Raw genomic sequence first — 57,671 nt, 5'->3', positions numbered from 1 at the left:
ATTTCAACATCTAATTTATTAATACTTTTACATAAGCGACCGCTGGTAATGGCATTAAATCGAATACCCTGATTAGGGATCACCCAGCGCACTTGCTGGCCAATAGTCATTTTAGGTGCGTTTTCGATCGCTATTTGATGCTCGCCAAAAGCTAGCCAGGTCATATTACGCCCCGGCTCTTGGGCGATGACTTTTGCATCAAAAATATTACGTAATCCCATTTGCCTGGCAACGGCTTCATTACGCGGATGAGATAGCACCTCAAAAGGCTTGCCCTGCTGTAACATTTGCCCCTGGCTAATCAAAATCATTCGGTCAGCCAGTAACTGCGCTTCATGGATATCATGGGTCACCATGATCACTGGAATCGCTAATTGGGATTTTAATCTGGCCAGTTCGATATACAACCTTTCGCGGGTTTCCCTATCGACTGCAGAAAAAGGCTCGTCTAATAATAATACCGCAGGCTCACGGGCTAAGGCTCTTGCTAAGGCGACACGCTGACGCTGGCCACCAGACAAATTTGCGGGTAATCGGTCGGGCAATCCCTCAAGATTAACTCGCTCCAACCAATCTAATGCCCGCTGCTTGCGCTTTGCTTTAGGAACATGATCTAATCCCGCCATTACATTTTGAATGGCACTAAGGTGCGGAAATAAGCCAAAGTGCTGGGGAACATAACCAATATGCCGCTGTTGTGGGGTTTTATAAACCTTTTGTTGACTGTCAAACCACACTTGCTCGCCATAAGTTATCTTGCCCGACTCTGGCTTACTCAAGCCAGCAATCATGCGTAATAACGTTGTTTTTCCGCCGCCAGAAGGGCCAACAACCGCTAAGACCTCTCCCGCTTTACAGCAAAAATGGGCTTCTAAGGGAATGGGTAGCAGTTGCGATAAATCACAATGTAAATCAGCGACCGGAACTGCCAAGATGACCTCCTAATCGCCTTGATAAACTGGTGGTTAATGCTAAGGCGCTAATTGCAAATAATAACAGCACTAAAGACATGGTACCTGCACCATCAAAGTCAAAAGCTTGCACGCTGTCATATATGGCAATAGAAATAGTTTTTGTTTCACCGGCTATGTTGCCACCCAGCATCAACACCACACCAAACTCACCTAATACGTGGGAAAAACACAGTACTAAAGCGGTTAATACCCCAGGCCATACCATAGGCAGCTCCACTTTAAAAAATAAGGTCAGTCGACTCATTCCACAACAGTCCGCCGCATCTCGAACATCTGTGGGAATAGTTTCAAACGCACGTTGAATCGGTTGTACAGCGAAGGGAATATTGACCAATATAGAAGCAATCACCAAACCTGAAAAATGGAACACCAATTGCTGACCAAATAACTGCTCAACCCATTGGCCTATAAAACTTTGGTTACCCATGCCCACTAACAAATAATACCCCACCACGGTTGGCGGTAACACTAAGGGCACCATGATCAAGGCTTCAACCCATGACTTGCCACGAAACTGGCGATAAGCCAAAGCCCGTCCAACAAACAATGCTAATGGAATAAGAAATAACACAGTTACACTGCTGAGTTTGACCGACAGCCACAGCGCTTGCCAATCCATATTAATCTGGCTCCATCGTATTTGATGATGAGATTATACTGCTTTGTGATGATACCTCAGGGACTGTAAAACCATATTGTAATAAAATTTGCTGTGCAGAACTTGATAACATATAGGTATAAAATTGCTGCGCTGTGCTAGAGGCAGTTTTCATCAATACCATACGTTGATTAATTGGCTGATAAAGCTCATCAGCAATGGCAACATATTGACCTATACGTTCAAAATTAGGGGTTAATACTAATGACAATGGCACTATACCGCCTTGAGTTGAACCACTAACGGCAAATTGCGCCGCTTGAGAAGCGTTTTCACCTAGAATGATATGCGGTTCAATGGCCTGCCATAAGCCTTTTTTAATTAGCACTTGTTTAGCGCTTTCGCCATAAGGGGCATGCACCGGGTTAGCAATCGCAAAGCGTTGTAATTGACCAGACTCAATTAACGCGGCTAATCCAAGCAGTTGTCCATCAAGCTTTAGCGGGGAGTTTTTAGGGGCAGCTAAAGCTAAGCGGCCCATAGCATAAATGTGGCCAGCATCTTGGGTTATGCCTGCTTCAACTAACTTGTTTGGATACAGCTCATCGGCACTGAGCAACAACTCAAATGGAGCACCATGCAAAATTTGCGATACAAAATTACCTGACGAGCCATAACTTAATCTCACCGAAAGACCCGTATCTTGACTAAACTGCTTGGCAATATCATCCATCGCAAATTTAACGTTGGCCGCCACAGCAATAGCGGGGGCGTCGGCGGCATTAACCGTCAATATTGTCATACTGTTGAACGACATCAGCAGGCAGCAATAAAATAGCCATTTTTTGCTCAGCCAAGACGGTGACAAAGTCAAAATACACCGACTGAATATATTGTTTTGCTTGGTGTCGTCCATAGTGATCACTTTATCCGCTAGTCTTTTTGCCACATTTTAGCGGCTTGCTCATCACTGTCACGGGCATCAACCCAATTGCTGCCATTACTGCCAGCCTCAAGCTTCCAAAAAGGCGCTTTAGTCTTTAAAAAATCAATTAAAAACTCGCACGCGGCAAAAGCGGCTTTGCGATGGGCACTGGTCACACCGATAAACACGATCTGCTCACCTAAAGACATAGTGCCTACCCGATGAATGATGGTGACATAATTAAGCGGCCAACGCTCTTTTGCTTGCTGAGCAATTTGCATTAGCACGGCTTCTGTCATACCAGGGTAATGCTCTAACGTGAGATCGGTCACTGGATTACCGTCATTAAAATCTCGCACTTTACCCACAAAAGTCACTACGGCGCCGTCGCTATGATCACTGGCCAGTAGGTTATATTCTTCTGCTACATTAAAGTCTGCTGTTTGCACTTGCACTTTAGCTGGCTGGGTCATATTAGCCCCCTGTAACAGGCGGAAAGAAGGCCACTTCATCACCGTCAGCAACTAAGGTATCCCACTGACTAATGGTTTGATTAACCGCAACCAGTAATTTATCTGACGCCATCACTTTAGCCCACTTGTCATCTTGTGCGGCTAAAGCAAGTCTCAAAGATTCTGCGGTGGTGATACCGTTAGCAGGAAAAACTAATTTGGCGGTACCTAATAATTCACGTACCTGAGCAAAAAATAATACTTGGATCATAATCTTATGTTCACTTATCAATATCGATTAACGTAGGATAATACTGGTTTTAATAACAAGAGCGAATTTAGCAACAATATGGGGGGTTACAACAATCCTGGGGTTAACTCATCATGTGATACCAACAAGATTTAGGCTTTAAAGTGGCCTGATTTTCCACCACGCTTTTCCAGTAATCTAACCTGTGAAATCACCATATCTTTTTGCACAGCTTTACACATATCGTAAATGGTTAATGCCGCCACTGATGCCGCAGTTAATGCTTCCATTTCAACGCCGGTTTTACCGGATAACTTACATAAACTATTAATGCGTACTCGATTAAATTCAGGTTCGGCGACTAAGTCAACTTCCACTTTTGTTAGCATTAATGGGTGACACAAAGGAATTAAGTCAGCGGTTTTTTTAGCCGCTTGAATACCGGCAATACGTGCTGTAGCAAACACGTCACCTTTATGGTGGCTGCCGCTCATGATCATTTCAAGGGTTGCCGGGGCCATTTCAATAAATGCTTCAGCGCGGGCTTCACGTTCAGTCACTGCTTTCTCGGTCACATCGACCATGTGGGCATTGCCGTCAGCATTAATATGGGTAAATCCGTTGCTCATGTATACAGCCTTTAAATTAGATAATAGAAAAATTCAGCTAGCACTAATATTCACTAGCCACCAATAGATGCTAAGTGCTGGGTAACGCCGGTGATCCCTTGGTGCAAATAATGGGTTTGTTCTTTTTGGGCAAGTTGGCCATGAAGACGTTCGATAAGCTCAGATCGTTGATCGGCATGTTGTAGTAGATCACGTAAATCAAGGCCGCTTTCGGTGAATAAGCATAAATGTAGTTTACCTTTCGCCGATACCCGAAGACGATTACAGCTTGCACAAAAATCCTTTGCATAAGGCATGATCAAACCAATTCGGCCTTGGTAATCTGGACGGCTGAAGTTTTGCGCAGGGCCATCGTCAACGGCGGAGCGATCATGTAGCCAGCCTTCAGCCATCAAGCGCGCCTTAATATCACTACCCGCTAAATGATGCGCTTTAAAATAGTCATGGCCTAAACCGGTTTCCATTAACTCAATAAAACGTAAATCAATCGGAGTGCTTTTAATCCAGTGTAAAAAGCGCGGTAAATCTTTGCTGTTTAAATCTTTCAGTAATACAGCGTTGACTTTAACTCGCTCAAATCCGGCTTCCAGCGCAGCATCAATACCGCGCATCACTTCATCAAACTTGTTTTCACCGGTGATTTGATAAAACATTCGCGGGTCTAAACTATCCACCGACACATTAATGCGCCTTAAACCTGCGTCATACCATTGCTTAGCATTTTTTTCTAAGCGATAGCCATTGGTGGTGGTGGCAACAGTGTGAATGTTTGGATTATCAGCAACAATGCGCACAATGTCGGTAAAGTCTTTACGTAGGGTAGGCTCGCCGCCAGTGATACGAATTTTTTGCGTACCGACTTCGCCAAAGGCCGCCACCAGATTCTCTATCTCTGATAACGTCAAAAAGCTTGGTTTACCATCGGGGCGATAGCCATCTGGTAAACAATAGGTGCATTTAAAATTGCACACATCAGTGACTGACATGCGCAAATAGTGAAATTTTCGACCAAAACTGTCTTGTAGTTGGGACATGTTAACCTTTCCAAGTGTGGGAGGTGAGTGCATTTCTTTGCCCACCCCGGTGGCATTATTACCACGGCTAAATATCCATATCGATAGACGTAGGATAAAAAGCTCGGAGAACCGTCGTTATTGATTATAGGCCTAAAATACTGGCCACAAATACCCCTTTTGCTGTATTTGTCGATAATAGTGATAATTGCATTAGCGATTTGTGACTCTGCTCACTATGATCAAATAGATTGAAATACTGGGCTGCAAGATAAAATTGCGGTAAGGTAAGCAATAGAATAAACGATCGTTTAGTTGTCGTAATCATACACAATAATAACTATAAACCCGTTATACAGCGGGCAATTTTAAAGGTGAGAAGATGGAACGCGAATCAATGGAATTCGACGTAGTAATCGTCGGAGCGGGTCCTGCAGGTTTAGCAACCGCATGTCGTCTAATGCAAATATCTAAAGATGCCGAAAAAGAGATCACCGTTTGTGTGGTCGAAAAGGGCTCAGAAGTCGGTGCCCACATTTTATCTGGCGCGGTTTTTCAACCCGAAGTGTTAGACGAGTTGTTTAATGACTGGCGTGATACAGACTCACCGATGAAGACCAAAGTCACTGATGACGATATTTACCTACTTAGTTCCGAGACCCAGTCTCGTCTTATCCCAAATAGTTTAGTGCCAAAAACCATGCATAATTCCGGTAACTATATTATTAGTGTCGGTAATTTAGCTCGCTGGTTAGCTGAGCGCGCTGAAGCTATGGGCGTCGAAATTTTCCCCGGCTTCGCCGCAAGCGAATTACTGTTTAACGAAGATAACAGCGTAAAAGGTATTTTAATTGGCGACATGGGCGTTGGCGAAAATGGCCAACCCAAAGATAGCTTTATGCCAGGTATGGAATTACACGCCAAATACACTGTTTTTTCTGAAGGTTGTCGTGGTCATTTAGGTAAACAACTGATCGAAAAGTTCCATTTAGATAATGGTAAAACACCACAACATTATGGCTTAGGATTTAAAGAGATTTGGAAAATCCCAGCTGAACAACATCAACAAGGTAAAGTGGTTCACACAGGTGGCTGGCCGCTAAACAATGGCTCATCAGGTGGTGGTTTCTTGTATCACATGGAAGATAATCAAGTGGCGGTTGGTTTGATTGTTGACCTAAACTACAAAAACCCGCACCTCAGTCCATTTGATGAGTTTCAGCGTTATAAAACACACCCGGTTATCTCGCAGTATTTAGCAGGTGGTGAGCGACTCACCTATGGTGCACGTGCCATTGCCAAAGGCGGCTTAAATTCGTTACCTAAAATGAGCTTCCCAGGCGGACTTATCATTGGATGTAATGCCGGTACGTTAAACTTTTCCAAAATCAAAGGCACTCATACCGCCATTAAAAGTGGTATTTTAGCGGCTGAAACCTTAGGTGAAGGCTTACTTGCGGGATTAATCGGTGGCAAAGATTTAGACTGTTTCCAAACTCGCTTTGAAAAAAGCTGGCTGCACGAGGAGTTACATCAATCACGTAACTTTGGCCCTGCTCTACATAAGTTTGGCACTCTTATTGGTGGTGCATTTAACTTCATCGACCAGAATTGGTTTGGTGGCAAGTTCCCGATGACATTTAGAGATACCACACCTGATTATGCCACTATGGGACTTGCAAGCGATTACAATAAAATCGATTATCCAAAACCTGATGGCAAGTTGAGTTTTGATAAACTGTCGTCAGTTTATTTGTCCAATACTTATCATGAGGAAGATCAACCTTGCCATTTGCGCTTAAAAGACCAAAGCATTCCTATTTCGGTTAATTTAGCCAAGTTTGATGAACCGGCGCAGCGTTATTGTCCCGCAGGTGTATATGAAGTTGTTGAGGAAGCGGGGGACAAAAAATTTGTTATCAATGGCCAAAACTGCATCCATTGTAAAACCTGCGACATTAAAGACCCAAGCCAAAACATTACCTGGGTAACGCCCGAGGGCGGCGGTGGTCCAAACTATCCAAATATGTGATTGATGTTTACTTATTGCCTTTAATTTTAATAAACGCACTATAATTGGTGCGTTTTTTTTATCTATTAGGCTAAGCTTGTTCAAGTTTACCCGCTTCAGTCCGATATAGAGTGACAACTGTAACAAGGCGTATGACATGAATTTTTTTAGCCAATTGACCATCAAACAAAAAATATTACTTACCGTGACACTTGCGGTTCTGTTTTCAACCATTCTAGTGGGCGTAATAAGCCAACGCAGTGCCAAAAATGTGGTTGAAGAGCGTATGCTTAGTTCAGAAATGCCCAGCATATTAATGCAAATGCGTAACAAGGTTGAGTTGGATATCAGCACATTAATGAATGCCGCTGAACAACTGGCCAGTAGCAAGATGTTACTCAAGTGGTTAGAACGAGGCCGCCCTGCAAGTGAAGAAGGCGATGTCGTCGCACAGCTAAAAAGCATTACCCAACAATATGATCTTGCCCAAGCCTCTTTTGCGGACAGAGAAACAGCAGCGTACTACACCCAAGACGGCTTTTTACGAGTATTGAACCAACAACAGGACGGCTGGTTTTTTGACTATAAAAACAGTGGTCAGGAGCGGATGCTCAATGTTTTTACCGAGGACAATGGTGATGTCAAACTATTTATTAACTACCAACAGCCGAATGGCCGCGGCCTAGTCGGTTTAGCAAAATCACTTGATGACATGGTAAATCTATTAGCCTCGTTCAAAATTGAAGATACAGGCTTTGTTTATTTAGTCGATGCTGAAGGTCAGGTGAAGCTATATAATGATAAAAATCAGAAAGGTAGAACCTTAAATCAGTTATACCCCAATGCCGACATCCAAAAGTTGCTCAATAAAAATGACTTTAACCTTGTTAAAGCGGCGGTCGACAATCAAGACATGTTAATTGCCAGTAGCTATATTTCTTCTATGGGCTGGTATTTAGTGGCTCAAGTACCTGAAGCTGAGGTTTTTGCATTAATCGAAGAATCGTCATATCACATTTTGATTTCGACTATTATTATTGCGGCACTATTTATCGCTATCGCTATCGCTGTAGCCGGTTCAGTAAGCCGTCCGATCACTCAAGTTGCCGAGTTATTTCGCAACATTGGTGAAGGCGAAGGCGATTTACGTCAACGTTTACCTGTTAATGGTGAAGATGAAATAGCTCAACTTGCCCGAGGTTTTAATAGCTTTATCAGTAAAATTCAAGATTCTGTTATCGAAGTCGCTCAAACCAGCGAACAGCTGGGTAAATCGGCTATTGATGTATCAAATCAAGCGCATCAAACATTAGAAGACAGCAAACTTCAGAAAGACCGCACCATTATGGTAGTGACAGCCATAAATGAAATGGGTGCCACGGTTAATGAAATTGCCAGTAACGCAGCCCAAGCAGCGGTTACCGCAAGAGAAGCCGATACGGAATCAGCTGAAGGGCAACAAGTTGTTACCCGTGCCCGTAATACCATTAATCAATTGTCTAAAGATGTAGGTCAAGTAGGTGAAGTGATCGAGTCACTGGCGACTCATACCAAGTCGATTGGCGGTATTTTAGATGTTATTCGCGCCATTTCAGAACAAACCAACTTACTTGCGTTAAATGCCGCGATTGAAGCTGCGCGCGCAGGTGAAGCGGGTCGAGGTTTTGCGGTTGTTGCCGATGAGGTTAGAAACCTTGCGTCACGCACCGCAGCATCAACCAATGAAGTGCAAACCATGATTGATAAGTTACAGTCTGAAGCAAGCCGAGCTGTTAGTGCGATGGAGCAGTCACGAAATCGCTCACGCGAAGGGGTGCAAGCCGTTGATGATGCGAGTAACTCACTTAGCGGTATTAGCCAGCAAATTGCCTCAATTAGCGACATGAATATTCAAGTTGCAGCGGCCACCGAAGAGCAATCAACTGTGGTTGAAGATATTAATCGCAACGTGACCGAAATTAACGATATTACTCAACGTACTGCACAAACAGCACAAGCTGCAGCACAGGCGAGTCAATCACTTAATCAACTTGCCACCCGCCTAGATACTTTAGTGGCACGCTTTAAAGTGTAAAACTTTGACCGCACTAATAAAAATGCCGCGATGACTCTTCTGAGCTCGCGGCATTTTTTATTGCGTGACAAAGCTTATTTTAAAAACTTAATCGTTAACGGGTATTGATACGCCACACCTTCGGTCGCTTTCATAATAGCGATAATGGTGCAAATGATATCTAACAGGGCCAACGCTCCTAGCAAAAGAAATCCTATGCCGACAAACATTAACACCACTGAAATACAGACATAAATAAACAAACTGATTTTAAAGTTTAAGCAATTTTTGCCACACTGATTGGCAAACTCAAACTCATCCCGCTTCATTAACCAAACAATTAATGGCCCTAAAATACTGCCCATTGGTATCACATAACCGGCAAAACTTGAGGCATGTACCAATACGCCCGTATCACGAGCTTGCTTATCATTACTTGACTGGTGGCTAGATTGGTTGCTGGGTTGTAAATCTTCCATGATATTTCCTTAAAATAATTATTCCGCCTTACCATACAAGCGCATCTGCCAATCTTCAATCGATTGATGACTGATACGACGAGTTAGTGAATCCACCCAGGATTGCGCTAATCCAGGGCATTGTAAAAGTTGTTGATATTGTTTGGCATCAAACTCTGGCAAAAAGTAAATTTTCATCGCATGGGCAATACTAATATCAGATAAACGATCGACCAGATAAATAGCGTCATCATTGGCAATATCACCCTCTGATAGTACCCTATAAAACCAGCCACACATTTTGCTTTTTTGCATCGCAAGGGCAAATTCAGGGTGCCCAAATTGAAGATTAAGCTTAAAACAAGGTGAGCGCGGTTGAGTGACTTGCAAAGTGACATCACCAATTTGAATAATATCGCCGATATTCACCTGGGATTCATTCAAGCCAACAGTACTGATATTTTCTCCCATTGCGGGCGCATCTTTAAACGATGACATCATGTCCCAACGACGATATTGACCATAATGTTCACGGGGAAAATGATGTAGGACTCGATCTAAACCGCCATGATGTTTAGGGTCTGCTTCACCATTACCAAGAACCCGGTCAAACTGAACCGTCAGTTTATTAACAGCATACTTCTGGTTAATACAACTGGCTACACCGTTGTGCATTTGTACTTCGTCACCTAAATAAAGTGCCGATATTTGATTTACTATGCGATTTTTCACTCAGTACATCCTTGAACAAGATCTGCTTTGAAACATCAACATACCTAAATAAAATGTAAAAAAAAAGCCTCACCAATGAAACGGGTAAGGCTGAATATATCAAGTGGGGAGTTCAGGCTCTATGAGATAGAGTCAGAACAAAAAAACGCTTAAGACATTAAAGAGTAAACTAGCTCTTCAACATAAATAACTTTACCCTGCTTTGATGACAAACAAATGACATACATTAACTAAGCAGGTATTAACTAAACAGATAGTTTTTTAGCTTGTCCCCGGGCACAGAACTCGGAGTCGCAACGGCAAAGGCTGCCCATCTAGCACCTTCGGCCATTGCAGCGGTCATACTATGACCATTACATAAACCATGAATAACACCAGCTGCATAATTATCACCCGCACCCGTGGTATCGACGACATCAGTTGGCACAGCTGGAACATGTTGCTGAGTGTTTTGAGTATAAACCGTCGCGCCCTTTTCACCGTCGGTGACAATAAAAGACTGCACATGCTCGCCACTGATCGATTTAGCAAACGCCCACAAATCCTGGCCACAACGTCCTTGCATATCGGTAATAGAAGCTATCAATACGTGACAAGGCCTTGGACGTTGATCTTTGGCTAGTTGCGCCACCACCAGTACCTTAGATTGCTTCATGGCAGCTAATGCCCATGCATCAGCACCAATTGCAGACGTATTAATGTAAAACGCATCCCACTTTGCCCAATTAGGCTGCTTAGCTAATTCAAACGTTGGTCGCTGCGGCCTGATAATGGTTCGTTCACCATCGGGTGTCATCACCAATAGCATTTCACAGGTGTTACCGGCAAAACGTTGCACCATTCTACAATCTAACCCCTGGGTGCTGGCTTGTGCCACAATCCAATCGCCAATATCATCCGTGCCCACTTGGCTCACTAAAGACACATTATGCTGCGCCCAGACTAACCCTAAACCCGTATTAGCCCCGCCGCCACCGAGCCGGAGCCCACCATCTTGATAATGAAAACGGCCACCGGTTTGTAGCGGTTTATCAAGCCGAAGAATTCGGTCACAGTTGATGTTTGCCAGTAATAAAATATTAGCCATGATAAATGCACAATCACATAATTGAGGTCGTTTAAGAGTACCCGTTATAAAAAAAACGGCAACCTAAGTTGCCGTAATAATTGATTGAGCTAAAACAATGTTAAAAATTAATTCAACTTAGCAGAAGAATTAACGCGCAATAACCCAATTAATAGTGGATTGGTGTTTTCACAGCTTTGTTGAAAATTCACCGCTAATTTCTCCACATTATTATTGGCATCATATACCAATTCTAATATTTCAAAACTGCCTAGACTATTGTTACAACCCCTACCGTCGCCGGTAAAACTTAACCCCGCGGTAACAGGTGATTGGAATGGATAGCGTGTTGCGTTTTCATATTTTTTTACCGCTAAACTTTCGCCTTTAGGGGCGGCAAGATCTAAGTTCCACCATGTATTAGAGTTAATACCGACAGAAATATAGTCCCGTTGTTCGGCGCCATTACTGAACACTGTGAATGATGAATCTGAGGTATCGAAAGTCTGAGTTTGTCCGCCACCAATATAATCCCCCATTGAACTCACAAAGTGAAGTACTGTGCTGCTCGGCGTAAAGTACTTTATGGTGAAATCAGACGAAATAACATAGCCCTGACCGTTATCAATTTCAAGACGCACTGAAATATCATTAGCATGCCCTGCGGGAGCAGAAAATGTCGTCTTACTCGCTGATTTATCGGCAAATACAAGACCTACATTATTGACATCAATCCATTTGAAATTAAGTTTTTTGCCTTTATTCATCACCGATTTAGATGCATCTAAAGTGGGGAAGTCGTCCGCCTGATACAAGCCTGTCCCTTTGTCCAAGTTGATCAAGATTGCATCATTAACATTAATGCCAGTGACTCGGTATACGTATCGAGCAACATCTTGAGTGCTAATTAATTCAAATGAATCAATTTCATATTCTCTACCTGCAGCTAATGGCGTCTTAGGTGTAATACTAACAATTGCCCCTGCAACAGACACGGTTGCATCCACGCGATGATAAGGCCAGTTAGTCGTATTGAATGTTGTGGTATACGTCCCTGACTTCACTGGTCTAGACATAAGAAACTGAACACTTCCACCACTGGCAGGAAACTCGGTCAGCAAATCGCTATTTAACACGCCAACAAAATCAAAGTTGTCTGAACGGTAGGCGTTTACGTAGTTATTTTCGCCACCCGAAAACCACCACAAGGAACCTTCAACAGCATAGCTCCAAGAAATACTGTAAATGTCAGAACCCGATTTAACATTCATAGATTCAGAGTTGGTCACAAAGTTACTGCTGGTCTCAACAATATCGGTATTTGAAGTAAAAACATGCATCAAGCCCTTATGGGGATACTCAGAAAAGTGCCCAACTAAAGGTTCTTTAAATGCAAAAGAAAAACTCACTGCCGCCACAGGTAATTCAATTTTCCCCGCACCGCTAATGCTATAAGTCGCATCTGAAAACTGCTCAGAACGGGTAATAGCCGTATTAACAAAGTTCATTTTCAGGTCCGCATTACGATCAACTATAAGCGATACATTGCCTATATTTTTAACTGTGGTTTTTTGACTAACAGCGAACTTTTGAATTTCGGTACCCAAAATCCCTTTGAACTGAAGAAGGGTTTCTCCGTCAAACTCAACATCCGATAAATTAACTTCTGCGAGTGTTTTACCGTCGTCAGAATTAAGGCTAACGATTTTAACGGCAACCACGCCTGAAATCGTGCTATCTAGGGAAGGGATGTAGCAATCACGATAATCCATAGAAATAACATCAGCAGCTGAAATTGTGTTGCTGCCATCAATATCATTGATTGTTCTTGTGGAAATACCGCCGTTATTACAACTTTTATCGATACCTAAATCGTTAAAACTGGCTTGTTTGATAATGCTATTGGCAAATGTGCCAACCTGAATAAAGCTTTCTGCCACACTCAGGGCCATAGTCGATGTGTTTACAGGATCATCTTGAACTTTAAAGGTTGGAAGTGGAGTGACTGGTGGTGGCGTAATTGCAGGCGAAGAATCAGACCCACCGCCACAACCCGCTAATGAAAGTACTAATGCACCTAATGCAAATCCCTTTGAAAACTGGCTCATAACTATCCTTTGAACAAATAAAACCTAATTAGCAGAAGCGAGCATCATAACTGAGTTCTATTTGTTAAAGAATAGTGACATAGCCGTGTTAATGAAATATTTACGCTAATGCGTCAATCTTAAAGAAAACTACATATCTAAGTCGGTTAATGGCTTGCGCAGTTGCGCCCTGACATTATCCATACCCGAATAAAACTCTTTCATCATCAATAATCCCATCATTTTGCCGTTATCAGTCACAATCAGTTTATCGGGGTTTACTGGGTCATTCTTAATCGCGCCCATTGCTTTCATTGAACTCATTTCTTTGAATAATGCGGTATCTAAATTCACCCCAAATTCATCGCGAAAATACTTACGTGATAAACGACCAGAAAACATGCCTAGTAAGAAGCGATATTGCATCACCTCTTTCTTTTGATAATGCTTTTGTTGCTCAACAGCCATGCGCCCCTGGGCAATACGCTCTTGGTATTTTTTCAGTGAGAAAGTATTGACATATAAAGTATCGTTTAAAAAACTAAATGACCCAGACCCCACACCTAAATACTCATCATGATCAATTACATACTCATCAAACCCTTCATCATTGGCTTTGCCAAACGCCCAGGCTGACAACTGGGTATATTGGCCGGTTAATTTGTTAAGGATCTGACGGTATTGATTAATCATTTCACCCTGTGGCGCTGCCAGCGTGCCTTTAACACTTTTACGGGTTTGATGGGTGATCATTAATGGGTATGTGGTAATTTGTCTTGGGTCTAATCGAGAGGCCATTGCTAAATCTGACTGAATAACCTCATCGGTTTGGCCGCGAAAACCAAAAATCAAATCGACATTGATGATCGGAAATAATTCTTTTGCCGCCATAATACGGTCAAAAGTTTGCTGGCCTGAACCAAACTTATCTAAGCGGTCAGTCATTTTTAAAATACCGTCATCAAAGCTTTGTACCCCAATCGACATACGGTCGACTAAGCCTTTCAACTGCCTAAATTCAGGGTTAGCTAAATGCTGTGGGTCTGACTCACACGACACTTCTTTAATATCAGGAAACAAGGTTTTAGCATGTTCAATGGTACGGGCTAATTCATCTTCCAATACCGTAGTGGTACCGCCGCCAATATACATAGAGCTAAATTGATAACCTAAGTCTTTGGCCATCTGCATTTCTTTGCGCAGCGCAACAAAGTATTCCCGCGCTTTATCTTCGCGGAATAAAAAACGATGAAAAGTACAAAAAGAACACAGGGTATGACAAAACGGGATATGGGCGTACAGCATGTACTTGCGCCCTTCCACAGGTTTAGGCATACGGTCGGTTGAAATGGTATCTAGGCGCAAATTTTTATCGACATAAAACTGCATCACCTTTTCCATCGAGCTCACCATCCAGTTCGGAATGGTAATATTCGACTGATAAGGCTGAATCAACCCATTAGATGCTGGTTGAATAATTGGAGACATACATAATCCTAAATGAGTGCTATTTTTTGCGAGCAAAATCAATGATTACAAAGCGATAAAAGACACATCCTGCAAGCGGAATCTAAAAATACCACTTTAGATATAGATAAAATGTGAGGTAGACGATGCTATGTAAACTAAAAAGTAAACTAGCAGGATTTTCAGAGACGATTTGTTAAGCAGGTCATGTTTTAGATTTGATTAATGTATTGAACACCCAAAGTGTGTTTGTCAGCAATTAATAGCTTACGGCAGGCTTATGTGCAGATATTAGATGATGTGAAGCATCCACAATGCTGGTTATATAAACCAGCATTGTGTAAATGATAAAACCAACATTTATACGAGCAATACTACTGAGCAATGATCAGAAATGTACTCGGAAGTAGAGATGTTTGAATACCATCACTGACGCTGACTTCTAGGGTATACCAACCAGGTAAATCCGGCGTAAAATCGGTCACTGACTGAGTTGGCGCGCTAAATGTGCCTTCTGTACCAGGATCTTTTTCCACCAAGCGCCATTCAAAAGTTAGAGGTTGACCTTCGGGATCCGTCGCCAGCACTTCTAGCTGAGTCGGATCGCCTGCAACAACGTGAGTATTGTATATAACCTCAGTAATGACCGGCGGATGGTTAACAGCAGCGCGGATCATTTGGGTTGCTGGCTCTGAGGTTAGTTTATTATCAGTAGCTGTCAAAGACACAAGATAATCCCCTTTGGCATCAAGGTATAGTTGAGTATTCTGCTGATTGGTACTGGTAAATTCGGCGCTGCTATCGCTAGGTTTAGAGACTAAGCTCCAGCTATAACTTAAGCTATCATTGTCAGGGTCAACTCCCACACCTTGCAAGTTAATGGTTTCACCTTGTTTAGGTGAGCTAGAATTGAGATTAATGCTCACAACTGGGGCTCGATTGACCGCCGTTACCTGCAATACCAATGTCTTTATATCTTGTAGTTTGCCATCACTGACCGTCAGCTCGACATGGTATTCACCTAAAGTACTCGCGGTAAACTTCGCTAGCTGCGTTGCTGCCTGCTCAAGTTTTACGTTGGCATTGTCCGGCTTTTGAATAATTTGCCAGCTAAAACTTAAACTATCGCCATCAGCATCCGTACTTTGAGCAGCAGAAAGCGCCAGCTCCTCATTCACTTTCAGTACAGTACTCGCAGCTGTAATAGATGCCACGGGAGCCGTGTTACTGGTAACCCCTGTAGCTGTGATAACACGCTGAACTACATCGGTATTGTTATCTTGATCTTTCAAGCGCAACTGTACTTTATACTCACCCAACTTGTCGGCGGTAAAATATGTTTCTACTGCGTCTGTGCTGGTCAGTGTCGCTACGCTAGCAGTAGGCTTCTCTAATAAACTCCAACTAAAGCGAGTGTCAGTTTTTAGCTGACTGCTTTCACCTGAAAGCGTCACTTTATTACCCTGCTTGACCGTACTTGCAGAAGTAATAATGGCTGTAATCGCTTTATCCCCTCCAACTTGTAATACTAAGCTAGCCTTATCAATTGCGCCTTTCCCATCGCTTACAGTCAAGCTGATTTGGTATTCTCCAGCCATCGTCAAATTAAAGCTCAGTTGCTTACTCTTAGCATCATTTAAAGCCAAGACAACACCTTGTGGATCAATAACCTGCCACTGGTAACTTAAATTATCACTATCCGGGTCGCTACTTTGATCTCCTCGAATTAATACCGTGTCGCCAATACTCATTGAGGTACTATCTATTGAGGCTATAGCAATTGGTGCACTATTGTTTTCTATAGGCGTTGTTGAACTACTATCACCAGAGCCGCCACCACAAGCAACCATGCTAAATGCCATAAAAGGGAATACTAGGTAAGATTTCATTTTCATTACACATCCTTGTTATTGTTTAATTTTCATCCTCACATCCATCCTATGTCATTCCTTTCATATAACAAAACGTAAAATGTTACATTTTATTAAATAAGTTAACCTATTCAAGTTAAAGTATTAATTCAACTCTCGCACAGGCCTAGTGGCTTGTTTGCTATCAGTATTGATAAGAAAATTTAGCGGGGGCGGGATAAACTTTATAAAAAATCAGGTAACCGATCTGCTTTTACCTTGTTTTGTATTGCTCTTTGCAACAATCATCAAGCACGCCATGTAGGAAAAAAAGCCATTCAATAACACGTGCCGATCAACTTAGCGATAAAGTTTACTCAGTCCACTAATTATTGAATAACCATTAGACTCAGCTTTTTACAGCTAGTGGGTGGGTGAAGCAGCTAAGCGTATGGTGACATTGTCATCTAAGGTGAGCGATAGCATTTGCTGGAATTTGTTCTCAATGGCGAGTCGAGTGCCGTCTTGTTTTATTTGCGCTAGGCCAAAATTAAAGTCATCGCGAATATCGGCGTGTAAAAATGCAAATCGGTAGGACGTAGGGGCAAATACTTTATGGCAAATCACCTCTTGTTGTACTTCTTCTTTAGTGAGCTTGCCTGTGAAATAGGACTGCCTTAGGTAATAAATAAAGATATTCTTATCCATCACGGCCACATCTATTCTCTGTTTCATCAGCATTTTCACTTGAAGTATTTGCTTCGCCTGTTCGCTATATTGGCTGTTAAGTGCGGCCATGTTAGTGAAGTCTTTACCTAAAAGCATAGAGGCTCGCTGAAAAGCGACAATGCTCTTGTCTTGTAAATCGGTGACTTTCTCTAAGTTGAAATGGTTCTTTTTAAGACTAATGGCACAATTTTGAAAACGCATGACCACATCTGAATAAAACACGCCTTCGAGCATGTTTTGTTTAGTATTAATGATGCCATCGAGTTTGCCTTCTTTAAGTGCATAAAAGGTACGCGCTAGGGGCAGGTATTGTATGTTGACGCTATGGCCTTTAACGGCAAGGGCACTTTTGAGCAATTCGAGTTCTAGACCACTGTTAGATTCTTGAATGACATAAGGGGGAATTGAAAAGCTGACACCGATTTCAAGATCTTTGGCTTGTATGCTGCCAGAAAATAAATAAAGTAAAATCAAGCCAATAGCATTTAAACACTTAGCCTTTAGATCCGCTAATGTTAACATATTAGATTGTGGGAAGAGCCGATTGCTCTCATTATTCATTTTATTATTGACCTCTAAATGATGGTGGACACTAGCCCTGCTTCAGCGATTTTTTCTGCCGTTACCTAACTTATCCAATCATGATTACACCTAACTATAAGAGGTCTTATTAGATTAGCATACTTTAATTTTGTTAACTTTAAGCTCAGAGAACTGCGGTATTGGCTAAGGGCCTGAATGCCTGAGTATTAAGTTTGAAATGGGTGGCTCTTTCACGTCTATCCCATAGGGATATGGGAAATGTCAGTGTGATGTCGAGAACATCACTGAACATGTGATCGCGACATTCAGTTCACACTGAACATTCCTGCGGCAGGCAATAGATTAATATCAAGTATGGGGCTTCATTGAGCTAGCCTGTATCAATAAAACTTTTGCGGTCTAAACGCCCGAGGCAAGTCGTGGCGCTTCGCCCACACCTGACCAACGGGGCAAAGCGCACGCTTTTTTACAAAAGAAGCCCTTTGGGATCCCTCAGCGCCCCAGACGAAAAATGCTGAAAAGCGCATAATTTTCGATGGGGGTCGATCCAGCTTTTAACCTCACCTATAACCGGCTTCAGCCATTATCGATAAGCCCTAACGCTTCCGATAGGCCGTCCCTGGCCCAACGAAATCTAGCCTGGCATCCATGCCAAGCTCATGGCCTTTTCTCGATGGCCTCAATTCAAATTAAGCAGCCCATCTTTAAATGCAGATGACTAATGATGCAAAATTGAAAAGACAAAATATCAGCTACTGGTAAGCCTAAGGCAGGCAATAGATTCAATTGCAGTTATGGTCTACTGTGATTTAACCAACAAAAAATAAAGTAAAACATTGAATTTAAGATACAAACTTGTTGGCTTATACAAGCTTAAGGACAGAATTGGGTAACCTGGAACACTATCATCGAGCACACCATTTAAGGTACAAGCCATTCAATAGCATGTGCCGATCAGCTCCCTTTTTTAAAGTTTACGCTGCCCCAATACCCCTCTTACCTTGGGAAGATTGTTTCAAAATTAAGCTTAACTCTAACTAATTGCCTGCCGCAGGCTTATGTGTAAGCACTTCTGTGACACGCAGCAAGTACGTCCCTGTAAGCTCAACGATGGCATCCATGCCATCGACGGTCACAGCCGCGCCTACACCTAATAATTTATGTCTTCGATTAGGCTGCATTGGTAATAACGCCTTTAGATCTTTGGCTGATACGAAAATGTCAGGTACTGGTAAGCCTAAGGCAGGTAATTGGTTGGGTGACCGTTATGTCCTACTGTGATTTAACCAACAAAAAATAAGTAATATATTGAATTTAAAATACAAACTAGGTTAAATTATGAAAACTTAAGGACTGAGTTGGGTAAGTTCGAACACAATCATCGAGCACACCATTTAGGGAAGAAGAAGCCATTCAATAACTTGAACCACTCGACTCCTTTTATAACGTTTGCTCTGAATCCCACTAATTGAATTGTAATTGCACTAATTGCAAAGGAGTATTAAATGACTGAAGTTGTAGAATTCGAGGGATATGAAGATGAGAATAATGTAGTTGTAATAGGGAATGAAAAGGCTTCTGAAAAAATTAGTTTTCAATTGGCACAAGACTTTTATAATGAATTCACTGGTAAATCCGAAAGATTGAGAGAGCTTTATAGCGACTCTTTTATACTAAAATTATCTCACGTTGAGCAATTACACCATAGATTAGAGCAATCAACTGAGCAATATAATATATGTTCCTTCCATGAAACTTACTCAGTAAATTATGTAGATGATTCATCTGAAAGATTCAGTAGCTTAGAGCGTTTAAAATTACATGTTGGTGCCAGAGGCTCAGCCGTCGAAGAGGTAATAATAAAATATAATATTCTTATTATTTTACCCAAAACTAAACGTCCTCAAGAGTACGTTATTTCAGTCAGAATGGCTTCTCGTGTAGCTAAAATAGAAAGCTTAAGAAATAAATTAGACTCAGTTCCATTTGACATACCTCTTCATCAATTTGAAACAGCTAATGCAGCATCATTTAGCATTGAATATGTAGATAGCACGGTAGCGAACGCGTTAATGAGTGTAATAAAGAATTGGTTCAACACGATTGATAAAAACACAATCCCATCTTCAGTGAAAACGGCTCGTAAATTTTCTCATTTCGCTCCTCGGTTGACTAAGTATTCACTATTATCCCTAGTTAGTTATTATGTTTATGCATCTTCAGATAAATTCTTATCCTCCGAAAACGATATTAAAACGGCTGTATTATTTACATTAGGCTCTGTTTTAATTGCGCATTTATCTATTCGCTTAGGTATGTTTTTTGGCAAAAGAATTGAATATAATTTAGATAGTATTTACGAGCAATCTTACATCAATTTCTCTGGCGCGGATGATAATTTTGTTGCTAAGTCATCGACAAAAATCAAAGCTAGTAAAATCAAAGCTACCGCTCATTTAGTCGCATCAATAGTAGTTGGTATTAGTTGTTCCCTTATTGCAAACTGGATTGGCAGCTAACAAATAAGGAAAGGTCGCACGCAGCAGCGTCCTTAGCCCGAGTTATACCTTAAAATTTAGTGGGTCCTGGGTAAACTTTATAAAAAATCAGTTAACCGATCTGCTTTTATATTGTTTTATATAGTTTTTCCTGAAATAATCAATGAAGCTAAATCGAAGAGACAAAACTCAGGTGCAGATGAGCCAGCGAGTATCCAAAACAAGGATGTTTTGGTTAAGCCCACATGGACGTGCTTGTGGCGTCTCGCTGGATAATCTGCACTAAGGCCTGCGGCAGGCAATAAGTACCGATGAAGTATTGGGCTAGTTACACTAACCAAATTGATTGCAGTTCAGAAATTTAATTGGCAGATTAACTCACCTCAACCAGCTCAAATGAAATCATAAACAATGACTGTTGGTTTGGGTAAACCTGTTGAATAATCTGTTTCAATTCATCTAAAGGCAGGCTTTCTTGCTGCGCATGAAACGCATTAATGTCATCAAACGCCAATGGCTCAACTGACAAAATAGTAATATCACAGACCTTTTGATGGGTTTCTAAGGTGAATACTTCCACTTGCGTACCGGGTACATAGTGACTTTCAGATTCATCCCGAATGGTAATGGTTTTTTTACCAGAGGCCACCAGCGGGGTTAAATACTCAAAAAAAGTGATGCTTGTTGGTGCCATGATTTTCGCCATTGTTTTCGACATGATTTTCGACATAGTTATTGCCTTAATTGCGCGATTAGAATTGAGTTACAGCCTTGCACATTCACCAGGGCTTTGGGAAAAGTAGCGTTTAAACTCACGGCTAAATTGCGTACTACTTTCATAACCCACCTGGGTTGCCACATCTTTTACTTTCAGTTTTTGTGCTTGTAATAACTCTTTGGCTCGGGTGAGTCTAATTTTCTTTAAATACTGAATAGGCGACGATGCGGTCACCTCTTTAAAGCAACGATGAAATGCCGACGGACTCATGTTCACCAATCCCGCTAAGGTATCTACCTCAACTGACTCGCCATAATGTCGGTGAATATAGCTTAACGCCTTCTCTACTCGCGCTAAGCGGGTGTGGCTAAGCGATAATGCATATAACGGTGCGGCATTCGGGCTTTCAAGTAACCGATATAACAGCTCAAGCACTAATGCTTCACCCATCACGTTAGCTTCTAGTGGTGATTGTAATGCCTGTAATAGTCTAAACACACTACAGTCCATCTCTTCTGTGGTCGGTGCCACAAAATATCCCGATTGACGCGACTCATTCAAATCTTTGGGTATTTGATTATGCTCATCCATCAAGCGAATAATGTGATTCAGTTGCACCAAATCAATATCGACCATTAATACCAAAACCGGTTCTTCTGGGCTGGCAAAGGTTTCACATTCAACCGGTAACGGCACCGTCATCACTAACGCATTCTCGCTGTCATAGTCAAAGGTTTGATTATCTAGATAAAGCCGTTTCTTACCTTGACCCACAAATAACATGCCTTGCGAGTAACACATAGGCCCGCGCGCGCCATACTGTGAGCCCCTAAATACATGCACGCCTGCTAAATGGGTTTTATTAACCCCTTCTTTAGGTGCTAGTTGTGCCATTAATATTGCGGTGTCTGTCATATCGATTGCCCTGCCTTTTACCCCATTGGAAATACTTTACCAATAAAGCAGGAAAATGCATTAAAAAAACCACTAAAACATACTTTAACAGTAAATAGGGTAGGAATAGGCATAAAGCTGATAGTTATGTGTCTGTTTATTTTAGACCAGAAGCCTATCATTACCCCCATCAACTTTATCGCGCCAATAAGCCGTTAATGATTTTGATTAACGCGGGCAATTTATTGAACTCACGAACCAGCACCCTTTTTATTGGTTCGAAAAATTAAGGTAACATCACATGCTGAATTTTAATTATCGTAATCCTACCCATGTTGTTTTCGGTAAAGACCGTATTGCAGAATTAGACCAACTGGTACCCGCTAATGCCAAAGTGCTTATCACCTATGGCGGTGGCAGCGTTGTCCGTTTCGGGACGCTAGACAAAGTAAAAGCAGCACTAGGCAATCGTACTGTAGTGGAATTTGGTGGTATTGAAGCCAACCCTAAGTACGACACATTAATGCAAGCGGTTGAAGTGGCGCGTAAAGAGAACATCGACTTTTTATTGGCTGTTGGCGGCGGTTCAGTGATGGACGGCACTAAGTTTATTGCCCTAGCTATCCAGTTTGAAGGTGACACTGCTAGCCTACTTCATCATGGTTTTGCCCCAGTACCTGTTGCTGAAGATAAAGTGATTCCATTAGGCGTGATTGCGACTTTGCCTGCGACGGGTTCAGAAATGAATGCCTTTGCAGTTGTAAGCTATAAAGGCGGCAAATTCCCGGTGAATCACCCAAGTGTTTACCCTACATTTGCGATGCTAGACCCTGAGTTGACCTTTAGCCTACCTAAAATTCAAGTGGCTAATGGTGTGGTAGATGCCTTTGTGCATGTGCTTGAGCAATATGCGACTTACCCTGTTGATGCCCGAGTGCAAGATCGCACCGCTGAAGGCATTATGCGTACCTTAATTGAAATTGGCCCTATTACAGTGGAAGAGCCTACCAATTATGAAGCGCGCGCTAACTTAATGTGGAGTGCCACGTCAGCCTTGAACGGTATGATTGGTGTGGGCGTGCCATTTGATTGGACTACCCACATGATAGGCCATGAGCTTACGGCGATATTTAACATTGACCATGCGCAAACCTTAGCCGTGGTATTACCGTCAGTTTGGCGTGTATTGAAAACTCAAAAACATGCTAAGTTATTACAGTATGCAGAACGTGTATGGGACATTACCGAAGGTGATGAAGATAGCCGCGTTGAACAAGCGATTGTCAAAACGGAAGCTTTCTTCCAACAGGTTGGCTTAAAAACTCGCTTACGTGATCATGGTGTTGAAAAGGCACAAATCGACACGGTTATTAATGCACTAGAAGCACATGGTATGACTGCCTTATCTGAATCAGGCAAAGTTGACTTAGCCGTGAGCCGTCAAATTCTAGACATGGCTTGGTAACTGTCTAAGTTAACAATTTATTAGCTCACTGATAATAAACACATAAAAATGCTCCAGAGAGTCACTTAAACCTGACTCTCTGTTTTATTATTGAGAAAGATGTCTAAAGATATTTTTGGCAGATTGATTGTACGTCTACACCAGGGTTAAATAAAAAATCCTCCCCCGTAATCGATACCATTTGTGATTCCGTAACCAAAGGGTTAGTAATTTTAAACACCCGCCGCTTGTGCAATTGGCCCTGCATTAAAGATTGACAGTGCCATTGATAAAACAGTTGATCAAACTGACCATTTTCAATAAGTCTCAGTAAACCTACCTGAATTCTTTCTGCCAACCTTGGTGTTGCTGGGGATACATAAAAGTAAGTTGCTAGCGGAATATTTAGCAGGATGTGTTCGTCAACAATAAGCTCAGGATAAAGATTGTGGAAAATTTCAACTTCTTTATATGCCTCATTAACGCCTCGCCCAAAGGTGACAAAACGATTTTTTGACAGCATATGGAATAAACTATCATATTGAGGGCTTTCAACCACATCAAATCCCGCCTGTTTCATCGCGAATCTTGTTGACCACTGGCTACCCGAGCCTGTTTGCTGCGTCATCAATTGTGCGAGTGAATCAATATTAGCCAGCAGATGCTTATTTTCATTTTTGATAATAAACACTCTTAACCCTTGAATTCCCTTACGGATAGGGATCGGGACTGCAATTAGGTCAGTATTCCACTGCTGATTTGATGCCTCAGCCATAACATTGATAGCTTCGCCCTCTTTTAGTGACCTCAATATCCGATTGCGACTCATCACCACGTTAGCCTCGTCGATAGAAGCATCACCAAAATCAGCTTGGGTCTCTTTAATAATTAATGCTAAAAGTTCATAGGGGTATTGATAGCGATGATCGCGAGCTGAATCCGAATGATTGATGATGAATTTATCTGCAGCAACGGCCAATGGGGCAAACATAAAGCCACACAAGCTGCAAAAAAATAACAACTTCCCAACACGCTGTAAATTAAAGTCCATTTAAATTCTCTCATTTTCAAAACAGGGATATTTATTTTAAATAATACCGAGCTCAGATAATGGTAAATGCTAGCTCCATTACATAACAAGATTAGACTACATATACATAAAAAAACACCTTACTGGTTGCCCAGTAAGGTGTTTTTGTTAAATAACATTAACACAGCAGCATCTAAACAGTGCCTGTTAACCTTATTTTTTGTACTTCAATGACCCATTTGCTTTGATTTCGTCATACCACAAGTTGTGGTGCTGGATTGCCCAGTTTTCATCACAGTAGCCTGACACCATAGACTCCATGCCACCTTCACTAAGTACTGTCGCCATCCATATATGCACTATGGTAAAAGCGATGAGAACGGCGGCGCTGACGCCATGTACTAGTAACGCAACGATAGAGGCTTCACGTGGTAAATCAAGATTAGGCAGTACTAACATTAATCCGCTAATGCTGAGCAATAAACCAAAGATAACTAAGGTCCAAAACCACATTTTCTCACCCGCATTAGCAAATCCACTGTCTGGATGTTTGCCTTTAAACGGACCAAAATTAATGTAACCACCGACCACTAAAAACCATTTTAAATCATATAATTTAAAGGTTTGTAATGGCATCCACTTGATAACACACATCAACCAAGACACGATAAAAATCGGTCCTGACCAGTCATGGATAAATTTACTGGTGGCAATAATCCCTGCCCATAAACCTTCACCCACATATGGCGCGATAAAGTGGCGACCAAGCATAATAAAAATGCCTGTTAGCATAAGGGTTAAGCAAGTAACTGCCATAATCCAATGCAGCAAAATATCAGCTTTTGTCCATCTTTCTAGCAATTTTCCTGAAAAACCATGGGATAATTTTGATGGACCATTTACCAAGTAAAACACTAAGAACGCAGAAAATACACCTAACACAGCTAAAACAATTGCGGGTTTGAGGTAAGTATTGCGTAGCTCTTTGCCTTCATTACCAGCTTTGTTAATTAACACATTAGCTTCTAAGCCAGTATCGGTAGTATATCCCGGTTCACCTGCTTTCACTGCACGCCAGAGATCTGCATCGCTGGTTTTTGCCGCCTGTTGCTTAGATGATTGATCATCAGCAGCATAAGCATTTGGCATAACCAAACTGATACCTATCACCAACACTAGCAACGCAAACAATATCTGCAGTGATTTGTTTAACGATGTGTTTAACATTGTCACTCCTCATTGGGCCGCAATAATGTGCAGCCCATCCAGTGGGTTTAGATCATCTCGCCTGTTTTTGGGTTGTAACCCCAAATCACATTTGGATTACCTCGCGATGCCATACGCTGACGATAAATGTCAGATACCACACCAGCATCACCCGCAAGCAGTGCTTTTGTTGAACATAGCTCAGCACACATTGGTAGCTTGCCTTCAGCAATACGGTTTGCACCGTACTTTTGACGCTCTGCATCTGAATGTGTTTCTTCTGGGCCACCCGCACAGAAAGTACATTTGTCCATTTTACCGCGGCTGCCAAATGCGGTCTTTTTAGGGAACTGCGGCGCACCAAATGGGCAAGCGTAGAAGCAATAGCCACAACCGATACAGGTATCTTTGTCGTGAAGCACAATGCCATCTTCAGTACGGTAGAAACAATCTGCCGGACAAACAGCCATACAAGGCGCATCGGTACAGTGCATACATGCCACTGAAATTGACGCTTCACCAGGTAGACCATCGTTAATTGTCACCACGCGGCGACGTTGAATACCCCACTCTAAAGCAGAGTCGTTCTCGTTTTTACATGCTGTGACGCAACCGTTACACTCGATGCAGCGCTTGGTGTCACACAAAAATTTCATGACTGCCATAATGGCTTATCTCCTCATCAAGTTAGGCTTTGCTTATCTGACATAAACTGGACTTAGTTTCTTGCATCTGAGTCACAACGTCATAGCCATAAGTTAAAATAGTGTTTGCTGATTCACCTATCACGTAAGGCACTGTGCCTTCTGGATAGTTTTTCTCTAGGCTTTCGCCTTCAAACACACCAGCAAAGTGATAAGGCATGAAACATTCGCCTTCAATCACACGAGGGGTCACCATTGCTTTAACGGTGATTTTCGCGCCTTCTGGTCCGTGAACAAACACATCATCACCATCACGAATACCGCGATCGGCTGCATCAGCAGGGCTGATTTCGATGAACATTTCTTGCTGTAATTCAGCAAGCCATGGGTTTGAACGGGTTTCTTCACCGCCACCCTCATATTCAACCAAACGACCAGAGGTCAGAGCTAATGGATAGTCTTTAGCAAAGTCTTTGTCTTGAATTGTTTTATAAAGGGTTGGCAGGCGTGCAACCATACGATCATCATAGGTGGGGTACTTAGCCACTAAATCACGACGAGGGGTATATAAGGGTTCACGATGTAACGGAATATCGTCTGGAAAATTCCACACAATACAACGAGCTTTCGCATTACCATAAGGGATACAACCATGTTTGATTGCTACACGTTGGATACCACCAGAAAGATCTGTTTTCCAGTTTTTTCCTTCAGCAAGCTTTTTCTCTTCTGCGGTTAAGTCATCCCACCAACCAAGCTGTTTAAGCATGTCGGCAGTAAACTCTGGGTAACCGTCTTCAATTTCAGCACCTTTAGAGAATGAACCTTCAGCAAGAATATTATTGCCTTCATGTTCAACACCATAACGGGCACGGAAGTTACCACCACCGTCTTTCACTTCACGTCCTGTGCGGTACAAAATTTGCGTACCTGGATGTTTCTGTTCAGGTGTTCCCCAGCAAGGCCAAGGCAGGCCGTAGGTTTCACCGCGCGCAGGACCACCAGGTGCTTCTAGTGTATCAACATCAAATGTACCCCAGTTTTTCTGGTGCATTTTCAAACGCTCTGGGCTTTGGCCAGTATAACCAATGGTCCACATACCTTTGTTAAATTCGCGAGTCACGTCTTCAATAACAGGCTCATCATTTTTCACTTCAATGTGCTTACAGAACTGCTCAGCAACGCCCCATTTTTTGGCCAATTTATACATGATCACGTGATCAGGTAATGACTCAAATAATGGCTCAATCACTTTGTCTCGCCACTGTAATGAACGGTTTGAAGCAGATACTGAACCGTAGGTTTCAAACTGAGTAGACGCGGGTAATAGATATACCCCATCTTGACGTTGGTGCATGACACCGGCCATTGTTGGGAATGGATCGACAACAACCACGGTATCCATCTTGTTTAATGCTTCACGCACTTCACGGCCGCGAGTTTCTGTATTAACAGACTGTCCCCAGAAAAATGCCAGACGTATATTGTCTTTTTGGGCAATTTTGGTTTTATCTTCTAACACACCATCGTGCCAACGCGAACAAGGAATACCTGCTGATGTTTGTGGCGATTGACCTAAGTACTCACCTTGGTCAAAACGGTCTTTGATCCAAGTTGGCTCAAGATCCCATACACCTGCCCAGTGATCCCATGCGCCAGAGGTTAAGCCGTAATATCCCGGTAAGTTATCAAATAACAAACCAAAATCAGTCGCACCCTGTACATTATCGTGACCGCGGAAAATGTTAGTTCCGCCGCCTTCAACACCCATATTACCTAGGGCTAATTGAAGAATACAATATGCGCGAGTGTTAGCATTACCAATATGATGCTGAGTACCACCCATACACCAAACAATAGTACCAGGCTTGGTTTCAGCCATCATTTTAGCCACCCGGTACATTTGTGCTTTGGGCACACCAACAACATGCTCAACTTCTTCAGGCGGGTACTTTTTCACTTCTTCTTTGATACGTTCCATACCGTATACACGTTGAGAGATGAAGCTTTCATCTTGCCAACCGTTTTCGAAGATGTGCCATAGCAAGCCATATATAAATGGAATGTCAGTACCTGGACGAATATGAACAAATTCATCAGATTTCGCCGCAGTGCGGGTAAAGCGTGGATCAACAACAATGATTTTTGCACCGCGCTCTTTACCAATTAATATGTGCTGCATCGCAACTGGATGCGCTTCACATGGGTTTGAGCCGATAAACATCATGCATTTTGAGTTACGGATATCGTTAAACGAGTTTGTTTGCGCACCGTAGCCCCAAGTGTTTGCAACACCGGCTACCGTGGTAGAGTGACAAATACGAGCAGAGTGATCGACGTTGTTAGTGCCCCACATTGCCGCGAATTTGCGGTATAAATAAGCTTGCTCGTTCGAAAATTTCGCGCTACCCATGAAGTAAATAGAATCTGGACCTGATTCAGCACGTATATCGAGTGCTTTCTGGCCAACTTCTTCAATGGCTTGCTCCCAAGATAACCGCTTCCATTTTCCACCTTCCAGCTTCATTGGATATTTAAGTCGTTTCTCACCGTGTCCGTGCTCACGTAATGCAGCACCTTTAGCACAGTGACCACCTTGATTAAATGGATGATCAAATGCTGGTTCTTGACCAGTCCACACCCCATTTTGAACTTCGGCATAGACACCACAACCCACTGAACAGTGAGAACAAATGGTACGTACGACCTCAGTTGGCGCGTTATGTGGTACATCTTTGGCTTCAGCTTTACGCATCATGCCGGCACCTAACATCGACGCTGCTGCAATTCCACCAGTCGCCAAACTGGCCGACTTGAGAAACTGACGTCTGTTAAGACCTAGGCCTGGCTTTTCAGCTTTTGCGACCGTGTCAGATTTACGGGTTAATCGCATTTCACCCTCTCCTATTAGTTATTTACTTAACGAGGCATAGTAGTTACGAATATGCTCTGTTTCTCTGTAGTTGTTGCTTGATGGCTCGTCTGTTGCTTTGGGTGAGGCCGCTAATGCTGGCGCACTCACACTGGCAACCGCGCCTGCTACGCTACCTAACGCTAAGGCTTTTAGCATTTGACGGCGTCCCATGTCGGAAGCTTGCTTCTTCATAGTTTCTCCTTGTTTAAATCACCCTAATTACTTAGAGCATAAATGACTTACATCATGGCGAGTGCCATCAAGTCATTAGTTTACTTGCACGACTTCATCAGTAACCGGCTCAAGCTCTTTACTACCTGGGCAGTTCACCGGTATATCTAAACTCAGTTGGTCAAATTCGTTTACTTCAGCTTCAAAAAACGCTTTGGCTAATTGCGCTACAGGTATGTAGAACTTTGCGCTAGGCGTTCTTGCTAATGCTTCACAGAAGCGATTAATCCATGAACCAATATGACGTTGATAAAATGCCAATTGGCGATAGCCTGGCGCTTCTAAAATCAATACCCCCATCACTTCGCACAATGCGGCTACATGATCTTCCGGCTCTTTGACATTTTCTTCGCGCTCAAAACCCATTTGCATCAAATCGGTACGCAATAATGCCAATGGCTTATCCATTAATGAGCCAGTCATAAACCAACTGCCATAGGGGATAATTTCACCGCTACCTACGCCCAAGAAAATACTAAAATATTCATTTTCTAGTGTTTCTACATCACTACTTTTCGCTACCGTTTTTAAGGCGATCCATGCTTGATTCATCGCATTACCTTCTTCGGCATCTACGTCTAAATCAGCTAAAAACTGTAATAACTCTGCATTAGGATGACGACGCAACAATGCGGCTAATAGCTGATAAATATCGGCTCTTAATTGATCGTTTTCGCTGATTTCTCTTTCTATTTGGGTCATAGCAGATCTCTTATCGCAATTGCTTTTCTGGATCTTGAAGAATGTCTTCAAACATGTCTTTTACGCGGCAGTCGCCACACATTTTTAAACGTTCAATATTGGCACTAAATGCACTGTGCGCACCGACCATTTCAACCATTTTGCGTACCATTGATTGAGTAGCAAAAGCGCTACCACAGGTAATACATTCAAAAGGGGCTTCTTCTTTTAATGTTGTCAGCCCTTGGCGGCTGTCTCTATCAAAGTTAACTTGTGGCGCTAAACTAATCACGCTTTCAGGACAGGCACTTTCACATAGTCCGCACTGGACACAATCTTGCTCGACAAAACGTAATGCCGGTGTGTTACCGCCATCTTTTAATGCCTGTGTTGGGCAGATAGACACACACGACATACATAAAGTGCACTTATCAACATTCACCTTTACTTGACCATAGGGCACATTAGCTAAGGTTAGTTGAGTTTGAATCGCACCCGCTTGGCTGTTGAGATGATCAATGGCTTGGTACAAAATATCCCGTTTGGCATTGTGACTATCAGCATTGACCGCTAGGACCATAGGCACAATAATCGGCCAGGTCATACTCGTGGCCAACGATTGCTCAAGCTCAGTAAGGTCAGTTGCAGAAATAAGGCGTAAGCGCTGTGGTTGGCCCATCTCATCTAATATACGGTTGGCTAAACTAAGTTCGCCCTGCATCATTTGAGTTAATGTCGGCGCTGTAGCATCGGTATGTAAAATCAATACTTCACGTGCCCCATGAGCCAAAGCGGCGAGCCAGTGGTCAATACTGGCTACGGAAATTTCTTCCATTGCGATGGGCAGTACATCTCCCGATAAGGTATCGGTGATCAGGTCGCTACCCGCAATATTGTCATGGAATAAAATCACCGGCGCGACTTGAACTTCAGCCCGATAACGGCTGATTAACTTTTCAAGGTAGGTATGTAGCGATTTAGGTGTGGGTAAGTCATAGCTTATGGCCCCTGTTGGGCATAAATTTGTACAACTGCCCGCACCATGACAAAGGTAGGGATCGATTTCGATTTTTTGTTCAATACTGCTTATAGCATCGGCAGGACAAAAGTTTAAACAGCGGTTACAACCATTAATCCCATTACGATTGTGCGCGCAAATATCGGCATTCACCTTAACGTAACGGGGCTTATCAAACTCACCAACTAAATCTGGAATTTGTTCAATGGCCTCAGCTAATTTTTGGGCGTCTGCACCGACATAGAAGTAACCTGTGGGAAGTAATTCAAGGTTAATACAGGGCGCTGAACTTAAATCTACAATAATGTCAAAATGTGCCTGACGAATCGCCACAGCACTTAACTCTGCAACACCACCGGCATCGGCTTCTACACTGACTTGAAACTGCCCTAAAAAACCTTTAATACTTTTGAGTTTATTGTAAAAGCTCTCAACACCTTCGGCGGCATTAATAACCTTTTCAAGGTAGTTTTCATCTTGACTAGTAATCGATTCATTAGCCAAAATGACTCTACTGGCCATCATGGGAAGTGTGTCTGCAGCAAGACGAGCTAAATCTTCAGGGCCGATGAACAAAACATGGCCTTGGGTGGAGTAACTTACCGTAGGCGGGATCAAATTCTGCAGAATTTGGGTATTCGCCATCACTTGTTGCCGAGCTTGCTTAAGCTCGAACTGGGATTGTCTCATACTCATTGCGTTCCTAATTTTTATTATTAAGTGAGCTATTTTCTCACTAGCAATATCTGGCGATATTGATTGCTAATCGTTAATTATTAGCGCCCCCCAATTAGCTAACTTTTACCGCATCACCAGTAAAAGAATGGAATTGCTGTTCATCAGACTGCACTTCCATTAAAACTAATGCTTGGTTAGCATCGACATTTTCCAAATCGGTACTGCTTGTATCTTGAGTTTCTGAACTAACCCTATCTGTTTTTTGGTCACTTGAATCATTCAGCTCATCAGACTGAGCTGTTTCAAGCAGTTCATCCTCGGGTGACTCTTCTTTTTCAATAACGTGTTTAAATATTTTCTTTGCAAGCTCTGCTGACACTTCAGCCGATAATTTGGGTTGATTGGTATAATCAAGTGCGTATTCCAGCAAACCGTCAATGTGACCATATTGTGGCTGCTTCCAAAGTGCTTTTAATGCGGCGGCTTTAGTTGCTGGATCAACATTTTTGGCCATAAAACTAGCAAAACTACCACCCACTTCAATCGAATCAGGATCGGGTAACTCTTGCACTGAAAGTGCATTAGCGTCTTCTACATTAAGATTTGAGTCTGCTTGATTTAAGTCTTCTTCTGCCTCCAACGTTGTTTCGACATTTTGAGCAATATCTGGCTGTTCAGCCTCTTTGGCAACTTGTTCGCGGCGCTGATTCCAACGGCTTAACAAATCACTCATTGCATTTTTCCTGGGCGATTTGCACTTGGCCCGTCGTTGTTGCGACGATTAACATGCTTGCGACGATGGGCACTAATTTCAACTTCACCATGGCGGGTAATAAAGGCTTCAATCCAACATGCGATGGCTTTAGGCATCAACACGTTAAATACTGGCGTATCGGACTCTAAACACGCTGCGCCGACATTTTGGTCAGCAGAAATCATTGCCGGTACCCAAGTTCCATCAGAAAGTTCATCACAAACGATGTAGATCATGGCATTGTCCATATCAAGATTTATTCGATAACTGCCACGCTGATCACGATGCAACTCAAGTAAGATTAATATCGCGCCTTTAGGGGCGGGCTGAGTAGCAGGCACCATTTGGTCCATTTGCCAGCATGTAGTTGTCCAGCGACCGACTTGCTTAGTCACTTTTTTTAACGAGACATACATTGGCCAAACGCTTTCGGTATGTTGCATACGGTGCTTCACCTTTGTGTTGCTTAACACTTAATTAATGCCAGTCGCGCGCGATAAATACCCTATAGTTACCCTGTATACAGCAATAACAATGCCAATATGTTTTATAGGGATAAATTTGAAGTGGGTCTCAAAAGTCCACTAACAGGTAGACAAATTGTCCTAGCTGCATTTAAAAAGTAGGACATAAGTACACGCTTTGATAGCTCGATTGAGCAAAACATGCGCTGGATCACGCAACGCTAAACATCTGCATGCCGAAATGAGAAAAATTGATATTCTTAAACAATAGATTTTTATTATTGCTGCTAACAATATATTTATGGTTGCGGTATTTGATAGATGATTTAAGCCAATAACCTATAAGGTAAACCTTGCTTATGACCCAATCGACTGAGCACTTATCTGCCCGTAAATCAGCTATCAAATTTATCAAAACCCAAACTGAAGTCCCCCTCACCTTGCCCGTTGTGGCATATAACGAACGGGGTGAAGCATTAGATAAATTTGTTGCTTGTGAGCGACCGCTTACGGTCTACTTGAATTGGCAACCCATAGTGACGCTAATGACGCTAGGCGCTAAGCCTGAATCATTAACCTTGGGCTATTTAAAAAACCAAGGTTTTATTAGCAATATCAGTTTATTAGAATCTGTTATTGTCGATTGGGACGTCAGTTCTGCTGCGGTGATCACTACGGAAAACATCGATGACTTAGCGGCTAAATTATCTGAAAAAACGGTGACATCGGGCTGCGGGCAAGGCACGGTTTATGGCAGTTTTTTACAAGGTTTAGATGAAATTCATTTATCTGCACCATTACTAAAGCAGTCGATCATTTACAGCTTATTGAACAACATCAACGCCTATAACGAAACTTACAAAAATGCTGGTGCGGTACATGGCTGCGGTATTTGCCAAGATGATAATATTCTTGCGTTTGTAGAAGATGTTGGCCGCCATAATGCCGTTGATACATTGGCTGGGGACATGTGGATGGATCAGCAAAACGGTGATGATAAAATTTTCTACACCACAGGCAGGTTAACCTCAGAGATGATCATCAAAGTGGCCAAAATGGGCATTCCCATTTTGTTATCTCGTAGCGGTGTCACACAGATGGGATTAGAGCTGGCGCAGCAACTAGGAATAACCCTTATCGCCCGCGCCAAAGGCCGTCACTTTTTGGTTTACCATGGGGTAGAGAATATTGTGTTTGATATGAAGTAGCCATAGCAATCAACAGTAATAAATTAGCCCAACGTTGAACCTGCACAGGCGTTAGAACATATAAACTTGCTGATCAATTATGCTTTCGAATAGAACTATTATAAACGAAACTTAGCCCATTGCTCTCTTAATGATGGGCTTAAATAACTCCACACTAGAATACGGGTTTGTTTATTACCTTGACGCATATCAATGGTATTGATTGTCTCTGCGCCGCATTCTTCAAGCAGTTTATAACATGGTTTAAGGTTATCAGACTTAGACACGAGAGAACTGAACCATAACACTTGATGTTTAAACTGGCAGCTTTCGGTAATCATGTTGCGCAAAAACTGGATCTCGCCACCTTCACACCATAACTCGGCTTTTTGGCCACCAAAATTTAATGCTAACTTGTCCGCTTGAGCATTAACAACTGAATGCTTTTTAGCGCGATTTGCGGCTAAATTCGACAGCTTGCGTTGGCTTCCCGCCATGGCATCATCTAAAGATTGATGGAATGGTGGATTACATAAAGTGATATCAATACGATCACTTGCGTTAATCACCCCTTTAAATATCGCCTTAGCATCGGTTTGTTGTACCAATTTAAGCTTTGAGGTTAACGCAGGGTTATGGCTGCAAATTGCTGCGACATTACTTAATGATTTTGCATCGATATCTGATGCGGTAAATTGCCAGCCATAACATTGAATACCAAGCAAAGGATAAATGCCATTTGCTCCGGTACCAATATCAAGAGCGTGTATTTTTGCCCCTTTTGGCACTTTGCCCTTTAGCGCCAATAAATCAGCAATATAATGCAAATAATCTACCCGCCCAGGAATAGGGGGACACAGGAAACCTGCAGGAATATCCCATTTATCTATATGATAATGTAGCTTTAGCAGTGCGGTATTTAAGGTTTTTACTGCTTCGGGATTGGCAAAATCGATTGAGATATTACCATAGGGATTGGGGCGGACAAACTGGGACAATTTGGGTAATACAGCAACCAACGAGGTAAAGTCATAGTCCTGATTATGCAGATTACGGGGGTGAAGAGACTTACTATCACCGGATTTGCTAGTCGAAGATTTAGCAGGGCACGTTTTGCCCTGCATAGATGATTTTACTGCCATTAATCGTACAGATATTTCGTAAACAATAAGTTAACCACCAGCGAGCGGCCGGTTTCTTGCTCTAATAGACGATTGACCATCTCATAGCATTCTCGGCGAATTTCATCACGGCCTGATAATGATTTAACTTTATCTTCCGCCTGATTACCTAATATTTCTACAATGGCGGCACGCAATAATGGATCATGGCGCTCAATGCTTACCAGATCAGCCGGATTTTTCACCATTAGCTCAACATTAATACGAACAAAACCGAGTTTCTTACGGTTAGAAATATAATTGGTGACGATTTCAGGCTCAAAGCCATAGTAAGCATATTCTTCACTGATTTCATCAGCACTTTGGACGTTAAATGCAACTAACAGCAGTAGCATGCATGCTGAAACAAATTTTTGCATAGTGTGATGCTCTCCTTGAGTGATTAATAAGCAGATAGCCGCTTTTGTGTATTTCATCTTGTTGAGCATGGTAAACTGCTCGGGTCTAGGTATATTGTAACGAGTTTTTGATGAATGTGACCAGTAATAGCTTTCCTTATGGTGAATCAATTTTATGGTATTCACCTGAAAAAGCCGCCTCACTTCCCCACACACCGCTTAAAAACTGGTTATTAGCCACAGGCAGTTTAACCGAAAAATTAAAAAAACATTGTAACAACTTCTCCGTTACGGTTTTAGGTGAACATTTGTTGTCTCCTTTACCAAATGAGCTTCCAAGCCAGTCAGAACCCGTTTGGGTGCGTGAAGTATTACTCAGTCTAGACGATATTCCTTGGGTTTTCGCCCGCACCTTAATTCCACAAGCATTATTAGATAATACCTTGTACGACTTTATTCACCTGGGCAACAGACCATTAGGCGAACTGTTATTTACCCATAACGAGATCATACCGGGAAAAATTGAAGTTGCAGCGTTTGAAACCTGTGGCCGTTTAGCGCAACTTGCCACCAGCTTATCTCAACCTGTTGACGACACGCTTTGGGGCCGTCGTCGATACTTCCATATTGGCACATCTGAGCTTATCGTAAGTGAAATATTTTTACCTGCTGCAGCGGAAAAGATAAAAAAATACCGCCTAGATTAGGCGGTATTTTTTGTCATGCGATTAGGGTTACGACTCAGATTAAATTCTGCGGCGCACTCCACAGAGAGCCAACGCAAATAAACTTAGCCATCCTAAGCTACCACCGCCACCAGAATCGGCCGGAGGAGTAACCACTGGTGGTGTGATCACCACTGGTGACGAGACTGTTATTGCCTTAGTCACCGTTTGAGTATTACCAAGTGTATCTGTCGCCACTAACGTAATCGTGTAGGTTCCTGCTTGAGCATAGGTATGGGTTGGGCTAGTTGCAGTGCTGTTATTACCATCACCAAACTGCCACACATAAGTCAAACCACCAAAACCATTACTAGAATTATTGGTTATGCTAAGCACCAAGTTTGTCGCTGAAGCACTGAAAGCTGCGATAGGTAAAATCACGACTCTAACGGTTTTAGCAACCTCAAGCTTATTCCCTTCACCATCTGTAACCGTTAACTTCACAACATAATCACCCGATAAGGCATAAGTATAGCTAGGTGCAACGACACTGCTGGAACCAAGATTATCACCAAAAGTCCAAGTGTATTGGTAATTACCATCACCTCCATTTATGTCGGCATTAAAACTTACAGTAGCACCATTTAAGCTAGTAACAATATCACCGCTCAATGGGCTGGGAGGTAATACAATCGTGCTTGAACGCTTAAATTCTACCGTAGCTGAAGTGCTATTGGCTGATTGCGCCGTCACTTCCATTGTTAAGCCAAGTTCGGTTAACTGGATCCCCGCCTGAGGCTTAAGGGGGGCACTGTAATCGTTACTGTCATCAAACATGCTATTGGCAGATAAATGATTGTCACCTGGATAGCTTGACTGAACAAATTGGCTAAACGCGGCATCACGGATTTGTGTATCTGTCGCACTCTGCCCAATCAAGTTTTGATCGGCATCGATTACACCAATTAATCCTTCACCTGGATGATTTGAAACATTGTTATCAGCCTGATTAAAGTTTTCTAACCACACTAATACTCCCGGAATATAGCCATGGCTGACTAAACCTTTATCAATGCCTTGATGACTTCTTAGTTGAACGATGTAGCGGCTGGCCTTGCCTGGACGTGTATCATCTACTCGACTGAAGCCATTCAATATCATTTTAGAAGCTGTTTCAGCATCATCGTTATATATCACGCTGATATTGTTAGTAAGCTCTAGTTCATCAACAACAAAACCATAGTCACCTTCTGCGGTATCGGTTACATAATGCATCGAAATAGTCACATTTTTTCCGGCAAAATCTGCCAGATCATAGCTCAACTTTATCCATGAGTTTGCACCAGTAGCTGCGCCTATATCACTCGACTTACCACTAATATAATGCTTAACCGAGCCGTAAAGTGGGTTACTGGCTTTAGTGTAATTACCCGCAATAGCAACACCGTTCACTTTAAGCTGCATATAATCATAATCGTCTTCTATACTCCAATGCGCTTGGAAAGCTAACGATAAAGGTGTTGCACTAGGCAGGGTGAGATTAAACGACATTTGTTGATTAATATCATCACCTTGGCCAGAGTAATATTGGTACTCTCCCGCATAAGGCGCGGTAAACTCAACGGGGCTAATAGGTAAAGGTATTGAAATTTGGTTTACATTATTGGCATCTACCGCATGGGCTAAATTAACACTTAAGCCTGATTCATCGATACTTGATAAAGCCACTTCCTGCTCTTTAACCCATTTACCCTTATATTTTTGTTGTAAATATGAGCGAGCATAAGGGCTAAAACCTGTAGGTTCACTCCCTGCAATATTGCCGGTCCAGCTACCACCAGACATTAAAGACCAAGACCCCACAGGTGAACCATCGCCTATATTACTGGTATCATATTCATCTGGTAGCCCTAAATCATGGCCAAACTCGTGCGTACACACGCCGGCAGCGGCATCAATAGGTTGTACCGTATAACCGTAAATCTTCATGTTCCGGCCAGGGATTTTGTATCCCTCGGTATCGGTATTAACAAAGAAACGATGCGACCAAATAGCGTCGGTACCTAGCACACCACCACCCGCTTCCTCACCCACGCTAGAGTGAAATAGCATGATGTGATCGATTATTCCATCAGCTTCCTCGGTATTACCGTCACCGTCCAAATCATATGGGTCTTCGATATCATAAGTCGCTAACTCTGCATCCGACATACCGGTAATCGCTTTAACGACCGCTTCTTTTACCAGTTCAGGCACGGCGCTATCATTATCATCGTTATCAGCATCATTACCGCCATAGTATGCGGCATTGTTGTCTGCGGTAACCCAATTAATCACATTGCCACTGAAGGTAAATGACTGACCTGATGCCGCTTTAAAATATTGGTATGCTGATTGTAACGTTGCCGGATTAGCATCTGGGCCAGTAAAGCCTGAAGTTGAAAAAAGGAGGTTTTGATAATGTGATACTGGATAGCTGCTATAGAACATATCTGTATCAGCACTCGCTAGACGATTATCATTATGGCGAAGGTCTGGGAAGTCCACCAGCACGCCTAATACCTTAACGGTTTTAGTGATATCCTCATCCGCCAACATAACTGCTGACTGCATCTCCATTCTAGCTTGCTTAACTTTGCTTGCTTTTATTGAAGCTTCAGTCTTAAGCTCAAATTTAGACGGCGTAAATGAAGACTTTAATCCACGGGCAATAAATGCATCAACAGCTGAGTTTTTAGCTTCTTCAGTGGCATCTTCTGCGACTTCGCCGCGCTTGATTAACCAGTAAAGTACTTGTTCTTTATTAATCACGCCGCCATCTGCTGGAGAGCCTTTTATTGGCGCAGCAATAGAGCCTGAAGCACCTATCGTCAGCAATAAGCCTAACGCTGCGGCTAACGGTAATTTTGTAGTATTGTTCATCGATATCTTTCCTTAGTTATCGCTAGGCTTGTGTGTCAGCGGTTTGGGGCATTTAGCAAACGGCTTTTGGCGTTTGCTGATGTAATCTGCAACAACTTGGTCAATTTCTTGTTGGTTCATGGACGTGGTTATCAAACCTTGTTTACGTAAATTATCGGCAATTTTTGATTTATCTCGAATAGGTGGCATGGCACCACATCCCACAGTTGTTGGTTGGCTAACTTCTGCTGAGGTAATATTCTCTGCTTGTTGATTTGCTTCATTAGCTTGGCAACCAAACATCAATGCGATGCTTAGCAATAATGCAATTTTAGTGAATTCCATTCGGTTTACCCCTAGAGTATTCACGTAAGATTAACAGTTGTTACCGCTAGCGTACAAACAAAAAGCCCCTCATTTTTACGAATTAATGTTCAAATAAGTTTGAGCGTGTAAAACATCACCGATTTTGCTGTAACCTTTGGTATACCGCATTGTTAACGATTTAAATATTGGCAGAAAGAACAAAAACGGCAGCCAATTTCGGCTGCCGTAGAAAATCTAAAACGAAAAAGATTAAATAAGAAAGTGACTAAAAACGATAGGTTATTGCGCCAGTGTGTTCATGTAGCTTGAAATACCATCTAAGAACATTTGCACTGAAATCATCACCAGCACCATCCCCATTAAACGCTCTACAGCCGTTAAGCCTTTTTCGCCCAACACACGAGTGAACACTTTATAAAACATCAGAATAAATGCGCTTAATCCCCAAGCTGAAACAAGGGCGATAGTCCAATCAGTCATTCTACTACTATCTGTATGAGCCAATAATATCAATGCTGCCAAAATAGACGGTCCGGCCATAAGCGGAATAGCCATAGGCACAATAAAGGGTTCTTCCCCTGCAGCTAAGCCGACAACACCGCCAGGCTGAGGAAAAATCATTTTTATCGCAATCAGAAATAAAATTATTCCACCCGCAATGCTGACCGACTCTGAACGCAGATTTAAGAAGTTAAGAATGGCTTCACCGGCATACAAAAACAGCAACATGATCACTAACGCAATAAGCAATTCACGAATTAATACCCGGCGACGTTTCTTGGGATCAATATGGCGTAAAATCGATGCAAAAATAGGCAGATTACCTAAAGGATCCATAATTAAAAACAACATCACCGCAGCAGAAAAAATATCCATAAGTCACAATCTATTTAGTTAGCCAATACAATAGCTCATATTGTATACCTAATCCGTCACTTATGGATGCGAGAAAATGCGCTATTATTTTTTAGCCAATGAATTAGTTTTTCTCACCTGAAGCAGCACAAATTTATTGATTCACGAACCCTACAGCCTAACTCCTTTATCTCAGGCCATTGTAATTTACACATCTATGCCTGCACGCTAGCTACATAAGAGTACAAAAATGCTATACTGCTGCGTTTTTTGTCAATTTATGCTTGGAACCCATGCTCTATTTAGCCGCTAGTTGTATCGCTTTATTATTTGGCCCTTTATTTTACCGCTACTTTTCTTCTGGCAGCGGATTACAAAAAGGTCTAGATGGTTTTATATTCGTCTCTTTAGGCGGGCTGGTGCTCATCCATATTTTGCCAGAGCTATTGGAGCACGGTGGATTTATTACCTTGCTTTTCGTGGTATTAGGCTTGTGGGGGCCCACCGCAAGTGAACGTATTTTCCATCGCTATTCAGAGATCACCCACAACATAACGCTAACTCTGGGTATTGCGGGTTTGCTGCTGCATACCATCACCGACGGTGGCGCTATGGTGTTGTCGCAACAGCAAGGTAATTCTCCGCTGCTTGCTTTAGGGGTGATATTACATCGACTACCGGTAGGATTAGCGATTTGGTGGTTACTCAAACCACAGGTTGGCACTCGCTGGGCAAGTGTCGTTTTGATTGCCATGATGGCATTAACCGCGGTAGGTTATTTTGCTGGCGAACAACTACTTCATCAACTAAGTATTGAAAATACCGTTTATTTACAAGCTTTTGTGACAGGTTCAATTTTGCATGTGGTGCTGCATCAGCCCCATGGTGAACACTCCACAGATAAACAAGGCAAATACCAATACCAGGCGGGCATCGGCAGTTTGCTTGGTTTAGGCTTATTAGCGCTTTTGCTGTTACTGGATACTGGCAGCCAGGCACATTCAGACCATAACCACGCTCACGGTGTAGAGCAGTTTGTTAGCTGGCTATTAACGATCTCACCTGTATTACTATTAAGTTATTTATTTGCAGCGCTAAGATTCAAATTAGGACTACAACCTCAACATAAAAATCTCGCGTTACGATGGTTACAACGACTAGCTGGTCCTGAGTCCTTAATTATTACTCTGGCGTTATTAGGCCCCTGGTTTGCGCTATATCAAATTATCGGTTTAGCCGTTATTGGTGGTTTACTGACGTTAAGTAAAATCCCATTAACCGATCCACATTTACAATTACCCAACTCTGCATTGCGATTTGGCTTCGCTCATTTAGTCGACCGCAGTGCACCCTGGATCATATTAAGCTTAATATTAGCCAATTTAATTGGTCACCCATCGGTCCCCCTAGAAAACCCTGCATTGCAGGTGTTTATTCTGCTACTCGTCTTTATTCCGATGCGTTTTTGTAATCTAGGAGCGGCTATTTTAGCATTAGCGTTATTTTATAGCGGATGGAATCAGGTCGCGGTAGCATTTAGCTTACTTGCGGCACCGGTTATCAATATCGCACAGCTGAAATTAATGACCTGGAAACAAGGGTTAATGCTGGGCGGAGTGTTACTGAGCGCCTTTATTGTGGCAGACCAAGTCGCGTTAACCTCTAGTTATGTGCTTCAACTGCCAGAATCAATCAATATATTAAGCTTAGTGGTAATCAGTTTACTATTTGGCGCAAGCTTACTGCGTTTAGGTCCAAGAAAATTTTTAAGCCGCATGATCGCAAATCTTAAACCCGATCATCAGCATAGCCATAAACAACGCGGTGGACATTCTCATCACCATCACTAATGATTAGAGTCGGCTAACGGCTAGCAACAGCAAAAATGACAGGAGAAATTTATGTGTATTTTATTTTTCGCTATCGAAAGCCATCCTCAATATCCTTTAATCATTTGTGCTAATAGAGATGAGTTTCATCATCGCGCCACTCAACCTGCACAGTTTTGGCCTCCAGATCAAAACATACTGGCGGGTAAAGATTTACAAGCCGGTGGAACCTGGCTTGGTGTAAATCAAGCTGGCCAATTTGCTGGCCTGACGAATTTACGCACTCAAGACCTTCGGGATGGAGTGCGCTCAAGGGGTGAACTGGTTATCAACGCACTAACATCTCCTCACTCACAGTCTCCCCACTGGCCTATAACCTCACAATGGTTGCAAGCACATAGCCAAAATTACAATCCATTCAACCTAGTTTTTGAACATGAAAATACCCTTCATTGCTTCAATAGTCGTAGCGCTGCTACCACACAGTTAACTCAAGGCTTTCATGCTGTTTGTAATGGTGATATGGATGATGTGTGGCCCAAAATGGCGTTAGGTCAACAAGCTTTGCAGTCGTATATTGCGCAAGCCGATAACATTAGCATTAATGAATTACAGCGCTTTATGAAAGATACCACACAACCTGCTGACAACTTACTCCCTAACACAGGCCTAGACTTAGAGTGGGAGCGCCATTTATCTTCTATCTTTATTCAACACCCACAATATGGTACCCGTTCAACCACTATTATCCTCAAAGATAAACACGGCCATATCGATTTTTATGAAACACGATTTGACGGAAAAGGGCGAGATTTAGGTCAACAACACTTTAAAATAGCATCAAGCAATACTCGTTAAATGAAATGAATTAGCAGTATTTACCGCTGTAAAAAATACGTTATTGCAGCGCCTATCACATTCAAACATCAAATTTACAACCTAGATCAAAGTTATTGCCCCGGTAAACCTGCATAATTCGTCTATTGCTAATTTACTATCGGAGTACACGTCTTGGAGCAGCCCACACAAACTGGTTGGGATCAGTCAATGATCGAGAAATATAACTACAGCGGTCCACGTTATACGTCTTACCCGACAGCATTAGAATTTGATGACAGCTTTACTGAACAAAATTTACTGTCGGCGATTGAGGGCAGTAAAAGCGATAAGCTATCTTTATATGTTCATATTCCATTCTGTGCCAAGCTTTGTTATTACTGCGGTTGTAATAAAGTCATTACTCGTCATTCGCACAAAGCCGATCAATATATTGAATATTTAGCAGCTGAAATTATTAAACGCGCACCGTTATTTAAACATTACACTGTCACCCAAATGCATTGGGGCGGTGGTACACCAACCTTCTTGAAACCAGAACAAATATTGCATTTAACCACATTAATTAAACAACACTTTACCTTTGCTGAGGTTGGTGAATATTCAATTGAAGTTGATCCGCGTGAAATTGAACTCAGCATGCTGGATACCTTAAAAGAAGCTGGTTTTAACCGGGTTTCAATTGGTGTACAGGATTTCAATAAAGACGTTCAAGTTGCGGTGAATCGTGAACAGGACGAGCAATTTATTTTCGACTTTATTGCCAGAGCAAAAGAGTTAGGTTTTGTTTCTACAAACGTGGATTTAATTTACGGTTTACCATTACAAACGCCTGAAACATTTGCACAAACCATTGCACGCATAATTGAGCTATCACCAGACCGTTTATCGGTATTTAATTATGCGCATTTACCGTCGCGTTTTGCTGCGCAGCGTAAAATTAAAGATGTTGATATGCCGTCTCCACAGCAAAAATTGAACATGCTGCAACAAACCATTGAATCATTAACTGGCGCAGGTTATCAATTTATCGGAATGGATCATTTTGCAAAGCCAGATGATGAACTAGCTAAACTGCAAAATGCCGGTAAATTACACCGCAACTTCCAGGGTTATACCACCCAGGAAGAGTGTGACTTACTTGGCTTAGGTGTATCTTCAATCAGCCAAATTGGTGATTGTTATGCCCAAAACCAAAAAGATATCCGCCCTTACTACGAAGCGATTGATCAACAAGGTCATGCTTTATGGAAAGGCTGTAGCTTAAATCGTGATGATGAAATTCGTCGTGCGGTGATCAAGCAAATCATCTGTCACTTTGACCTAGATATGGCAAAAATTGAGCAAAAATTTGATATCGTGTTTGAAGATTATTTCGCTGAAGATTTAAAGTTGCTACAGGCATTTTTAGACGACAAGCTAGTCGATATTACAGATCGCCGTTTAACCGTCAGCCCTACGGGTCATTTGTTAATCCGTAACATATGTATGTGCTTCGACGTTTATTATCGCCAAAAAGCACGTCAACAACAGTTCTCTCGGGTGATTTAATTCTTTACGCTTAAAAATGTGCAATAGTCACAACAAAAAAGCCAGCATCTGCTGGCTTTTTTAATCAGCATCAAAAGCATTAGGCTTTTGATGCATATAATGCTTTGCGTTCACTATCTGACATAAACGCCATTTCAACGCCATTGCGTTGAACTTGCGATAATTGCTCATCCGTCAAACCCATTTCAGATTTAGCAACACGATATTCATGATTGATATCGATGTTACTTACCCCAGGATCATCCGTATTCAAACCAATTAACACATCAGAATTGAAGAACTGCATAAAGGGGTGAGAATCATAATCAGCAATAGTCGAAGTATGCAGGTTACTGGTTGGGCATGACTCAATACCAATACGATGCTTAGCCAGATACTCCATCAATTTAGGATCACGAATAGCATTAACACCATGGCCAATACGAGTCGCACCTAACACTTCAATAGCTTGCCACATGCTTTCAGGACCTGCCGCTTCACCAGCATGGGCAGTGATCTGTAAACCAGCATCACGAACACGCTTGAAGTGTTCTGTGAATAAATCCCCCGGAAATCCTAGCTCATCGCCGGCTAAATCAATCGCGACAATTTTATCTTTATGGGCCAGTAAACCTTCTAGCTCCAAACGGCATTTTTCTTGGCCGAATGAGCGCGACATAATGCCAATCAAGTTGATTTTAACGTCGTGCTCTTTAGTGCCCGCAGCAACGCCATCAATCACAGCTTCAACTACGGCCTCGATAGGTAGATTATGGTTCATCGCCATGTAATACGGGCTAAAACGTAGTTCGGCATAATCTAAGCCGGATACTTTAGCATCTACTACGTTTTCGTAGGCGACACGCTTTACCGCATCTAAATCAGCTAGCACTGCAACCATCCAGTCGAGCTTCTTTAAAAAAGCGACCAGGCTGTTCTCTTTACCTTGAATTTGCACAAATGGCGCTAAGGTTTCTAATGAATCAGCAGGCAGAACTATGCCATGTTTGTGGCCGAGCTCCCATATGGTTTGAACACGAACATTTCCATCCAAATGGCGATGCAAATCAACCAGCGGAATCGATTTATCTATCATTCGTAACCCCTATTAATTTTCTAGGCTAAATGTGTTTTCTATTTTTAGAACACCCAGTAACCGAAGTTTAACATGCATGAATAAAAAGTGACGCAAGAAATCACCAAAGATGCACAATCGGTAACAAATAATTGTGTTGAATCAACTAGCATGATTGAAGTTGAATTGTTATGTTGTGATGCAATAATGATATTTGTAATTTATTGTCTATTAAAGGGATTCATATGCGTAAGCTCATTCTACCTGTATTGATATTACTTTCTATCACTGGATGTAAAACAACCACAGGTTCAAAAGCCTATTATTATCTAGGCGACACCACTCAAAAACAAACAACAGACAATAAACAAAATATCAAAGCACCCACTCACAACGCTACTTTAGACTCAATAATTACTAATGCATGGCAATTAAATTTAGCATACTCACCAGAACTTGCTGCTAGCTTAGGTAACAAACGTACTGCTGGACAACTGCCTGATTTATCACCCGAGTCACTATCAGAACAAAATAAACAAACACAGCAAATTCTGAATACGTTAAAGTCGCTTGATAAAAGCAAGTTATCAAAAGATGAAATCATCAACGCTAAAATTTTGCAAGACCAACTACAAAACCAAGTTGATATGTATGCATTCAAAGATCATTATCTGCCTATCACGGCAGAAAGCGGCTTCCATGCTTACATTGCCAGTATGGCAACATCACCTTTCAACACTGCAGATGATTATCAGCATTACTTAGATAAACTGGCCGCACTGCCAGCCTATTTCGCACAACAAACATTTTGGTTAAAACAAGGTTTAGCGGCAGGTATTACCCCAGCAAAAGTGACGCTTATCGGCTTTGAAGATAGCATTAGCGCCTTTATCGTTCCCGTTGAGCAAAGTGGTTACTTCAAACCGTTTACTACCTTCCCGAGCCATTTTACTGAAACACAGAAGAACCAGTTCACTCAACAAGGTAAAATAGCAATTTCAGAAAAAGTGTTGCCAGTTTATCAAGATTTCTACGACTTCATGACCCAAGAGTACATTCCCAATGCAAGGCAACAAATCGCTGCCTCAGCCTTACCTGATGGGCCTGCATTTTATCAAAACCGAGTCGAATACTACACTACGCTGCCAATGACGGCAGAGGAAGTACATCAACTTGGGTTAACAGAAGTCGCCAGAATAAAAACTGAAATGGAACAAGTGATTACGAACGTTGGCTATAAAGGCACATTTGCAGAGTTTTTACATTTTCTACGTACTGACCCACAGTTTTATCCTAAAACCGCAGAAGAATTATTAAAAGAAGCGGCATATATTGCTAAAAAAGCCGATGCAATGTTACCTAAGTATTTTGGTAAACTCCCTAGAACGCCCTATGGGATTGCGCCTGTACCAGCTGAAATTGCACCTAAGTACACAACAGGAAGATACGCGGGTTCAGATAGGGATGATCAACCGGGATATTACTGGGTAAACACATATGCGTTAGATAAACGTCCTCTATATGAAATGGAAGCGTTAACCTTACATGAAGCAGTTCCGGGACATCACCTACAAATTTCATTAAATAAAGAGCTGACCGATTTACCTAACTTTAGGCGCTATAGCTATATTTCTGCTTTTGGTGAAGGCTGGGGTTTGTATTCAGAATACTTAGGCCTTGAAGCTGGTTTTTATCAAGACCCTTACAGTAACTTTGGCCGATTAACCTATGAAATGTGGCGTGCAGCAAGACTGGTGGTTGATACTGGTATGCATGCTAAAGGGTGGAGCCGCCAACAAGCTGTGGATTTTATGGCCGGTAATACTGCTTTATCTATGCATAACGTTAACACCGAAATTGATCGCTACATCTCTTGGCCAGGGCAAGCGCTCTCGTATAAAATCGGTGAGCTAACCATTAAACGTTTACGCGCAAAAGCAGAAAACACTTTAGGTGAAAAATTCAATATCAGAGAGTTTCATGATGCCATCTTAGAAAATGGTTCAGTGCCGATGCCTATTCTAGAGCAAATGATAGATGCATATATTGCTCAAAAATTAAGCTAGCCTTTACTGTTTACCCCGCTGTTATAGCGGGGTAAATACGCTATGATGAAATACTATCGACTCACCAGGAAAACAACTCTGCGACCTTATGATTTATAAAAAATTCTCGTCTGAAAAAAAACTCAATACACCAGAACAGCAACGTTTTTGGCAAAGTGTTGAGCAAAGCCATTTTAGTCGTAAAGACGGCGTTAATATTGCCTACTGTCAGGTGCTGCAACCAGACACCAAACAGGCCATTGTTATTAGTAATGGTAGAGTAGAATCATATATAAAATACCAAGAATTGATTTTTGATTTATTTCAGCAAGGCTACAGCATCTTTGCCCTCGATCACCGTGGTCAAGGACTTTCTGATAGACTAACGCAGCAGCCGCATCAAGGTTACGTAGGAAAGTTTGAGGACTATATCGATGACTTCTCCCATTTTATCGAACATATTGTCCAACCAACAAATCATCATTCTCTATCAATCATGGCACACTCAATGGGCGGCGCAATCGCCACACATTATTTGCATAAACATCCAACTATTTTTGATAGTGCGGTATTGTCAGCACCTATGTTTGGTATAGCCTTACCGTTTAATACCAAGATGGTGTTATGGTTAGCCAAACGTCTTGATAAGACATCGGCAATAACGGTTGAAGGTAAAGTCACTAGTAACTATGTTCTTGGTGGCACAGACTATAATCCAGCTCCCTTTATCAGTAACTATTTAACACACAGTAAGCACAGGTATGAACACTATAGAGAATGTTATAAAAAACATCCTCAATTACAACTTGGCTCACCGACCAACCATTGGTTGATTGAAGCCATTAATGCAGCAGAGAGTTGTGCAGAATTAGCCAAAAGTTCACCAACACCAATCCTCATTTTACAGGCAAGTGAAGATACGATTGTCACGAATCAATCACAGGACAACGCACTGAGTGCACAATGTCATAAGGTCGTCATCCAAGGTGCTTATCATGAGGTCTTTATCGAAAGCGATAAACTAAGGAATAAAGCATTAAGCCATGCTATCAACTTTATTAAACAACACTCAAAGACAGCTGAGACTTAACTAATTGAATAATATCGACCTCACTTAAAGGACGGCTGAAAATGTATCCCTGGAAGCCATTACATTTAGCGTGAATTAAATTACTAAGCTGTGATTTAGTTTCGACTTGCTTAGCAATAACCTGATAATCCAAGCGAGAGGCTAATTCAACTAACGCACATAACAATATTTGTGAACTAGGATCTTGCTTATCCTCTACAACATAACAAGCCGCTAATTTAACCTGTGAAAAACTCACGCCTTGCAGTTGATTCAGCGAACATAAGCCCGAACCAAAATTATCTAAAGCAACATTAAGACCCATATTTTGAAGCGTAATAATTTTTTCTTTAACCAATTCGGCATTAACAGAGAAAACATCCTCATTTAACTCAAACTGCAATTTACTCGGATTCACCTTACTGCTTTGAATGCGGTTTAATACCACACTTACAAAATGTTCTTGATGGAAGTGACGCGAGGATATATTTAAAGACATGATAGGTGTCGGCACTCCTAATGATTGCAACTGATGCAACACTTGACATGTCTTCTCAAGGATCCAAAGCTCTAATTCAAATATGAAATCCGATAATTCTGCAGCCTCTATAAATTTACGCGGACTAATAAAACCATGCTGTTGGTGATACCAACGTGGTAAAACTTCAACACTCATTACATGACCATCATCATCAACAACAGGCTGATACACTAAATTTAGCTGCTCTTGCGCTAGTGCAACTTTCAACTCGTGACTTAATTTAAAAGGTTGTATTTGACTATGATCAAGTTGTGGATGATAAATAGAACAGCCATTTGATCTTGGCTCTTTGGCATGTTCAAGAGCATTATCAGCCCTACCGAGTAGAGTTTGAGGCTCAAGTGACTCAACACCATCACATACTACAACTCCGACACGGGCTGAAATAGAAAGCTCTTGTTCGGCAACAGAAAAGCTTCTCCCAATTAACTGCCTGACCTCGCTAGCCAAAGCCAAGGCTCGTTTATTAGCGTGGCCGACTTCATTACCAAAGTTTTTAGCCAGTAAAATAAACTCATCAGCCCCTAAACGGGCAACAAAATCTGCTGATGAAAAAGCGCTTGATAACCTAGCGGCAATTTTCATCAATAATCGATCACCTAACTCAGCACCTAAGGCATCATTTAAAACAGCAAAATTATCTAGATTTATCAATAAAATAACAGAAAACTGGTTAACCTTCCGACTATGAACTTGCAAATCGTATAAGGAATCAGCCAATGCTTCACGATTAACTAAATCAATTAAGCCTGTATGAGCTTGTTTATCCTTATCAGACTCCGTTTTTTGAACTTTCACATCGCCTGATACATCCGTGATGGTACCAATAATTCGAACCGGTTTACCCTGTTGATCCCATTCGACTATTTTCCCTCTATCCAACACCCAAATATGTTTACCATCTTTATGCCTTAATCTATGAACGCTCTCATATTCAGTAGTTTTGCCATCAATATATTTTTGTAACGCATTTAATACATCTGCTTTTTCTTCACGGTGAAGTCGAGACTCCCAAACAGAATAATCACTATCCAACTCATAAGACTGATAGCCCAGCATATCCTTCCAGCGGTCTGAAACATAAACACTGCCAGTAGTAATATTCCAGTCCCATATGCCATTACGCACACCTTCAACAGAAAATAGCCACCTCTGCTCAGCATCGTTTAATCGTTTTTGGTTACGCTTGAGCTTACCACTTACTTGCACCAAGTAATCTCTGAGTGATGCAACCTCAAGCGAAGAACAAATAATTCCGCGCTGAAAATCAGAGGTATCAATATTTTTCGCTCTAAGACTTAAGCGGCTTAAGGGATGAATCCAAAACCAGTAGAGTAAGGCACAAAAAGCAATAAGAAATAATGAACCAACTCCCCATATTTGAACCGTCCTATTAAAAAGGGAATCCGATATTTGGGAGATCATCCCAGAAATATCATACTCGAGATATATCAATTCAACAGATTGCGCGTAGCTAAATCGATTGTTATCGGTTATAGGATAATAGCCCTGGATCGATAACCGGTCGAAATTGACTTGAAAATAGGGTTTATTGGATTGAATCACGCTTTTATGGATTGCGTTAGAGTAACCTTCGAGCACATTACTCGCATCACTCTCACGCCAAATAATATGATTTGCAAAATGAATAGTGCGGCTAGGATCCAAGATAACATAGACCATCATACTCATATCAGTAGAAATCAGAGCTACCTCTTGATCGATACGGCTAAAATCTTGCGCTTGTACTGATGACTCGATGACATGCCGCATACGAAATAGATCTTTTTTTAACTGCTCAGTCTGCTCTTCAGCAAGCTGCCGCTTGAGATCAGAATACTCATAGTAATATCCTCCAAATACCATGGCTAGGTGCATAGACAAGATACAAAATGGAATAATAAATGTGAGCGACAAATTCCGTATGTTAAACAAATGATATCCAAATCAGTAAAGCATTCCACATGCTAGCGGCAAAGCTTATAACAAGTAAAGAAATAGTTAGGGTTTTTATTGTAAATATAGGTGATAAAGTTATTGTTTATTAACAGCTTTCGACACCAATAATAATTTATTATAACGCGAATAATAATAAAAATTAATAACCGGAATTTAACTATAATAGCTATCGAATTTGAACTTAATTAGAAACATTATAGATTTTTAGTTTAAAGCCTATGTCTATTTCAGTTGAATAACATTCTATATTGCTCGAAAAAATACACAAAATACAAACGATAAGCATAAATTTTTCTAAATAAGCGTATATCCTTATATTCACCACATCACTGACATTCTCTAATATGATTGATTGATGTTAACCAGAAATCATAGATGTAAAAAAGCCCGTTACATTAGTAACGGGCTTATCATTACACTTACGAGTAAATTGGGCGCCTGGAAATGACATGCTCAACTCTCAAACGTAAAAAAGCCCGTTACGTTAGTAACGAGCTTATCACTACTCTTGCGAGTAAATTTGGCGCCTGGAAATGACCTACTCTCACATGGGCATATCGGCCACACTAATACTATGCTCAAATGACATGCTCAAATCTCAAACGTAAAAAAGCCCGTTACGTTAGTAACGGGCTTATCACTACTCTTTCGAGTAAATTAGGCGCCTGGAAATGACCTATTCTCACATGGGCATATCGGCCACACTATGTTTAATGTAAATTGTATGACTTATGCTCAAGAATAATTTTTCGACACAAAACAAAAAGGCCACTCAATTAGAGTGGCCTTGCTGTTTTATTTGGCGCCTGGAAATGACCTACTCTCACATGGGGAGACCCCACACTACCATCGGCGATACTGTGTTTCACTTCTGAGTTCGGAATGGGATCAGGTGGTGCCACAGCTCTATGGTTTCCAGACAAATTTGGTTATCTAACGCTATTTAGCTAGCATTAAATAATAATTCGGAAAGCTGATTGCTTTATCGGAGTTTGAGTCTCGTCACACTATTTAAGCGTCCCATTCTAATACTAAGTCGTATCAGTAAAACCCATCTGGGTTGTATGGTTAAGCCTCACGGGTCATTAGTACAAGTTAGCTCAACGCCTCACAACGCTTACACACCTTGCCTATCAACGTAGTAGTCTCCTACGGCCCTTTAGAGAGCTTAAAGCTCTAGGGATGACTCATCTTGGGGCTCGCTTCCCGCTTAGATGCTTTCAGCGGTTATCGATTCCGAACGTAGCTACCGGGCAATGCCATTGGCATGACAACCCGAACACCAGCGGTTCGTCCACTCCGGTCCTCTCGTACTAGGAGCAGCTCCCCTCAATCATCCAACGCCCACGGCAGATAGGGACCGAACTGTCTCACGACGTTCTGAACCCAGCTCGCGTACCACTTTAAATGGCGAACAGCCATACCCTTGGGACCGACTTCAGCCCCAGGATGTGATGAGCCGACATCGAGGTGCCAAACACCGCCGTCGATATGAACTCTTGGGCGGTATCAGCCTGTTATCCCCGGAGTACCTTTTATCCGTTGAGCGATGGCCCTTCCATTCAGAACCACCGGATCACTATGACCTACTTTCGTACCTGCTCGACGTGTATGTCTCGCAGTTAAGCTGGCTTATGCCATTGCACTAACCGTACGATGTCCGACCGTACTTAGCCAACCTTCGTGCTCCTCCGTTACTCTTTGGGAGGAGACCGCCCCAGTCAAACTACCCACCAGGCACTGTCCTCAACCCCGATAAGGGGCCAGAGTTAGAACATCAAAACTACAAGGGTGGTATTTCAAGATTGACTCCACTCCATCTAGCGACGAAGCTTCAAAGTCTCCCACCTATCCTACACATGTAGGTTCAATGTTCAGTGCCAAGCTATAGTAAAGGTTCACGGGGTCTTTCCGTCTAGCCGCGGGTATACGGCATCTTCACCGCAATTTCAACTTCACTGAGTCTCGGCTGGAGACAGCGTGGCCATCATTACGCCATTCGTGCAGGTCGGAACTTACCCGACAAGGAATTTCGCTACCTTAGGACCGTTATAGTTACGGCCGCCGTTTACCGGGGCTTCGATCATGAGCTTCTCTTGCGATAACCCAATCAATTAACCTTCCGGCACCGGGCAGGCGTCACACCGTATACGTCATCTTGCGATTTTGCACAGTGCTGTGTTTTTGATAAACAGTTGCAGCCACCTGGTATCTGCGACTGCCGTCAGCTTAGGGAGCAAGTCCCATCACCAACAGCAGCGTACCTTCTCCCGAAGTTACGGTACCATTTTGCCTAGTTCCTTCAGCCGAGTTCTCTCAAGCGCCTTGGTATTCTCTACCCGACCACCTGTGTCGGTTTGGGGTACGATCCCTACTAACCTGAAGCTTAGAAGATTTTCCTGGAAGCATGGCATCAACTACTTCATCACCTTAGTGACTCGTCATCAGCTCTCAACGTGTACATTTAAGTACGTGTTCCCGGATTTGCCTAAGAACACCGCCTACTACCTTAAACGCGGACTACCAACGCCGCGCTAGCCTAGCCTTCTCCGTCTCTCCATCGCAGTTAGCAGAGGTACAGAAATATTAATCTGTTTTCCATCGATTACGCCTTTCGGCCTCACCTTAGGGGTCGACTCACCCTGCCCCGATTAACGTTGGACAGGAACCCTTGGTCTTTCGGCGAGGGAGTTTTTCACTCCCTTTATCGTTACTCATGTCAGCATTCGCACTTCTGATACGTCCAGTGTGGGTTACCCCTTCACCTTCAACCGCTTACAGAACGCTCCTCTACCGCTTGCAGTAAACTGCAAACCCGTAGCTTCGGTGGTATGTTTAGCCCCGTTAAATCTTCCGCGCAGGCCGACTCGACTAGTGAGCTATTACGCTTTCTTTAAATGATGGCTGCTTCTAAGCCAACATCCTAGCTGTCTAAGCCTTCCCACATCGTTTCCCACTTAACATACACTTTGGGACCTTAGCTGACGGTCTGGGTTGTTTCCCTTTTGACAACGGACGTTAGCACCCGCTGTCTGTCTCCCGAGTAGTACTCATTGGTATTCGGAGTTTGCAAAGGGTTGGTAAGTCGGGATGACCCCCTAGCCTTAACAGTGCTCTACCCCCAATGGTATTCGCTCGAGGCGCTACCTAAATAGCTTTCGAGGAGAACCAGATATCTCCGAGTTTGATTGGCCTTTCACCCCCAGCCACAAGTCATCCGCTCATTTTTCAACATAAGTCGGTTCGGTCCTCCAGTTGATGTTACTCAACCTTCAACCTGCCCATGGCTAGATCACTCGGTTTCGGGTCTACGCCTTGCAACTAAACGCGCAGTTAACACTCGGTTTCCCTACGGCTCCGCTATTCGCTTAACCTCGCTACAAAACGTAAGTCGCTGACCCATTATACAAAAGGTACGCAGTCACGGTCTCAAGAACCGCTCCCACTGCTTGTACGTATACGGTTTCAGGTTCTATTTCACTCCCCTCACAGGGGTTCTTTTCGCCTTTCCCTCACGGTACTGGTTCACTATCGGTCAGTCAGGAGTATTTAGCCTTGGAGGATGGTCCCCCCATATTCAAACAGGATGTCACGTGTCCCGCCTTACTCGTTTTCATCTATGGTTAGTTTTCATGTACGGGGCTATCACCCTGTGCCGCTGAGCTTTCCAACTCATTCCACTAACACCCCATAGACTTAAGGGCTAATCCCCGTTCGCTCGCCGCTACTAGGGGAATCTCGGTTGATTTCTTTTCCTCTGGGTACTTAGATGTTTCAGTTCCCCAGGTTCGCCTCATACAGCTATGTATTCACTGTATGATGACCACTTATGTGGCCGGGTTTCCCCATTCGGATATCGTTAGCTCAAATGCTTATTACTAGCTCGCCAACGCTTTTCGCAAGTTATTACGTCCTTCATCGCCTCTGACTGCCAAGGCATCCACCGTATACGCTTAGTCACTTAACCATACAACCCAAATGAGTTTCACAACCCTTGTAAACAAGAGAATGAACTAATCAGACTGTATCGCAACTAGCTGGTTTTTACTTGTCTCACTCCCGACCAGGAAGTGTGACTCGCCTTAGTTTTTAGAATATTCAAGACACTTAAACAGTGTTTTGAGAACTCAAGATACTGATGCTTTCGCATCAATATTATTTTCGCACTAACGTAATCACACAAACGACAACGAATCATCATTTATGCGCCTTTAGTTAGTACTATCAGCTTTCCAAATTGTTAAAGAACAACACTTAACCGGCAAGCGGTGTGTTTCACTCTACTTCCGAAGAAGATTAACAAGTAATCTGTGTGAACACTCACATGCATCTCTGCACTTTAGGTATTGAGTTAGTCGTATAGGTAAGGAGGTGATCCAGCCCCAGGTTCCCCTAGGGCTACCTTGTTACGACTTCACCCCAGTCATGAACCACAAAGTGGTGAGCGTTCTCCCGAAGGTTAAACTACCCACTTCTTTTGCAGCCCACTCCCATGGTGTGACGGGCGGTGTGTACAAGGCCCGGGAACGTATTCACCGTGACATTCTGATTCACGATTACTAGCGATTCCGACTTCATGGAGTCGAGTTGCAGACTCCAATCCGGACTACGACGTACTTTGTGAGATTAGCTCCACCTCGCGGCTTTGCAACCCTCTGTATACGCCATTGTAGCACGTGTGTAGCCCTACTCGTAAGGGCCATGATGACTTGACGTCGTCCCCACCTTCCTCCGGTTTATCACCGGCAGTCTCCCTAAAGTTCCCGACATAACTCGCTGGCAAATAAGGATAGGGGTTGCGCTCGTTGCGGGACTTAACCCAACATTTCACAACACGAGCTGACGACAGCCATGCAGCACCTGTCTCAGAGTTCCCGAAGGCACTAAGCTATCTCTAGCGAATTCTCTGGATGTCAAGAGTAGGTAAGGTTCTTCGCGTTGCATCGAATTAAACCACATGCTCCACCGCTTGTGCGGGCCCCCGTCAATTCATTTGAGTTTTAACCTTGCGGCCGTACTCCCCAGGCGGTCTACTTAATGCGTTAGCTTGGGAGCCCAGTGACTAAGTCACCAAACTCCGAGTAGACATCGTTTACGGCGTGGACTACCAGGGTATCTAATCCTGTTTGCTCCCCACGCTTTCGTGCATGAGCGTCAGTCTTTGTCCAGGAGGCCGCCTTCGCCACCGGTATTCCTTCAGATATCTACGCATTTCACCGCTACACCTGAAATTCTACCTCCCTCTACAAGACTCTAGTTCCCCAGTTCCAAATGCAATTCCTAGGTTGAGCCCAGGGCTTTCACATCTGGCTTAAAAAACCGCCTGCGCACGCTTTACGCCCAGTAATTCCGATTAACGCTCGGACCCTCCGTATTACCGCGGCTGCTGGCACGGAGTTAGCCGGTCCTTCTTCTGTAGGTAACGTCACAGCAATAGTTTATTAAACTACTGCCTTTCCTCCCTACTGAAAGTGCTTTACAACCCGAAGGCCTTCTTCACACACGCGGCATGGCTGCATCAGGCTTTCGCCCATTGTGCAATATTCCCCACTGCTGCCTCCCGTAGGAGTCTGGGCCGTGTCTCAGTCCCAGTGTGGCTGATCATCCTCTCAGAACAGCTAGGGATCGTCGCCTTGGTGAGCCATTACCTCACCAACTAGCTAATCCCACCTAGGTTCATCCAATCGCGAAAGGCCCGAAGGTCCCCTCCTTTCCCCCGTAGGGCGTATGCGGTATTAGCAGTCGTTTCCAACTGTTATCCCCCTCGATTGGGCAGATCCCTAGGCATTACTCACCCGTCCGCCGCTCGCCGGCAAAGATAGCAAGCTATCTTCCCGCTGCCGCTCGACTTGCATGTGTTAGGCCTGCCGCCAGCGTTCAATCTGAGCCATGATCAAACTCTTCAATTAAAGTTTTTTTGAAACCCGAAGGTTTCGGCTCAATGAATTCTGATTGCTTTATTAACCGAAGTTAACAAAGTCTTTTTGTACATATTACTATGAACATTCATCGTTGCATTGAGTTTAAATTTTTTGATTGCTCTTCCTAAGAAGAAGCAATTTCGAATAACTCAATACCTGTGAATGTCCACACAGATTTCTTGTTTAAGTTGTTAAAGAGCGTTGATGTTGATTTTTCAAACATCGCCGTTGGACGCTAGGTCGTTGGCTTGGGCTGCGTATTCTACAGACCCTGTTGTCAGCGTCAAGTGTTTTTTCAAACTTTCTTTTCGCTGTTGATTTGATGATGAAACCGAAGTTTTTATCCTTTCAAATCAACCTAACTCGTCACTTTGCTTTCGCGCTGTGCCGTGTCAGTGGA

The 57,671-nt window shown here is 42.6% G+C and carries 44 protein-coding genes, 3 rRNA genes and 1 riboswitch (1 of these 48 running past the window's edge); of the genes, 11 read left to right on the top strand and 36 right to left on the bottom strand.

The window, feature by feature from the left end; genetic code table 11:
• From ACRWQM_RS00235 to moaA, 7 genes are all read right to left on the bottom strand, one after another.
• Positions 1-932, bottom strand: the 5' portion of a protein-coding gene (locus ACRWQM_RS00235; protein WP_434927599.1) for an ABC transporter ATP-binding protein. 175 nt of this gene lie to the left of the window's left edge; 932 of the gene's 1,107 nt are visible here — the first part of the coding sequence; the start codon lies at positions 930-932; its stop codon lies beyond the left edge, outside the window.
• On the bottom strand, positions 913-1,593 hold the full coding sequence (gene modB, locus ACRWQM_RS00230) for a molybdate ABC transporter permease subunit (protein WP_434927600.1): 681 nt from the start codon (positions 1,591-1,593) through the stop codon (positions 913-915). Before modB ends, ACRWQM_RS00235 begins: the two co-directional genes overlap by 20 nt.
• Before the next feature lies 1 nt (position 1,594).
• Positions 1,595-2,389, bottom strand: coding sequence for a molybdate ABC transporter substrate-binding protein (modA, locus tag ACRWQM_RS00225; protein WP_434931942.1), 795 nt, complete (start codon positions 2,387-2,389; stop codon positions 1,595-1,597).
• Between the two features lie 116 nt (positions 2,390-2,505).
• Positions 2,506-2,970: a molybdopterin synthase catalytic subunit MoaE gene (gene moaE / locus ACRWQM_RS00220; RefSeq protein ID WP_434927601.1), complete on the bottom strand. Its 465-nt coding sequence runs from the start codon at positions 2,968-2,970 to the stop codon at positions 2,506-2,508.
• Position 2,971: 1 nt separating this feature from the next.
• Positions 2,972-3,220, bottom strand: coding sequence for a molybdopterin synthase sulfur carrier subunit (gene moaD / locus ACRWQM_RS00215; RefSeq protein WP_434930868.1), 249 nt, complete (start codon positions 3,218-3,220; stop codon positions 2,972-2,974).
• 131 nt (positions 3,221-3,351) lie between these two features.
• Positions 3,352-3,828 carry a cyclic pyranopterin monophosphate synthase MoaC gene (gene moaC, locus ACRWQM_RS00210; RefSeq protein ID WP_434930867.1) on the bottom strand — a complete coding sequence of 159 codons (477 nt, stop codon included), beginning with the start codon at positions 3,826-3,828 and terminating at the stop codon, positions 3,352-3,354.
• Positions 3,829-3,881: 53 nt separating this feature from the next.
• On the bottom strand, positions 3,882-4,862 hold the full coding sequence (moaA, locus tag ACRWQM_RS00205; protein WP_226412403.1) for a GTP 3',8-cyclase MoaA: 981 nt from the start codon (positions 4,860-4,862) through the stop codon (positions 3,882-3,884).
• A riboswitch (molybdenum cofactor riboswitch) is annotated at positions 4,850-4,983 on the bottom strand. It overlaps the preceding gene by 13 nt.
• A 240-nt stretch (positions 4,984-5,223) precedes the next feature.
• Between moaA and ACRWQM_RS00200 the strand changes: the two genes are divergently transcribed.
• Together ACRWQM_RS00200 and ACRWQM_RS00195 are read left to right on the top strand one after the other, a co-directional pair.
• Entirely contained in the window at positions 5,224-6,873 is a 1,650-nt protein-coding gene (locus ACRWQM_RS00200; RefSeq protein ID WP_434930866.1) for an electron transfer flavoprotein-ubiquinone oxidoreductase, read from the top strand.
• Between the two features lie 136 nt (positions 6,874-7,009).
• Positions 7,010-8,926, top strand: coding sequence for a methyl-accepting chemotaxis protein (locus ACRWQM_RS00195; protein WP_434930865.1), 1,917 nt, complete (start codon positions 7,010-7,012; stop codon positions 8,924-8,926).
• Between the two features lie 74 nt (positions 8,927-9,000).
• Here the strand turns inward: ACRWQM_RS00195 and ACRWQM_RS00190 are convergent, their stop codons facing one another.
• From ACRWQM_RS00190 to ACRWQM_RS00155, 8 genes are all read right to left on the bottom strand, one after another.
• Positions 9,001-9,384 carry a DUF4870 domain-containing protein gene (locus tag ACRWQM_RS00190; RefSeq protein ID WP_434930864.1) on the bottom strand — a complete coding sequence of 128 codons (384 nt, stop codon included), beginning with the start codon at positions 9,382-9,384 and terminating at the stop codon, positions 9,001-9,003.
• 18 nt (positions 9,385-9,402) lie between these two features.
• Positions 9,403-10,095: an MOSC domain-containing protein gene (locus ACRWQM_RS00185; RefSeq protein WP_434930863.1), complete on the bottom strand. Its 693-nt coding sequence runs from the start codon at positions 10,093-10,095 to the stop codon at positions 9,403-9,405.
• Positions 10,096-10,336: 241 nt separating this feature from the next.
• Entirely contained in the window at positions 10,337-11,182 is an 846-nt protein-coding gene (locus tag ACRWQM_RS00180) for a PfkB family carbohydrate kinase (RefSeq protein ID WP_434930862.1), read from the bottom strand.
• Positions 11,183-11,289: 107 nt separating this feature from the next.
• Complete coding sequence (locus ACRWQM_RS00175; protein WP_434930861.1) at positions 11,290-13,269, bottom strand: hypothetical protein; 1,980 nt, start codon at positions 13,267-13,269, stop codon at positions 11,290-11,292.
• A 129-nt stretch (positions 13,270-13,398) separates the two neighbouring features.
• The gene (locus ACRWQM_RS00170; RefSeq protein WP_434930860.1) at positions 13,399-14,736 is read right to left on the bottom strand and encodes a coproporphyrinogen III oxidase family protein; all 1,338 of its coding nucleotides are present in this window, start codon (positions 14,734-14,736) and stop codon (positions 13,399-13,401) included.
• Positions 14,737-15,089: 353 nt separating this feature from the next.
• Positions 15,090-16,610 carry a PKD domain-containing protein gene (locus ACRWQM_RS00165; RefSeq protein ID WP_434930859.1) on the bottom strand — a complete coding sequence of 507 codons (1,521 nt, stop codon included), beginning with the start codon at positions 16,608-16,610 and terminating at the stop codon, positions 15,090-15,092.
• A gap of 378 nt (positions 16,611-16,988) precedes the next feature.
• Entirely contained in the window at positions 16,989-17,855 is an 867-nt protein-coding gene (locus ACRWQM_RS00160) for a substrate-binding periplasmic protein (protein WP_434930858.1), read from the bottom strand.
• A gap of 1,019 nt (positions 17,856-18,874) precedes the next feature.
• The gene (locus tag ACRWQM_RS00155) at positions 18,875-19,018 is read right to left on the bottom strand and encodes a hypothetical protein (protein WP_434930857.1); all 144 of its coding nucleotides are present in this window, start codon (positions 19,016-19,018) and stop codon (positions 18,875-18,877) included.
• 324 nt (positions 19,019-19,342) lie between these two features.
• Between ACRWQM_RS00155 and ACRWQM_RS00150 the strand changes: the two genes are divergently transcribed.
• Entirely contained in the window at positions 19,343-20,356 is a 1,014-nt protein-coding gene (locus tag ACRWQM_RS00150) for a hypothetical protein (RefSeq protein ID WP_434930856.1), read from the top strand.
• Positions 20,357-20,708: 352 nt separating this feature from the next.
• On the opposite strand, the gene yqfB is transcribed toward ACRWQM_RS00150, so the two are convergent.
• Both yqfB and ACRWQM_RS00140 read right to left on the bottom strand, forming a co-directional pair.
• The gene (gene yqfB, locus ACRWQM_RS00145) at positions 20,709-21,065 is read right to left on the bottom strand and encodes a N(4)-acetylcytidine aminohydrolase (protein WP_434930855.1); all 357 of its coding nucleotides are present in this window, start codon (positions 21,063-21,065) and stop codon (positions 20,709-20,711) included.
• Positions 21,066-21,098: 33 nt separating this feature from the next.
• Positions 21,099-21,968 (bottom strand): AraC family transcriptional regulator, encoded by an 870-nt coding sequence (locus ACRWQM_RS00140; protein ID WP_434930854.1) that lies wholly within the window; start codon positions 21,966-21,968, stop codon positions 21,099-21,101.
• Positions 21,969-22,248: 280 nt separating this feature from the next.
• Here ACRWQM_RS00140 and ACRWQM_RS00135 point away from each other — a divergent pair, with 280 nt between their 5' ends.
• Positions 22,249-23,412 carry an iron-containing alcohol dehydrogenase gene (locus tag ACRWQM_RS00135; RefSeq protein ID WP_434930853.1) on the top strand — a complete coding sequence of 388 codons (1,164 nt, stop codon included), beginning with the start codon at positions 22,249-22,251 and terminating at the stop codon, positions 23,410-23,412.
• Positions 23,413-23,515: 103 nt separating this feature from the next.
• Here the strand turns inward: ACRWQM_RS00135 and ACRWQM_RS00130 are convergent, their stop codons facing one another.
• The 9 genes from ACRWQM_RS00130 to ACRWQM_RS00090 form a co-directional block, all read right to left on the bottom strand.
• Positions 23,516-24,442, bottom strand: a complete 927-nt coding sequence (locus ACRWQM_RS00130; protein WP_434930852.1) for a hypothetical protein — start codon at positions 24,440-24,442, stop codon at positions 23,516-23,518.
• A 192-nt stretch (positions 24,443-24,634) separates the two neighbouring features.
• Entirely contained in the window at positions 24,635-25,648 is a 1,014-nt protein-coding gene (locus ACRWQM_RS00125) for a formate dehydrogenase subunit gamma (RefSeq protein WP_434927618.1), read from the bottom strand.
• A 47-nt stretch (positions 25,649-25,695) separates the two neighbouring features.
• Complete coding sequence (gene fdh3B, locus ACRWQM_RS00120; protein WP_226412374.1) at positions 25,696-26,292, bottom strand: formate dehydrogenase FDH3 subunit beta; 597 nt, start codon at positions 26,290-26,292, stop codon at positions 25,696-25,698.
• A gap of 22 nt (positions 26,293-26,314) precedes the next feature.
• A complete protein-coding gene (locus ACRWQM_RS00115) occupies positions 26,315-29,164 on the bottom strand; it encodes a formate dehydrogenase subunit alpha (protein ID WP_434930851.1) in 2,850 nt (949 codons plus the stop codon).
• A gap of 18 nt (positions 29,165-29,182) precedes the next feature.
• Positions 29,183-29,377 carry a formate dehydrogenase gene (locus ACRWQM_RS00110; protein WP_434927620.1) on the bottom strand — a complete coding sequence of 65 codons (195 nt, stop codon included), beginning with the start codon at positions 29,375-29,377 and terminating at the stop codon, positions 29,183-29,185.
• Positions 29,378-29,452: 75 nt separating this feature from the next.
• Positions 29,453-30,118, bottom strand: coding sequence for a TorD/DmsD family molecular chaperone (locus ACRWQM_RS00105; RefSeq protein WP_434927621.1), 666 nt, complete (start codon positions 30,116-30,118; stop codon positions 29,453-29,455).
• A 10-nt stretch (positions 30,119-30,128) separates the two neighbouring features.
• Complete coding sequence (locus ACRWQM_RS00100; protein WP_434927622.1) at positions 30,129-31,811, bottom strand: 4Fe-4S binding protein; 1,683 nt, start codon at positions 31,809-31,811, stop codon at positions 30,129-30,131.
• Between the two features lie 94 nt (positions 31,812-31,905).
• Positions 31,906-32,526 carry a DUF3306 domain-containing protein gene (locus tag ACRWQM_RS00095; RefSeq protein WP_434927623.1) on the bottom strand — a complete coding sequence of 207 codons (621 nt, stop codon included), beginning with the start codon at positions 32,524-32,526 and terminating at the stop codon, positions 31,906-31,908.
• Complete coding sequence (locus tag ACRWQM_RS00090; protein WP_434927624.1) at positions 32,523-32,990, bottom strand: DUF3305 domain-containing protein; 468 nt, start codon at positions 32,988-32,990, stop codon at positions 32,523-32,525. Before ACRWQM_RS00090 ends, ACRWQM_RS00095 begins: the two co-directional genes overlap by 4 nt.
• 380 nt (positions 32,991-33,370) lie before the next feature.
• Here ACRWQM_RS00090 and ACRWQM_RS00085 point away from each other — a divergent pair, with 380 nt between their 5' ends.
• Positions 33,371-34,219 carry a formate dehydrogenase accessory sulfurtransferase FdhD gene (locus ACRWQM_RS00085; protein WP_434930850.1) on the top strand — a complete coding sequence of 283 codons (849 nt, stop codon included), beginning with the start codon at positions 33,371-33,373 and terminating at the stop codon, positions 34,217-34,219.
• 98 nt (positions 34,220-34,317) lie between these two features.
• Here ACRWQM_RS00085 and rlmF read toward each other — a convergent pair whose 3' ends face one another.
• Both rlmF and ACRWQM_RS00075 read right to left on the bottom strand, forming a co-directional pair.
• Positions 34,318-35,340 carry a 23S rRNA (adenine(1618)-N(6))-methyltransferase RlmF gene (gene rlmF, locus ACRWQM_RS00080; protein ID WP_434930849.1) on the bottom strand — a complete coding sequence of 341 codons (1,023 nt, stop codon included), beginning with the start codon at positions 35,338-35,340 and terminating at the stop codon, positions 34,318-34,320.
• A complete protein-coding gene (locus ACRWQM_RS00075; RefSeq protein WP_434927627.1) occupies positions 35,340-35,738 on the bottom strand; it encodes a flagellar basal body-associated protein FliL in 399 nt (132 codons plus the stop codon). Before ACRWQM_RS00075 ends, rlmF begins: the two co-directional genes overlap by 1 nt.
• A 110-nt stretch (positions 35,739-35,848) precedes the next feature.
• Here ACRWQM_RS00075 and ACRWQM_RS00070 point away from each other — a divergent pair, with 110 nt between their 5' ends.
• A complete protein-coding gene (locus ACRWQM_RS00070) occupies positions 35,849-36,424 on the top strand; it encodes a chorismate--pyruvate lyase family protein (RefSeq protein ID WP_434930848.1) in 576 nt (191 codons plus the stop codon).
• 39 nt (positions 36,425-36,463) lie between these two features.
• Here ACRWQM_RS00070 and ACRWQM_RS00065 read toward each other — a convergent pair whose 3' ends face one another.
• The 3 genes from ACRWQM_RS00065 to ACRWQM_RS00055 all read right to left on the bottom strand — a co-directional run bounded on the left by ACRWQM_RS00065 (position 36,464) and on the right by ACRWQM_RS00055 (position 40,486).
• Positions 36,464-39,304 (bottom strand): immune inhibitor A domain-containing protein, encoded by a 2,841-nt coding sequence (locus ACRWQM_RS00065; RefSeq protein ID WP_434930847.1) that lies wholly within the window; start codon positions 39,302-39,304, stop codon positions 36,464-36,466.
• A gap of 12 nt (positions 39,305-39,316) precedes the next feature.
• Positions 39,317-39,628, bottom strand: a complete 312-nt coding sequence (locus ACRWQM_RS00060) for a hypothetical protein (protein ID WP_434927630.1) — start codon at positions 39,626-39,628, stop codon at positions 39,317-39,319.
• 261 nt (positions 39,629-39,889) lie between these two features.
• Entirely contained in the window at positions 39,890-40,486 is a 597-nt protein-coding gene (locus tag ACRWQM_RS00055) for a YhgN family NAAT transporter (RefSeq protein WP_226412348.1), read from the bottom strand.
• Positions 40,487-40,758: 272 nt separating this feature from the next.
• On the opposite strand from ACRWQM_RS00055, the gene ACRWQM_RS00050 reads away from it, so the two are divergent.
• The 3 genes from ACRWQM_RS00050 to hemN all read left to right on the top strand — a co-directional run bounded on the left by ACRWQM_RS00050 (position 40,759) and on the right by hemN (position 44,682).
• Positions 40,759-42,315 carry a metal transporter gene (locus tag ACRWQM_RS00050; protein WP_434930846.1) on the top strand — a complete coding sequence of 519 codons (1,557 nt, stop codon included), beginning with the start codon at positions 40,759-40,761 and terminating at the stop codon, positions 42,313-42,315.
• 51 nt (positions 42,316-42,366) lie between these two features.
• Positions 42,367-43,152: an NRDE family protein gene (locus tag ACRWQM_RS00045; RefSeq protein ID WP_434930845.1), complete on the top strand. Its 786-nt coding sequence runs from the start codon at positions 42,367-42,369 to the stop codon at positions 43,150-43,152.
• 189 nt (positions 43,153-43,341) lie between these two features.
• A complete protein-coding gene (gene hemN, locus ACRWQM_RS00040; RefSeq protein WP_434930844.1) occupies positions 43,342-44,682 on the top strand; it encodes an oxygen-independent coproporphyrinogen III oxidase in 1,341 nt (446 codons plus the stop codon).
• 79 nt (positions 44,683-44,761) lie between these two features.
• On the opposite strand, the gene add is transcribed toward hemN, so the two are convergent.
• Positions 44,762-45,757 carry an adenosine deaminase gene (gene add / locus ACRWQM_RS00035; RefSeq protein ID WP_434927635.1) on the bottom strand — a complete coding sequence of 332 codons (996 nt, stop codon included), beginning with the start codon at positions 45,755-45,757 and terminating at the stop codon, positions 44,762-44,764.
• Between the two features lie 224 nt (positions 45,758-45,981).
• Between add and ACRWQM_RS00030 the strand changes: the two genes are divergently transcribed.
• Positions 45,982-47,802: a DUF885 domain-containing protein gene (locus ACRWQM_RS00030; RefSeq protein WP_434930843.1), complete on the top strand. Its 1,821-nt coding sequence runs from the start codon at positions 45,982-45,984 to the stop codon at positions 47,800-47,802.
• Between the two features lie 88 nt (positions 47,803-47,890).
• Positions 47,891-48,871 (top strand): alpha/beta fold hydrolase, encoded by a 981-nt coding sequence (locus ACRWQM_RS00025; protein WP_434930842.1) that lies wholly within the window; start codon positions 47,891-47,893, stop codon positions 48,869-48,871.
• Here ACRWQM_RS00025 and ACRWQM_RS00020 read toward each other — a convergent pair.
• The 4 genes from ACRWQM_RS00020 to ACRWQM_RS00005 all read right to left on the bottom strand — a co-directional run bounded on the left by ACRWQM_RS00020 (position 48,840) and on the right by ACRWQM_RS00005 (position 57,259).
• Entirely contained in the window at positions 48,840-51,257 is a 2,418-nt protein-coding gene (locus ACRWQM_RS00020; protein WP_434930841.1) for a putative bifunctional diguanylate cyclase/phosphodiesterase, read from the bottom strand. The genes ACRWQM_RS00025 and ACRWQM_RS00020 overlap by 32 nt on opposite strands.
• 897 nt (positions 51,258-52,154) lie before the next feature.
• Positions 52,155-52,270: ribosomal RNA gene (gene rrf, locus ACRWQM_RS00015) — 5S ribosomal RNA — on the bottom strand.
• Between the two features lie 144 nt (positions 52,271-52,414).
• Positions 52,415-55,317 (bottom strand): 23S ribosomal RNA (locus ACRWQM_RS00010).
• Between the two features lie 397 nt (positions 55,318-55,714).
• Positions 55,715-57,259, bottom strand: a 16S ribosomal RNA gene (locus tag ACRWQM_RS00005).
• The 16S, 23S and 5S rRNA genes sit together here, the layout of an rRNA operon.
• Positions 57,260-57,671 lie beyond the last annotated feature (412 nt).

The sequence above is a fragment of the Shewanella sp. HL-SH5 genome (assembly GCF_051163755.1).
Classification (GTDB): domain Bacteria; phylum Pseudomonadota; class Gammaproteobacteria; order Enterobacterales; family Shewanellaceae; genus Shewanella; species Shewanella glacialimarina.
This window is presented reverse-complemented; position numbering and strand designations above follow the sequence as displayed.

Coding starts and splice junctions, on each gene's coding strand:
- modB (WP_434927600.1), bottom strand. CDS start 1,593: ATGGATTGGCAAGCGCTGTGGCTGTCGGTCAAACTCAGCAGTGTAACT.
- modA (WP_434931942.1), bottom strand. CDS start 2,389: ATGTCGTTCAACAGTATGACAATATTGACGGTTAATGCCGCCGACGCC.
- moaE (WP_434927601.1), bottom strand. CDS start 2,970: ATGACCCAGCCAGCTAAAGTGCAAGTGCAAACAGCAGACTTTAATGTA.
- moaD (WP_434930868.1), bottom strand. CDS start 3,220: ATGATCCAAGTATTATTTTTTGCTCAGGTACGTGAATTATTAGGTACC.
- moaC (WP_434930867.1), bottom strand. CDS start 3,828: ATGAGCAACGGATTTACCCATATTAATGCTGACGGCAATGCCCACATG.
- moaA (WP_226412403.1), bottom strand. CDS start 4,862: ATGTCCCAACTACAAGACAGTTTTGGTCGAAAATTTCACTATTTGCGC.
- ACRWQM_RS00200 (WP_434930866.1), top strand. CDS start 5,224: ATGGAACGCGAATCAATGGAATTCGACGTAGTAATCGTCGGAGCGGGT.
- ACRWQM_RS00195 (WP_434930865.1), top strand. CDS start 7,010: ATGAATTTTTTTAGCCAATTGACCATCAAACAAAAAATATTACTTACC.
- ACRWQM_RS00190 (WP_434930864.1), bottom strand. CDS start 9,384: ATGGAAGATTTACAACCCAGCAACCAATCTAGCCACCAGTCAAGTAAT.
- ACRWQM_RS00180 (WP_434930862.1), bottom strand. CDS start 11,182: ATGGCTAATATTTTATTACTGGCAAACATCAACTGTGACCGAATTCTT.
- ACRWQM_RS00175 (WP_434930861.1), bottom strand. CDS start 13,269: ATGAGCCAGTTTTCAAAGGGATTTGCATTAGGTGCATTAGTACTTTCA.
- ACRWQM_RS00170 (WP_434930860.1), bottom strand. CDS start 14,736: ATGTCTCCAATTATTCAACCAGCATCTAATGGGTTGATTCAGCCTTAT.
- ACRWQM_RS00165 (WP_434930859.1), bottom strand. CDS start 16,610: ATGAAAATGAAATCTTACCTAGTATTCCCTTTTATGGCATTTAGCATG.
- ACRWQM_RS00160 (WP_434930858.1), bottom strand. CDS start 17,855: ATGAATAATGAGAGCAATCGGCTCTTCCCACAATCTAATATGTTAACA.
- ACRWQM_RS00155 (WP_434930857.1), bottom strand. CDS start 19,018: ATGCAGCCTAATCGAAGACATAAATTATTAGGTGTAGGCGCGGCTGTG.
- ACRWQM_RS00150 (WP_434930856.1), top strand. CDS start 19,343: ATGACTGAAGTTGTAGAATTCGAGGGATATGAAGATGAGAATAATGTA.
- yqfB (WP_434930855.1), bottom strand. CDS start 21,065: ATGTCGAAAATCATGTCGAAAACAATGGCGAAAATCATGGCACCAACA.
- ACRWQM_RS00140 (WP_434930854.1), bottom strand. CDS start 21,968: ATGACAGACACCGCAATATTAATGGCACAACTAGCACCTAAAGAAGGG.
- ACRWQM_RS00135 (WP_434930853.1), top strand. CDS start 22,249: ATGCTGAATTTTAATTATCGTAATCCTACCCATGTTGTTTTCGGTAAA.
- ACRWQM_RS00130 (WP_434930852.1), bottom strand. CDS start 24,442: ATGGACTTTAATTTACAGCGTGTTGGGAAGTTGTTATTTTTTTGCAGC.
- ACRWQM_RS00125 (WP_434927618.1), bottom strand. CDS start 25,648: ATGTTAAACACATCGTTAAACAAATCACTGCAGATATTGTTTGCGTTG.
- fdh3B (WP_226412374.1), bottom strand. CDS start 26,292: ATGGCAGTCATGAAATTTTTGTGTGACACCAAGCGCTGCATCGAGTGT.
- ACRWQM_RS00115 (WP_434930851.1), bottom strand. CDS start 29,164: ATGCGATTAACCCGTAAATCTGACACGGTCGCAAAAGCTGAAAAGCCA.
- ACRWQM_RS00110 (WP_434927620.1), bottom strand. CDS start 29,377: ATGAAGAAGCAAGCTTCCGACATGGGACGCCGTCAAATGCTAAAAGCC.
- ACRWQM_RS00105 (WP_434927621.1), bottom strand. CDS start 30,118: ATGACCCAAATAGAAAGAGAAATCAGCGAAAACGATCAATTAAGAGCC.
- ACRWQM_RS00100 (WP_434927622.1), bottom strand. CDS start 31,811: ATGAGTATGAGACAATCCCAGTTCGAGCTTAAGCAAGCTCGGCAACAA.
- ACRWQM_RS00095 (WP_434927623.1), bottom strand. CDS start 32,526: ATGAGTGATTTGTTAAGCCGTTGGAATCAGCGCCGCGAACAAGTTGCC.
- ACRWQM_RS00090 (WP_434927624.1), bottom strand. CDS start 32,990: ATGCAACATACCGAAAGCGTTTGGCCAATGTATGTCTCGTTAAAAAAA.
- ACRWQM_RS00085 (WP_434930850.1), top strand. CDS start 33,371: ATGACCCAATCGACTGAGCACTTATCTGCCCGTAAATCAGCTATCAAA.
- rlmF (WP_434930849.1), bottom strand. CDS start 35,340: ATGGCAGTAAAATCATCTATGCAGGGCAAAACGTGCCCTGCTAAATCT.
- ACRWQM_RS00075 (WP_434927627.1), bottom strand. CDS start 35,738: ATGCAAAAATTTGTTTCAGCATGCATGCTACTGCTGTTAGTTGCATTT.
- ACRWQM_RS00070 (WP_434930848.1), top strand. CDS start 35,849: ATGAATGTGACCAGTAATAGCTTTCCTTATGGTGAATCAATTTTATGG.
- ACRWQM_RS00065 (WP_434930847.1), bottom strand. CDS start 39,304: ATGAACAATACTACAAAATTACCGTTAGCCGCAGCGTTAGGCTTATTG.
- ACRWQM_RS00060 (WP_434927630.1), bottom strand. CDS start 39,628: ATGGAATTCACTAAAATTGCATTATTGCTAAGCATCGCATTGATGTTT.
- ACRWQM_RS00055 (WP_226412348.1), bottom strand. CDS start 40,486: ATGGATATTTTTTCTGCTGCGGTGATGTTGTTTTTAATTATGGATCCT.
- ACRWQM_RS00050 (WP_434930846.1), top strand. CDS start 40,759: ATGCTCTATTTAGCCGCTAGTTGTATCGCTTTATTATTTGGCCCTTTA.
- ACRWQM_RS00045 (WP_434930845.1), top strand. CDS start 42,367: ATGTGTATTTTATTTTTCGCTATCGAAAGCCATCCTCAATATCCTTTA.
- hemN (WP_434930844.1), top strand. CDS start 43,342: ATGATCGAGAAATATAACTACAGCGGTCCACGTTATACGTCTTACCCG.
- add (WP_434927635.1), bottom strand. CDS start 45,757: ATGATAGATAAATCGATTCCGCTGGTTGATTTGCATCGCCATTTGGAT.
- ACRWQM_RS00030 (WP_434930843.1), top strand. CDS start 45,982: ATGCGTAAGCTCATTCTACCTGTATTGATATTACTTTCTATCACTGGA.
- ACRWQM_RS00025 (WP_434930842.1), top strand. CDS start 47,891: ATGATTTATAAAAAATTCTCGTCTGAAAAAAAACTCAATACACCAGAA.
- ACRWQM_RS00020 (WP_434930841.1), bottom strand. CDS start 51,257: ATGGTATTTGGAGGATATTACTATGAGTATTCTGATCTCAAGCGGCAG.